Below are 57,671 nucleotides of genomic sequence, written 5' to 3'. Positions count from 1 at the left end.
TTCATTGGCCTCTCCGGTACGCAAGATGCCAGATAGCGGTGAAGTGGTTCGTTCGGCCCTGAAACCAATCGGTGAAACCTACACCGCTACTGCGGTTGATACCAATAAAGACATCATTATCGAAGCCAGCGTTGAACCTGCCACTGAACAAGAAATCAACGACACCATCACTGTGATGGGCGGTCAAGATTGGGAGTTGTGGATGCAAGCGCTTGATGATGCGGGCGTTTTAGCGGACGGTTGTAAAACAGTCGCTTATAGCTACATCGGTACTGAGCTGACTTGGCCAATTTATTGGGATGGTGCATTGGGTCGTGCGAAGATAGATTTAGATCGCGCAGCGCAAGCATTAAATGAAAAATTAGCCGCTAAGCAAGGTAGCGCTAATGTGGCCGTGTTAAAGTCGGTTGTCACTCAAGCCAGCTCGGCGATTCCTGTCATGCCGTTATACATCGCAATGGTCTTTAAGAAAATGCGTGAAGAAGGCATCCACGAAGGGTGTATGGAGCAAATCTATCGTTTGTTCAGCCAGCGTTTGTATAAAAACGATGGTTCAGCACCAGAAACGGACGATCATAACCGTCTGCGTCTCGATGATTGGGAGTTGCGTGAAGACATTCAGCAGCACTGCCGTGAGTTATGGCCGCAAATCACGACTGAAAACCTAAAGACGTTAACAGACTATGAGCTTTATAAAGAAGAGTTCCTTAAGCTGTTTGGCTTTGGTGTTGAGGGTGTTGATTACGATGCCGATGTCAGTCCAGAAGTTGAGTTTGATGTGATCGATATCTAATCGATATCCGTTCTGATAGTAAAGATAGTAAAAAAGGCGCTTTATGCGCCTTTTTTGTTTAGCTTTTATTCCTTTTAACGATACTCATTGATTGAACCGTTTTAGCTGAGAATGATCAAAATGGTACCAGCAAGCGTCATCAAAATATTGGCAATCGCGTAAGTGCCTGCATAGCCAAGCGCTGGGATGGTCGATTTGGCATAATCATTGACGATATCCATCGCCGGTGCGCAGGTACGAGCGCCAATGATCGCTCCAAAAAGTAAAGCACGATTCATTTTTAATAGGTAGGCTCCGACCAAATAAGCAAAGACCACGGGGACAACACTCACGATAAACGCTAAGCCAATCACTTGCGGACCAACTTCGGTTAAGTGTTCAAACATCCGTCCGCCAGCGCTTAAGCCGATACCCACCATAAATATCATCAGTCCTAGATCTTTGACCATGTTTAATGCACCTTGCGGGACATAACCAAAGGTTGGATGGTTGGCTCGTAAAAAACCAAGCGATATACCGGACAAAAGCAGGCCGACGGCATTGCCTAGGCTAAAGGAGACTTGGCCAAAGGTCATGGTAATTAAGCCAAAGAGAATTCCTAAAATGAAAAAGCTACAAAAAGCCATGAGATCGGCCATCTGACTATGAATGGAGATAAAGCCGATTCGTTCGGCTAGACCTTTAACGCGACTTTTTTCTCCACTGACCTGAAGTACATCGCCTTTCGCCAGCACAATATCGAGATCCATCGGCATTTCAATTTGTGCGCGCACCACGCGGTTCAAGAAACAGCCATATTCCGAGAGGTTTAAATCAGACAACCTTTTTCCGGCAATACTGTCACTTTTGACGACAATTTCTTCTTCAGTGATCCGTAGGTCAAGTAAGTTTCTATCAAACACTTCTTTACCATTACGAAAGCTTGGATCAAGGCGCGCATGACTGTCAGGAAAACCGACTAAGGCAATTTCATCGCCTTCTTGCAAAATGGCATCACCATCAGGGTGGGCAAGAATACCATTACGACGAATACGCTCGATATAGCATCCAGTTTGACGATAGATACCAAGCTCTCGTAAATTTCTGCCATCAATCCAATTGGTTAGCTCAGGGCCAACCCGATAAGCACGAATGATCGGCAAATAGACCTTACGTTGTCCGCTGCCGCCAATTCCCCGTTCTTGAGCAATTTGTTGCGCTGAATCAGAGAGATTTTGTTTTTGTAATTTAGGCAGTAACTTTGCAAACATGATCATACTGATCAGGCCAATCAGATAAGCCATCGCATAGCCGACCGAGACATTTTCTAAAATCAAGGTCAGATCCATATTACGAGGAATATTGGCTAGCCCAGAGTTCAGGGCATCCTGTGCGCCAACCAACACTGGAGTCGACGTTAACGCTCCGGCCATCATCCCCGCGGCTAAGCCGTAATCGAGATTAAAAAAATGGCTGGCGGAATAGGTTAAACTGGTGGCAGTGACTAACACCACTAAACTTAAAATTAAGTAGTGTTTACCATCACGAAAGAAGATACCAAAGAAGTTTGGTCCCGCTTCAATCCCCACACAATAAATAAACAACATGAAACCAATCGTTAATGCTTCGGCATTAAACGAGAAGCCCAAATGCCCCATCACTAAAGACGTGATCAACACACCGATGGAGTTGCCTAATTGCAAACTGCCAAAGCGAATTTTGCCAAAGGCCAAGCCAATGGCGAGGACAACGAAGATCAATAAGATGGGATTTTGTTCTAACAACAGTACGACGTCGATATTCACAATTTAGCTCAATGTTGGCATGCAAGGGGAGGATGATTAAATTGTGACGATTGTATCGTAAATAGGCAAAAAGATAAGTGAATTTTTTCAGGGCAAGGTCATTTTTTAATAAATAATCCATTAAAAAACCCGCTAAACATCAGCGGGTTGACTAAGATTAGAAATGGTGTATCGAAAGCTTATTCGTCAAATAGACCTAAATGCTCTTTTGCATAGGCTTCAAATTCAGTGCAGCCGCCAATATGCTCTTGATCAATAAAAATTTGTGGCACCGTTTCAACCGGTTTACCCACGGTTTTTTCTAGATCGGCTTTAGTAATACCTTCTTCATGAATATCAACATAACGGTAGTTGAAGTCATCACGTTTCGCTTTTAAGGTTTCTGCGTGCTCTTTTGCACGGACACAATATGGGCAAGCCGGGCGGCCAAAAATCACTACGAACATCACTTTCTCCTCTGTTTCGTTTGCGCCACTATGCCCGATTCGAATTAGGAAATAAAGTGTCATTTACCAGTTGTTTTAATAGGTAAAATTGATTGGATAATTTATGCCCAAGTTAAATAAAGCAGCGATAGTCATGCCATCTATTGTGATGTCGTGCATAGTCTGAGATGAAGTTTGAGTTATTTAGCAACAGGTTGCACTGAGTCAAAAATTTTTTTTACAAAGGAAAGCACACTGAATGCTATCAAAGTGATTGGGGGAGGGCACATGTTTCAGTTTATGACATCGAATCGAATTGTATTCGGTGCGGGTGCACTGCAACACTCGCTATCGCTGATCAATCAATACGGTTACAGCGTTCTATTGGTCTCAGGTAAAAACGTGCAACGCGCTCAAATGATCAGTGATTACTTGCAACAGCAAAAGATGCCGTACCAACATGTTGCGATCTATGGCGAGCCCAATATTACTATGGTAGAAGAAGCGGCAATTGTCGGACGACGTTTTCGACCACAAGTCGTGATTGCTATCGGTGGTGGTAGCGTTTTAGATATGGGCAAAGCTTTAGCGGCGATTATTCCTAATCAAGGAAATGTGTATGATTATGTTGAAGTTGTTGGTCGTAATGTGCCACTCAAAGCAAAGCCACTGCCGTTTATTGCGATTCCAACCACCGTCAGTACCGGCTCTGAAGTCACGAAAAACGCAGTGTTAAAATCTGGACAAGATAAAGTTAAAGTGAGTTTACGTAGCCCAGAGATGCTGGCAGTCATGGCGATTATCGATCCGAGTTTAACCTATGGCACCGATCGTTATACGTCTGGTCGTGGTGCAATGAAGGCTTTTACTCATCTCATGGAGGCTTACGTTTGTGGTGATCCCAATCCTTTAACGGATATGATCTGTGAAGAGGGATTACGCCGTTTATCACGTTCAACGCTTGCTGCGTGTTGTTTGGATGATAAGCCTGCTCGTGAGGATTTATCTTTTGCTGCGATGTTGGGCGGGATGGCAATCACTAACGCTAAGCTAGGTGCTGCGTATGGATTGGCCTCTGCGTTGGGAGGTAAACTCGACGCGCCGCACAGCGTGATCACCGCTCGTCTTGCCCCTTACGTTATGAGAGAGAATATTCATGCGGCGAAAAAGGCTCAGCGAGCGGATGTTTTACAGCGTTATTACCGAATCGCTCAATTATTAACGAAGCGTAAAAATGTCAATATTGATGACAGTATTCTTTGGGTTCAAATGATGCTCGACAAATTACTACTACCGACGTTGAGTCAATTTGGCGTGTGTTCGACTTCTTTCGAGCAAGTTGCGACGGATGCTCTGCGCTCACAAGCGATCAAAGGCAATCCACTACCGTTAACTCATGAGAGGTTAGTGTATATTTTACGTCAAGTTTGTTCATGTTCTAAATCAGAAACGCAGAACATTATCCCGCCTTTGGTTACCGAGAAAAGATTGCAGTGGATTTATAATTCTCGCCTTGTCGAAGGAAGTGAACAAGGAAGCTAAAAAGTAGAAAGAGAATGGAGCTATTCATCTTATGACCATGAATAGCTCCATTCTATTTTTAGGTTGGGGGAGAGAAAAGAATTAAAACTGCGATAATTTATCGTAGCGAGAGTCTTTTAACACGTCTTTGACGCGTTTGAGGTTTTCTCTAAAACCAGAACCTCGGCGTAAAGTAAAACCGGTCGCCAACACATCTATCACCGTCATCTGCACAACTCGACTCGCCATCGGCATGTAAACATCAGTATCTTCAGGGACATCAAGACAAATCGATAAAGAACTCGCTTTATCTAATGGCGAGTCTTTTGCTGTGATTGCAATAACCGTTGCGCCATTTTCTCGTGCAAGATTAGCAATTTCGACTTGGCTTTTTGTCCGTCCTGTATGAGAAATAAGGACGATCACATCATTATCAGTACAGTTAATACAGCTCATCCGCTGCATAACAATATCTTCAAAACAAGAGATTGGAATATTAAAACGAATGAATTTGTTTTGTGCATCACGCGCAACGGAGGATGAAGCGCCTAAACCAAAAAACGAAATGCGCTTCGCTTGCGTTAATAGGTCAACGGCTCGGTTAATTTGCATTGGATCGAGACTATTTTTGGCCACATCCAAACACGCCATGGTCGATTCAAAGATCTTATGGGTATACGCATCAGGTCCATCGTCTTCTTCCACATTGCGATTCACGTAAGGCGTACCATTTGCCAAACTTTGCGCTAAGTGTAACTTGAAATCAGGGAAACCTTTGGTATCGAGTCGACGACAAAAGCGATTCACCGTTGGTTCACTAACATCGGCCATTTTGGCCAGCGTCGCAATACTGGAATGGATCGCGGTTTGCGGGGAAGCCATGATCACTTCAGCTACCTTACGTTCCGATTTGCTGAAATTTTCTAGATTTTTTTGTATTTTTTCTAATGTATTCATAGTGTTCACGCGGGCCTAGAGAACAACTCATTGGGATTTTTAGGTGTCTTGTCATCATAAAAATGAATTATTTCGACAAGGGACACATTTACCAACGCCATGACGCGAGTATAAACCCAAGCGGTCATAAATCATAAAGTAAACACACTATCAAATAGTGAGAATATGACAAGCCTCAAACTAAATTTCATGAAAACTACACTTTTAATTGGCGAAAAGAGCTAAAAGCGTCGTTTATCGATGGATTATGATGGGCGAGTTACAATAAAAAGAAAGAAATTTTCATTTATTTCTTTCTTTTTATTCGTCGTTATTGTTTTGCAAATTTGCCCGAGTTTTTAAGCCTGTGAGCTAATAATGCTTTGACTCGACTGATTTATCTGGGCAAGTAATTGAGTGGCTGTTTGGGCTATGTCCCTTTGCTCTTGCAAGACCGAGTGTAAAATTGACCTAGTCGTGAGCGGGTTCGCCAATACGACACGAAAGACTAAGGTATCTAAACCTTGCCAACGTGCCGGATTGAGTTGTGTGCGAGAAACAAACGATTTACCTGTTTCACGCTGTTTCTTCTGAATGTATTTAGTTAATTCATTCAGCAAATGATTCAGTGCGATTCTCTCTTTTTCATCAGCGATTGTCAGTGCTTTTATAGCGTTATCAGGAGCATAACGATAAGTGAGCAGGCAAAGCTCAGGTTCTGAAACGAGTTCAAAATCTGTTTGTGATTGAATCAGATCAGCAAAATAACGCGCTTTCTCAATACTTTGATCAATTAATAGTTGATAACCTGCACGACTAATAATATGCATGCTCGCATAGACAAGCATCGCCATCCCAGAACGAGATCCTTCTAAGGTATGACTGCCTAAATCTTTAGAACCTTTGCGTAAAATATATTGCGCATGATGTTCTATCGCATTCATTGCATGAGGGTCTTTAAATAACACCATTCCGGCACCCATTGGGATATACATTTGCTTATGGGCATCAATGGTTACAGAATCGGCCAGTTCAATACCATCCAACAAGTGGCGATAGGTACTCGACATTAAGGTGGCACCACCCCAAGCGGCATCGACATGAAAATGACATTGCTCTTTTTGGCAAATTTCACCGATGGCTCTTAGTGGGTCGACATTTCCCGTTTCAGTTGTACCTGCAACACCGACAACGGCAAAGGGATGAATATTTTGTGATTTGAGTTGGTTAATCTTCAACTGCAGATCATCGGGACAAAGACGATTATTATTATCAGTACGAACAGTGACTAAGCCTTGTTGGCCAATGCCCAAAATATCAGCAGCTTTTTTTAGTGAATAGTGGCCGCGCTCAGAGACTAAAATCGCTAATCCTTGATAACCATAGTGGAGCATGGCTTTGAATAAGCCTTCTTTTTCTACGCCACCAAAACCCTCTCTCGCTTGCAGTGCATTATTACGTGCGACCCAGAGCGCGGTAATGTTAGCAATGGTGCCCCCTGAACAAAATGCGCCAAGAGAATGGGCGGCACTGTGCATCCATTGTTGGTAAAACTCGTCTTGTTGAGCATAGATAAGACGGTGCAACATGCCTAATACTTGACGTTCAAGTGGCGTAAACGCTTTCGAGGTTTCAATTTTTACTAAGTTTTGATTCAAAGCAATCATGATTTTTGACAGCGGCATTAAAAAATAAGGCAATGCTGAAGTCATATGGCCAATGAAACTGGGCGATGCCGTATGCACCGATTGAGCCACTAACGTATCCATTAAATGTTGAGTATGCTCTGAGACAAACTCTGGCGCTTCAGGAATGTGCGGATTGGAAAAGTCTTTTTCTATCTCTTTAAGCGGCTTTTCTTCTGCCACAATATGCTCACGTAAGAATTGGTTTAAATTACGTGACAATTTTTCTTCAATACGAGTTAGGGTTGAATCTGGTCCTTCTGGTACGGTGAATATACGTAAAAGGCTCTCAAAGCTTGCATCCGCTATTTTATGTTCTGATACCATAGTTATATCGTTATTGTTGAGACTGGTTAATGTCAGCTAGGCAATCTAAACCAAAACAAAAAACTTGTCCTGCAGTAATTTATATAGCCTTGGCGGTTCGTTCTTTGTTCGATTGGCGTGCTTTACTCAGTCACTTAATTGGGTTACGCATATTGATGAAATGTTGATGCATTGTAAAGTGCGCTATAACGGTTTCTTGAGCGTTAACCTGCAAGAGAGACAAATAACAACATTAAAAACGGCACTAACAGACTCAAGATAAAGCCACTGACAATCGCAATGGGAACACAGCGTACTCCCCCTGTCGTCTGGATCACTGGCAGGGTGAAATCCATGGCGGTTGCTCCGGCGTAGCCAATAGAAGTGCAGGGCTTACGACCAATAAACATCGGTATTAAGGCCAGTGCCACTAACTCACGCATCAGCTCAATCAAAAAAGAAGCGCCACCATAGACTGGGCCAAAAGCATCGCCCATCAGAATTCCAGACAATGAGTACCAGCCAAACCCAGAGGCCATGGCTAATGCTCGATAGATTGGGATATCGAGAATGAAGGCCGCTAGGATCCCACCTATCCAGCAGGTAATAATGACGACTGAGGCGATGATCATGCCATGCTTATTCAATAAGATCTGTTTCAATGTTAAGCCACTGTTTCTTAATTGAACGCCAATAAAAAACAGTAAAATAAATAAAATCCATTCACTGGCACTTTCTACCCAAGATAAATCAAAACCAAGAACCAAGCCAAGCAGCAGACCTGCGCCCACGACAAAAATCAGCTTAATTGATTCTAACGCCATGCTTGATAAGGGTAATTTGGTTTGTGTCGCTTGGCTATCAATGGGAAACCATTTATCAATCAAGGGAAGAGCTAACAAGTTACAGCACCCCATCGCAAGAAAAAACACGCCTGCAATACGCAAAATTGCTTGTAGATTAGCGCTTAAATTATCTAATGCAGCGAGGCTAAGCCCCATCAGGAAAAGGACGACATAAACCAGAGAAACCGTTGCTTTGTTGAGTAAGGTTAATTTTGCTGGCTGAGAAATAGAAAAAAGATACCCGATAACGAGTGGGGCAAAAATAAATAGCATCCCTAAAAACATAGATTCCTCAATAGGTAACCCCAGCTCGTATTGACGATGACTGGGGAAGGGGGTCAAAAACCACTGGCGTTAATCACGCCATGTAACTGAGAACGAAATTCAACGTCCGTCATGTTACTTAAATGGTAAAGCACTTCCGCGCCCGTGGTGTTAATTTCCACTTCATGCTCGTCTAAAGCGTCATCTTGTTTACGAAATAATAACAGATGATTTGCGATGCGAGCGATATCAAGATAACTGACTTCTTGGCGATGCTCAATGAATGGTTGGTTACTCGCCACTTCGAGAAAATCGTTATCAAATCCCCAATGTTTTAAAACTAGCTGACTGGTTGCCGAACAGTTCGATTGGAAAATCTGCAGTGCAATGTCTTGATCAAGGTAGTGTCCATTTTCCAAGTAAAGATGGTACTCATTCACTAAGCAAAACAGACCGATATCGGCCAATAGACCAACCAACAAAGCTTTCTCTTGTTCTAAATGTTGATAGTGCTGCGGTTCTAAACGCTTAAACCATTGAGTAACTAGAACCATACTGGCACCAAATTCACGTGATATGGCCGCACTATTGGTCAGGACTTTATTGCACGCGGTACTTAGATTAATCGAATGCTTGAGTTGCTCAATAGCTTGAGCGGTGACAATATCACGTACGCGTATAATACCTAAGCGGGAAACCGCAGTGCTTAAGTCCAGACAGGTAATATTTCGGCGATTAAAAACCACCGAGTTTGCGACTCGAATAACTACTGCTGCGAGGCTTGGATCGTCGGTTAGACAGGCGGCCACATCAGCGATCGTGGTGGATTCGATACTGCATAATTGTTGAATTTTCAACACCACATCCGGGATAGGGGGAAGCGCAATCTTGCCTGTACTGATTGAAAATTTAACCAGTTGAGCAAACTCACTTTCCAATCCTTGGATAAGGAGGTGTTTATTTTCGGGAAGCCAGTAAAAAGATAAATGGTTCATCGCATCCGGTCAAAAGCGGGAAGACGCCCCATTTTACCGATTGCTAATAAAGAGATGCAACCATTAAACAGGTCTTAATGGTTTTATCGTCTAATATAAAGCACTAAATGAATAACGACTGATATGCAACATTAAGTTTTTGTGAAGTCAGTGGCTTTTTAACACGCTTTTCAAGTGATGGATGTGAGTTAAGTCCAGACTTATTTTATGGAATTAACTATCATGTACATAAATCAATACGCAGGCACGTAGTCAAAATAAGCTTGCGATGTATACCTAATTTATTCGCTATAACTTGCTGCTATCTGGTGATCTTTGTGACTCGGGGACGACGATTAAAGGATCTATCAAGATGAGTGAGACAACATTTTTTGATTATGTAATTAAGTTTGGGGACTACCAAAAACGCTCAATGTTCGGTGGTATTGGCTTATTTCAACAAGAAGCCATGTACGCATTGTTAACTGAGGGGGCGATTTTCCTTCGTGGTAGTGAAGAACTCGATGAATTATTAATCCAGTTAGGCTGTGAAAAATTCCGTCATGTGAAAAAGCAGACCACAGCAACGGTTAATTACTATGATATTACGCAACTTTTCGAGCAAGGTTATCCACAATTAGACGATATTATTCAACGTTCTATCTTTTATTCTATTTCGCAACGTAGTTTTCAAAAATCGCAGGCGAGCCGTCGGTTAAGAGACTTGCCTAATATGCAATTGACTCTTGAGCGAATGGTAAAAAAAGCCGGCGTCAGCGATGTGGAAACTTTTGTAAAACTTGGCGCTCCTGCTGTATTTAGTAAGGTTCGCAAAATTTATGGCAGTGATGTTGATGTTAAGCTGCTGTGGAAGTTTGCTGGAGCGATTGAAGGTGTGCATTGGAAGCTACTCCAAGAGCCACAAAAACGTCAGTTATTAGAATATTGCCAAGCTCGTTGAGCAATAATAAACAAGCCGAGGTCAGAGACGTCGGCTTGTTTTATGAAACGCACAGAGTACTTAAACTGAGTGGTATATCCAAACTACTTGAAGTTGCAGCCAACACCGCTGCTTCTTCAAGTAAGAAGGGTATAAAATTAGTATTTAAATCGAGCCGTAAGCATCAGTTGGTCACCATACGCATCATTGAAACGGGCTTCTGCGCCGAGTGAGAATAATTCCGTTGAGTGGAAACGAGCGTAAACAGAACCTATCCAATCGTCGCGATCATCAATAGAGACATAACCTGCTTTTCCACCGACTTCAAGTTGTGGCCCTAACCACTGACGAACACCTAAATTCAGTTCCATTCCCGAATCTGCACTGCCGTAGCTTTTCTTATCTTGTAAACGGAATAACATTTCTCCCGTTAAATCTGCCCAATTATTAATCGGTGCGTGAAAGCCAAAACCTGCGGCGAGATCGTAATCACTTTCAAACTCAGAATCGATACGGGCAATCATATGAGCATTAGGATGAATCGATTTACTGATTGCTGCACCGAAGGTAGCAGGGCTAGCGCCGAAACGAGCTTCGATATATTCGTAGTTAAAATTACTCATCACAGTTGGACTGTTTGGATCCGTTTGAGCCAAAGCGTGTGCCGACGTTAGAAGTAAAGCGGTTGCCATGATTGTTTTGCGCATAGTCACAATAAACCTATCTGTTTATGATTAATTCCATAGTATACCCAAGCGACATTAAGATGCAGTATTGAAAACGTTGCAACTGATTTCAAATCCAATGCATACGGCTTATAGAACGGGCGGCTTGGGTACACACTAAATCAATTACTATTTCGAGTGTGATAACATCATAATTGATTGATAGAGACGAACTCTACCAAAAAATGTCAAGATTGGGTTACCTTGATAAAAAAATAGCTAAATCAATATGATATTGTTTAGAATGCGACCATCTTTTTATCTGTTAAGCTCGATATTGTTCACGTTTAAAGATCATTCACCATAACTGGAGCGGTTTGCAGCCAGTGCGTTTAGAATTAACTCAGTATCAAGAATTGGCATCCAAGCCATTAAATCGGGCTCGTTTTCGATCACGTAATGAGTTAACTGCTCTTTCACGGTATGACGTAATTGCTCGGCTTGCCAAGGTTTCGTGATAAAGAAATGCAAGCTCGAGTGATTAATTGCTTCGACGGTATCGTCTAATCCAGCTTGCCCGGTTAACAATACCTTACGTGTTGGCTGAGTCGCTTCAGATTGGTTAAGTTCGATAAGAAAATGAATGCCGGTTTCTTGAGGCATAATGTGGTCACACAAAATAAGTGCCAGCGGGATTGCTTGCTGCTGGTAATCGGTAATGACTTCTTTGGCTTCTGCGACAGACTCCGCGGCTTCAAGAATAAAATGTTCTTCGAAGACGCTCAGATCTTGCATAACGCTATTCAGTACTTCACGTTCATCATCGACACATAAAATCATCAGTTTTTGCATTTATTTCTCCCTAAATAGGTTCTCGGTTGACGGGTAACCAAACCTGCATCGTAGTGTATTGACCAACTTCACTGTCTACGTTGATCCATCCTTGGTGTTGACGAACAATTTGTTGGCAAACAGATAAACCAATCCCTAACCCAAAATCGCCTTCTCGTTTGGTGGTATAATTAAGCGTAAAAATCTCGTCTTGTCGCTCTTTAGGAATGCCACAACCATTATCGGTAAAACTGATCACCGCATAGGCGTGATTACCTTGTTGGCGTAGCTCACTGGTAATGATTAATACGCCATGCTCTGGAAACGCTTCAACCGCATTAGAGATAAGGTTAGTCCAAACTTGTTGCAGGGCAATAGGGAGACAAGAGATAGCGGGGAGTTTGGCATAATGCTTTTCAACCTGATGTCTTTTGAGGCGATTTTCGAAAATAACTAAAGTGTCCTCTAGTCCTTCATGGATATCGACAGTATGAAACGTTTCGTCATCTGCGCGCGCATACCCTTTGAGACTTTTGACCATATCGGCAATTCGCTGCGCACAAACCTGAATCGAACGAAGATTACTCCCTGCTAAGAAATACACTTCTAATTGTTCAATGTCGAGCAATGCTTGTTGTGGTTGAGACTGAGCTAAATTGAGTAGATGTTGGTCGTGCTCTAGGCCGAGTTTGACGATTTTTTTTGCTAATAGCGGATGATGAATTTGTTCTGCGATTTGCTTGGCTTTTGCCCGCTCTTCAGCCGTGGACATAGGTTTAGATTGTAAGGCTTGGGCCAGTAGTTGTGCGCCAGTATGTTCCAAAGAGTGGGGTGGAGCATGACCGACGAGGTGAGCAATATGAGTTCGTAGAGTATCACTTCCACGTAGAATCGCCGCAACAGGATTGTTTAATTCATGAGCGACGCCGGCAACCAACTGACCCAGCATGGCCATTTTTTCACTTTCCATCAGTTGCTTATGCGCTGACTCAAGCGAGTCGAGCGTTTTTTGTAATTGTAATTTGGTATTAATGCTGCGCTGTAGCCGTCGATTAAAATGACGCAGTAATAAGTTAGTAAATAGGGGCAGTAAACTGGTATCGCTATGCATCACTTTAGCAAAGATATCGCGATCTAATTTAATGACATCAGTACGAGTTAACGTTAACGCGGTCGAGAAAGAGGGCTCTCCGGTTACAAAAGACATCCCTCCGACGATATTGCCCTTATTGTGGCGCACGACTTCTCTTTGTTGGCCGAGCTCATCTCGTTTATACAGCGCCACTTCACCGGAGGTAATAAACCATAAGAAATGATTGTCTTCACCTTCAACGGTGAGTAAGTGCTCCGCAGAGTAAGTTCGACAGGCTCGCGTTTCATCATTACCGTCAAAAAACTCATACAAGGCACCAATGACTTGCTCGGCGAGTTGTTGATCGGACATGCGGTGATAATCGCTGATAAAACCTTCACGATAGATACGCATTTTCTGATCAATATGCGCGCGTAAAATTCGGGTTTGATCTAATAAGGTGCTGTAAGTAAGAATATTGTCTTTATCATTATCAAGAACATACGTGGTTAACTCTTGGAGAACCGTCTTACATAACACGTTATCTTGTAACGGTTTGGTTAAACAATAATCTAAACGTCCTTCATTGACCGCGTTTAAAATGGCTTGAATATCTTGACCGCTGCTGATCAATATTTTGCGAGCGTGTTTCGTCTCAGGGCTTTTATCTAATTGAACTAAAAATTCGGCGCCATTAAAGCCTTCATGATGACAGGCAATCACTAACGCGGCGGTTTGTTGGTTTTCTTGGATGAACTCGAGTGCCTGCTGAGCTTCTAGCATAGAATCAGCGGTATAGAGATCAAACTTGGCGGAAAAAATACTTAATTCATGACGCCATTGTTCAATACTAATGGGATTATTATCTAAGCACAGCAGAGCATATCGGTTCACAGCGGTCCCTATCATTACTTTTTAGCTAGGCTACTGTAACAAGCTTTGCGAAAAAGATTTGAGAGCTGAGTTTAAGAATCTTAACCTCGTCAGTATTTGAGTTCGCTGATGGTAATGAGGCACCACTTGAGCTCGATCAATCATCTGCGTTACACTGCTTGAAATAATAAGCAATCGAGTCATTTATGCAAAATATCAAACGAATAGGGGCTATCGGTGGTGCGGTAGTTTTAGTCTTGTGTTGGCCTTTAGCGGTTGGGCAAATAGGTCAGAAAGCGATTACTCACGGTTTAGAAAATTTAACGAATGAACAAATAAGCGCAGAGCTAATTCATTATGACCGTGGCTATCTTTCTTCTCACGTATCAGCTCGATTTACGGTGCTCGATGAGCGAGTTCGGCAACAGTTGATCAGCGAAGGTTTACCAACACAGTGGATAGTGGACAGCGATATTCAACATCAATTATTCAGCCTGTCGGCGCAATCAAGGCTGCCAGAATACCCCGAATTACCATTAACCATGACGACCGTTACCCAATTAAATGGCAATACGGATTATCATATTCAGCTAGATAGCTGGCATTACCAACCGTTGGACAATGAAGCCTTAGGGATATCGTTAACGCCGGCTCAGCTTACTGGCACAGTCACTACCTTAGGGGAAGTGACTTATGATCTAACTTTGCCTTCGGTAATGGTTGATTTTATCGATGGTCAAAAAATGCAATTGTCTAAACTTGAAGCCAAAGGTCATGGCAAACAAGAAAATGGCTTTTGGCTGGGTAAGCAAGCGTTGTCGATTGGTGAACTTGAGATTAACGACAGTGACCATCAATCCCTTTTGCTTGTTCGTCAGGGCAGTTATGAATTCACTTCATCGATGGATGCCCATAAAAAACGTTTTACTAGCCAACATAAATTGACGGTTGATCAAGTGGTTAGCGATGAAGGTGAAGTGCATGATGCTACATTTGACTTCACGTTAGCGGATGTTGATAGCCAAGCTTTTGAGCAATTATCCGCGTTATATCAAACCTACTCAACCATGCCTGCACAGGCTTTAAATCAAGCACTACCATTGATCGAAACACTATTTTCTCAAGGTTTTAGTCTGAGTCTAAATCAACTCGCTGTTAAAGTGGGTGACGGTGATTTTTCGGCCAATTGGATGCTGACGATTCCTGAAGGTACAAATGATATTTTGCAAGACCCCAGCGTGATTTTACCAGCTTTAACCGGTCATCTTGATAATTTTGTCTCTCAACAATTTGCCCAAGATTATCCTTTTATTCAGCAAGGAATGGATGAACTGGTGATGATGGAGATGGCTACACAAGATGAACAAGGGTATCGAATTCATGCGCAAATCAATCAAGGCAATGTCTCATTTGATAATGGTAAACAAGTACCTTTGATCAGTTTGATCATGCCCTTATTGATGCGTTAATAAAGAGGGTCTCGATTTTTAATTAAGCCGCCTCTTTAGGGGGCGGTTCTGAAAGTAATGCGGATAAGTTGATGGAAAAATAATTAACCGCTGATCTTCAGTCAGTTCAAGCTGTTTCTTCTTATAAAAAAGTGGTATACCGAAAACACTCAGCATGGACTCTTTCAGAGAGAGATGGTGAGTACAGTTACATTTTTGACATCATTTCCCCATTTTCGATAGCAGGAGCAAGCAATACATGGAGCCGAATACGGACACTATTTATAATTTTAGTGCGGGTCCCGCCGCCTTACCTAAAGCCGTCATGGATAAAGCGCAAGCTGAGTTAGTGAACTGGAATGGTCTTGGCGTCTCGGTGATGGAAATTAGCCACCGTAGTAAGCCCTTTATTCAAGTGGCGCAGCAGGCTGAACAAGATTTACGTGATTTGCTCAACGTTCCTGATAATTACAAGGTGCTTTTCTGTCATGGCGGTGCTCGGGCTCAATTCGCGGCGGTCCCTCTAAACTTATTGGGTAAGGCGAATACCGCTACCTATATTGACGCCGGATACTGGGCAGCGAGTGCGGTCAAAGAAGCCCAAAAATATTGTCGTGTCGATGTCTTTGACGCCAAAATCAATAAGCAAGGCAAAACGGCGGTACGGCCAGCCAGTGAATGGGCGATTGATCCAGACTCGGCTTACGTGCATTTCTGTCCTAATGAAACGATTGATGGCATTGAAATTAATGATTTACCGATCACCGATAAACCGATTGTGGCCGATATGTCCTCGACGATTTTATCACGTGAGATCGATGTCTCTCGTTATGGGGTGATTTATGCTGGCGCGCAGAAAAATATCGGGCCTGCTGGGATCTGTATTGTGATTGTACGTGACGATTTACTCGGTTTAGCGAATGAGGTTTTACCGAGTATTCTTAACTATCAATTGTTAGCCGAACAAGAATCGATGTTTAATACACCGCCGACTTTTGCATGGTATCTGTCAGGGTTAGTATTTCAATGGCTCAAACAGCAAGGTGGTGTTCAAGCGATAGAGAAGATTAACCGAGCGAAGGGAGCCTTGCTGTACGACTACATTGACTCGTCAGATTTTTATCGTAACACCATTCATCCAGATAATCGTTCATTAATGAATGTGCCTTTCCAATTAGCCAAACCTGAGTTAGATGAGACCTTTTTATCGTTGGCCGAAACTCGAGGCTTAGTTTCGCTAAAAGGCCATCGAGTATCTGGTGGAATGCGCGCATCGATTTACAACGCAATGCCGTTAGAGGGGGTGCAAGCTCTGGTCGATTTTATGCAAGAATTTGCTGAGCAATACGCTTAACTCGCTTTATTTCTCTCGATCAAACCGCAGTCAGGAGTGTCGTATCCTGACTGCGGTTTTTTATTCTTGATAAATTTGATAATAATCGATGTTTTGTTCAGCACAATGACAGATCTTGGTTCATACTTAGTGCATAAAAAATGGAGTTGGTTTGGTGTAAATGGCTTAGCAAACCTTAGTGAGTTGGAGTAAATCGATCCTAGTAACGTTATGTTGCTGTCATCCCTTTGTCTGACCCTAACAATTAAGGAAGTGAGCATGCACAACCATGCATGAAGATAGTTTGCTTTGAGGGATAAACCATGAAATTCAGTCATAAAGTAGTCGCAGCGTCATCCGTGATGCTACTTTTGACGCTGACACTTTTGTCGACGCAACAGTATTTTACTATGCGCTCTGAGATTGAAACTCAAGTGAATAGCAGCGTCGATGAAATTGTTAGTGGGGTACGCAATACGGTGAGTAAAGATCTCAGTGGTAGTAAAGCGTTAGCACAGTATGTTACAGAGCTGGTTCAGGTTGATATTGATCCTCGAAGTGTCGCCGATGTGCTTCGCCAGAGGGCTTTAGCGAAAAGCTTTATTTTGGTCGGGTTTGGCTATGATAAAGATGGCTCTTATGTCGGTAGTGACCCAAGTTGGAACCCGGGAGCAACTTGGGATCCAAGAGTTCGACCTTGGTATCGTGATGCCAAAAATGCGGGGCAATTAACCATTACCGCGCCCTATGCAGATTCAGCTACGGGAGAAATATTGATCTCGATTGCCACACCAGTTAATTACCGTGGGCAATTTTCAGGGGCAATATTTTTTGATGTTAGTCTTGTGTCTCTTGCCGAACTGGTTAACCAAGTTTCTCTATTTGATGCGGGTTATCTATTTATCGTTTCTGATGATGGTACTACCGTTGCTCACCCTGAAGCGCGTTTTAATGGTGAACCGATGTCGGCTTTCTTACCGAATGTACGTATCAGTCGTGATGTACAAGAAGTGAGGATTAATAATCAAGATTATCAATTACGTTTTGTACCAATCCCCGGTGAAACTTGGTCAGTTGGGGTGTTACTGGATGAGAGTATTGCCTTTGCTGCGGTTGATGATTTACGGCGTAGTGCGTTAATTTACTCGTTACTCGCTTTAGTGGTCAGCACCTTAATTCTTTCTTTCGTGATCCGTATTTTAATGCGCCCATTAGATACTCTCAATGATGCGATTCAAGATGTTGCTTCTGGACAGGGAGACTTGACTAAGCGACTTGATACCAATACCGATTATGAGTTTGCTCGATTAGCCAGCGGCTTTAACCGTTTTACTGAAACTTTACAGCAGTTGATTAAAGAGTCGAAGCAGATTGGTCAACAGATCATGCACAGTACTGAATCTACCGCTCACGGTTTACAAGCGTCGACCGAAGCAATGCAAAGTCAAATGCATGAGGTGGAGCAGTTGGCAACGGCAATGAATGAAATGGCCGCGACAGCAATGAATGTGGCGGGTAATGCGCAAGGTGCAGCTTCAGCTGCGCAAGACGCAGATAACGCCACGGAGCAAGGCTCTGAAGTGGTATCACACACTACAGAAGCGATTAATTCCCTAGCGTTACGTATCGATCAAGCAGTAGAAGAGGTCAAGCAATTAGAAAGTGCGACCTCAAACATCGAGACTATTTTAAAAGTCATTAATGATATTGCTGATCAAACTAACCTATTGGCCTTGAATGCCGCGATTGAAGCAGCGCGAGCCGGAGAATCAGGTCGTGGTTTTGCGGTTGTGGCCGATGAAGTGCGTACACTTGCCCAACGAACGCAACAATCGACCACTGAGATTCGCAGTATGATCGAACAACTGCAAGTGGGATCAAGCTCAGTCGCTGGAGCGATGAGACAAAGTAAAGACACGGCAACAGAAACTGTCGCCAAGGCGAGCGAAGCCAATGATGCTTTATTGCGTATCCGTCAAGCGATTCAGCAAATTAGTGATATGAATATGCAAATCGCGTCGGCGGCTGAAGAGCAAAGTTTGGTGGCTGAAGAAATTAATACGAATACGGTGAAAATTAAAGACTTATCGGTACAAGTATCGGATACCGCGAGCCAATCAAACCAACAGATGCAAGAGCAGCTTGAAGATGTTCGTCGTCAAGAGGCAGTGATGAACAAGTTTATTGTTTAATTCTCTCTCCTTTAATAAAAAAACTCAGGCGGTTTGCCTGAGTTTTTTATATCCAATATAAGCTAAGCGATTAAGGGCGAGCGGATTTAGCGGTTGGTTTGGTGGTGTGGCTTTTCCCTTTAGGCGATGATGTTTTTTTAGCCGCATGAGGTTTGGTATTGCTGCGCAGTGCATCAAATCCAGGTTGGGTATTGGTATGCTTGGTAGCAAAGCGATTGGCACCGTGGCGTCCCGACTTACGTCGTTGCGCAGGAGTGCGAGCGTCAACATCATCAGCGGGTACTAAACAGGTTGCTTTGTCTCCGATTAAATGTTTCTTGCCCATGTTAATCAGAGCTTCACGGATCAAAGGCCAGTTAAGCGGATCATGGTAACGTAGTAATGCTTTATGCAATCGACGTTGGCGCTCACCTTTAGCGACAGTAACCTCTTCCCGTTTTTTGTATTTGACTCGTTTTAATGGGTTGGTTTCTGAGTAATACATTGCTGTCGCGTTACACATCGGTGATGGGTAGAAGTTTTGTACCTGATCACATTGATAGTTATTAGACTTTAACCACAACGCAAGGTTGAGCATGTCCTCATCCTCGGTACCTGGATGAGCAGAAATAAAGTAAGGGATTAAATACTGTTTTTTACCCGCTTCCGCACTGTATTTCTCAAACATCTCTTTAAAACGGTTATAGGTGCCCATACCCGGTTTCATCATCAGATCGAGCGGGTTCTTTTCGGTATGTTCAGGAGCAATTTTTAGATAACCGCCAACGTGGTGAGTGACCAGTTCACGGACATACTCTGGAGATTCAATCGCTAAATCATAGCGTACACCAGAAGCAATCATCACTTTTTTGATGCCCTTTACCTTGCGCGCTTCACGATAAAGATCAATGGTATGTTTATGATCAGTATTGAGTTTATGGCAAATACCCGGAAAAACACACGATGGACGACGACAGTTCATTTCTGCTTTAGGATCGCTACAACCCAAACGGTACATATTGGCGGTTGGACCTCCTAAATCGGAGATCGTCCCAGTAAATCCTGGCACTTTATCGCGAATTTCTTCCATCTCATTGAGGATTGACTCTTTTGAGCGGTTTTGAATAATTCGTCCTTCATGCTCAGTAATTGAGCAAAATGAACACCCCCCAAAGCAGCCACGCATGATATTTACTGAGGTCTTGATCATGTCGTAAGCGGGGATTTTTGCTTGGCCGTATTGAGGATGAGGCACTCGGGCGTAATTTAATCCAAATACGTAATCCATCTCTTCAGTGGTGAGTGGGATTGGGGCTTGGTTGACCCACAATTCACGATCACCATGACGCTGAATTAATGCACGTCCCGAATAGGGATTGGTTTCTAAATGCAATACGCGGCTCGCATGGGCGTATAATATCCGGTCATTATTCAGTTTTTCAAAGGCTGGTAAACGTACGGCTGTCGTCGCTGCATCGTGACGAGAAGGGCGAATGGTGATTGGCTTGGCTTCGGCTTCTTTTTCCTGATTAGTCTCACACTGGGTTTCTACTGCATAAGGGTTTATCGGTACAAACGCTTTACCCGGTTTTTCAATCCGTGAAGAGTCAATAATCGTGTAATGTTCGGGTGCTGCAGGAAGGATAACCGCCGTGCCGCGGATATTGGTCATCTCAGTGATAGCGTCGCCATTAGCCAAACGATGAGCGACTTCGACTAAAGCACGCTCGGCGTTACCAAACAACAAAATATCTGCTTTGGAATCGAACAGCACCGAGCGACGAACTTTATCAGACCAATAATCATAATGAGCAACGCGGCGTAAGCTCGCTTCAATACCACCTAAGACTAATGGGACATCTTTATAAGCTTCTCGGCAGCGTTGAGAATAGACTAACGTGGCGCGATCAGGACGCTTACCACCTTCATTATTTGGCGTATAGGCATCATCATGGCGCAGCTTTTTATCAGAGGTGTAGCGGTTAATCATCGAGTCCATATTGCCTGCGGTGATGCCAAAAAAGAGATTTGGCTTACCGAGGGCCATAAAAGCCTCTTTATTATGCCATTCAGGCTGTGCAATGATACCGACCCGAAAACCTTGCGCTTCTAGTAAGCGGCCAATGATCGCCATCCCAAAACTGGGATGATCAACATACGCATCGCCAGTGACAATAATAATATCGCAGCTATCCCATCCTAGCGCATCCATCTCTTGCTTACTGGTAGGAAGAAAGGGTGCCGTTCCAAAACATTCAGCCCAGTATTTTTTGTAGTGATGGATAGGAGTGATCTTGCTGTGCATATTCTAACCTCTAATAGATAAGCCGCGCATTATAACGACTTGTATCAGTAGTATCTAGGGGAACCTGTTAAGTCATGTCGGGCTTCTTGTGGCGATAAATAATGACGATTAATTTTTGGTGATGAATTTAAATGGGTTACTGAAGATCCGAAAATCACCGTCACTTTCTGTGATATAGGCTACAATATTTAATAAGCAAATGGTTTTTATTTATGTAAGTTCATTGCTTCATGGTGAGTATGGCTTGCTAATAAGTATCGGTCACGTTGAAGAGCTGGGATAATTATGGCACAAGCAGATTCTCAAGAATGTTTGCAGAAGAAGGCATTAAAAAATCCTACCAGTGTAGGATACCGTTCGATTGCATGGTCACTGAATATTGAGACTCATGAGTTCATTTGTGACCAAGCCGTACTCAATAGCCTACTTTCTTCGAAGCACTCTTTTACTAATATCAAAGATTTTTTACGTTATATGACGCCGAGTAAGGCCGCTGAGATGAAGCGTTGTTTCAAATATGTGATTGAAACAGGCGAGAGTCATCATTTTAACTGCAGCTTGGTTATTGCTGAACAAACGTTGATTTATGTGGAGTTTTTGATTGAGCGGGTTTCAACCGTTTTACTTAAAGGTACTGTACAGCCATTAATGATTTTAGGCTCGATTAGAGAGTTAGCTAAACTTTTTGAAGATCTTTTTGATAATACGCACCATGGATTTATGTTGACTGATCAAGAGACACGGATTTTGGCATGTAACCGTTATTTTGAGCAATATTCGGGCTTTAAACAAAGTGAATTACTCGGTTTAAAGGCGAGTATTTTTAATAGTCAGAAGCACTCAGCCAATTTTTATCAATCTATGTGGCATGACATTAATCATTATGGTAGTTGGAGCGGAGTGATTTTAAATCGATTAGCATCAGGAAAAATCTCGCCACAAGAGTTGACCATTCAGAAAATTACTTTACAGGATGGTCGGGTCTTTTTTTTAGGGATGACTTTGGATTTGTCAGAAAACCTTTATCGGGTAGCCGATACCCCATTAGGTGAAATTGATCTGCTCACCCAATTGCCAACAGAAGATAAATTTAAAGATTTACTAGGTGTTTACCAGAGAGAAAATCAAGAAGATACCACATTAATCGTGCTTGTTTTTCAACCTAAATTTTCGACAGATCATCATCATGCTGAGATGGTCATGTTATCTAATTTCTTGGTTAATAGTGAAGAAGTAAAATTGGCAGGTTACGTTGGTAAAGATATTTATGCTGTGTGCTTAGTGTGTACTAAGTGTCAAAAAACGACGGACTTTCGACAAATTCAGCATGCTATTCGACGTTTTATGCAAGATTTGAAAAAAGAATCTGAAATATACGCGACGGTGATCGGTGGTCGTATTGGTGTTTCGGTTTTAGAGTTAGACGCTAAAACTCCTGCTAGAATGGTCACTCATGCCATGCAGGCGATGCTTGAGCAACATGCTGGTGAATCGAAAACGATTAGTTTCTATCACAGTGAGATACATCAACAAGTTAAGCGTCGCAAATCCTTAGAGGACTTAGTGAGCAAAGCGATTTCTGAAAGAGATCTCGAGGTACATTATCAGCCGATTGTCGATACCAAAACTTGGGAAATAGCGAAGTTTGAAGCGTTATGCCGTTTTAAACCGACTAAGGATAATGCATTTACGACTCAAGAAATGATCAGTATTGCTGAGGATCTTAACTTGATCAGCGAGTTAGATAGAACGGTCGGTATTCTCTCTTTACAAGCTTTACCTAAGATTAAGATGTTATTTGGGCAACATATCGGATTAACCATTAATCGCTCTTTTAATAGCAAAATGGATGCGGTGCAAATATTAACCAATACCTTAGAAATGATAGAAAATTACACCGATAGCCCACAATCAATTACGATAGAATTAACAGAAAGTGCTTATTTTGATAGCCAGTCAAAGCAAGCTAACGCATTAAAATCACTACGTGAACAAGGTGTGACCGTTGCGATTGATGATTTTGGTACTGGATATTCTTCGTTTACTTATTTAAGTGATTGTCATTTTGATTATTTAAAAATCGATCGTGAGTTTGTTACTGATATTCAGCTTGGTAGTAATAAATGCAAAATAGTAAATATGATCATTGGATTATGTCATAGTCTAGGGATTAAGGTTGTTGCAGAAGGGGTCGAAACTGAACAAGAAGTGATGGTATTAAAGTCATTGGGCGTCGATTATATGCAAGGCTATTTCTTTTCTAAACCATTGCCTTTTACATCATTACATCAAGCGAAAAATTATCGTCGAAATTTAGTTACAATCGATACTGAACCTGATCAACAACAAAAGAAAACCAGCTTAATCCATTTATTTAAAGGTAAACCGCATCTTGATCCGAGTGAGCCCCTCTCTTTAGTCGACAAGTATTTTAAAGTGACACAAACTGACGCACTACCGGTTATCAATAAAGGGGTTTGTGTTGGAATTGTGCTAAGAGAGACGTTAAATTTGCACTTAACCCCAACGATGGGGACTGAGCTGGAAACGATGCGTGAAGCCGCGATTTGGCGACGACCTGTTAATCAGTTAATGCAAATCCATTTTACCCAACTCAAGGCGGATACCAAACAAGATAAAATCTCGGAATTAATCAGTAATGAAACCCCTTTTCCTTGGGTTTTGGTGGATGGTAAGAAGTATAAAGGTTTACTAACACAAGCGGATGTCTTGCTGCATTTAGCAGAAAGACAACCGTGTTTGTGATTAGTTATGGCGTTATGGCCCATTTTTTCCCCTAAAATACCCATAATCGACTTGAGTGCTTTAGTACGTCGTTTGGGTATCTCGGTTTAGAGCAGCTTTTCCTTAGAGCAATAGATTAACCGCTCTGTTTAGGTGTCATTATGCTGATTTGCTTGATACTTGTATCACCAAACATTTGCTTTGCTCGATGCTGCATCTCTTCAGCACGAATGCTATTCGCCGTATCTTCGATATTCATTAGAGCTTCAATACCATAACCATGAATAAGGTAACGGCTAAGCATTGATGCCATTTGTTCTGGTTTATCTTGTAATGGTTTTAAATCTACGATGAGTTGTTTCGCGACAGTTTGTACTTCTTCTTGGCTGATATGCTGCGTTAAACTCTCGATAACTTCCTGAACAGCTTGTTGTGTTTGCTCAACATAAGCGGAATCAATGGTGGTAATAAATGACCAATCAGAACTCGGTTCACTATCCTTATTGAGTGGGATAACCTCAGGGGTATAATCCAACCCTTTATTTTCTCTAATGTTGGCTAATAATCTTTGTGTCGCTAAGCGATAGAGCATGTCTTCTAGGAACACGGTTTTTGCGCTTTTGACTGAGGAATCAGCAGCAATATAACGATGAACAATCAGAGTGTGGTTGTCTGTATTTATCGGTAATTCTAATTGTGAACTGATGGAGGTTGAATAGTCCGCAGTAAGTCTAAGTGGTTGCGATGGCGCTAGTGGAATATTAGCAATATATTGACGTAATAAGGGAGTGATGGTCGAGGGTGTCACATCGCCAACGATAACCAAAGTAAAGTTACCTTGCTGAAAGAGTTGTTGATGCACTTGCATGACTTGATCTGCCGTCGGAATCGGTTGATCTTGAGTATCCCTAAACCAATGGGCACTGCTCGGATTATAAGAATCATGGCTAACGGTTTTAATGAGTTGGCCAAGGGGCGTCGCCACAAATTGACTTAAGTTAGCTCTGTGTTGCTGATTGGTCGTATCCAGTTTTATGAGATCAAGATTTGGCCGTGTAGAGAACTGGTGAATCATCGCGAACCCTTCATCTAAATCCTTTTGATTCATTTCCAATCTTAACCAGTGTGAGGTGGTATCAATAAAGGTCGCCATCGACATGTTTTTGCGTTTCAAGTAGCTGTCCGTTTGTGCTCCATTCATGTCACCCAAACCCGATTGCATCAGAACGGTCGGTGAAATATCGGTTGCATAAAATAGGTCATTGGGTAAAGCAGCGTAGCCACCTAAGCTAGAGTAAAAAAGTTGCAGCTTTTTTTTCCCACTATATGTTCTTAATAAATAAGCATCCACACCATTTTCTAATTGCCAATGAACAATATCAGGGTCGGTGTGGATAGACTGTGAGCTAATAATCTCTCCTTGTTGTATCGGTTGATACAATGCAGGATTAATGTCGGCTATTTCAGTTTTTATCCCACGGCGTTGCTTGGTTTTTTGTATATGATCTCGTTGATTGGTGAGTTTGGATAAAGTTTCTTGTCGATCAGCACCAATAATGATGGTGGCATCACTACGCAGTAACTGTTTTAAGTGACGATTGACCTCTTCAACAGAAGCTTTGCTGAGTAACTGTTTTAGACCATACTGAAAATCGAGGTCACTTTGTAGTACCTCTTGGTTAGAGATAGCCCAAACTCGATCATTCGCATGTTCAGGGGGTAACCGATTATGCTTGTTTTGAGTCGCATACAGGAGGTCATCTTGGTACGAATGAAGTACCGCCTGTAGCTCTTGCTCGCTGACGCCAAAATCACGGAGTGACGACAATGTCGATAAGGTAAGGTCGGTGACCATGCCTCTTTGTTGGTAAGGAAAAGCCACACTGATCAGAGAATAGCGTTGATCAAGTATACGATAACTGATCGTATGTAATTGAGTATGAACTTGTGCGGCTTGATTAAACTCGGCAGCAAGTCGATAAGAGATGAGTTGTTCAGCAATATTATCTAGACGATGATTAATTAACTGTTCGTGATTGGTAATACGATGTTCTCCACGATCGATTAACAGAGAAAAACTTGGGTGTTCACCAGTCGCGACGTAATCAATAAAATCTTGTGTATCCAATTTTGTTTGACTTGGAAGAACTGGGCGAAGTGTTTCACCAGCCTGCCAGTCAGCAAAGTACTCTTGAATCCATTTTTCACCTTGCTCAAGAGTGACATTACCCGTAATGACAATTTCTGTTAATTGAGGTTGATACCACGTTTGATAAAAGGTTTTTAGGCGTTCAGGAGTCGCTTGTTGAACACTATCTCGCGTTCCTAATACGTCATGTTGAGCATAAATCGTTTTTGCGATTAATTGCTCATAAAATTTTTGTTCAAATGGTTTATCGTCACTTATTCGATAACGAAATTCACCCATGATCACGCCTTTTTCTTTTTCAACTTCTTGCGGCGTAAAATGTAGACCGTCGGCAATATCTCTAAACCAGAGTAATGCTTTGTCTATCGCTAGGTTATCCGGCAAATCGAGGCTATAGACGGTTTCTTTGTAGCTAGTAAATGCATTCAGGTCGGCCCCAAAACTGGCTCCGGTCTGCTGCACCATCTTAATCACATCATTATGTTGGTAATGGATACTGCCATTAAAAGCCATATGTTCGACGAAATGCGCGTAGCCGGATTGTTCAGGACTTTCTTGTAGCGACCCTGCATGGACATAAAAACGAATGGAAACGGGTTGATGATGATCAGGGTACAGATGATAGGTTAAGCCATTATCTAATTGACCCGTTACCCATCGCTGATCGGCTTGTAAAGGTGTAGTAGGGTGGTGAGAGACACAACCCAGTAAAGAAAGGGAAACTAACCCAGCCATTATTCGTGTGTTCATAGTGACCTCTTGATTTTTTCCGTACTATAAACAAGAAGTCGTTCATGATGGTGCTAGATATTTATGATCCTCGATGAGAATAACGAATCGAATCAATAAGAATGATATGACTGTCAATATTAAAATCGAGGTAGGCAGAGGTGTGACGCTTTTGTTATCATCCCCATCCGTTTTTCATTATGTAACGAAGAATTTATGCTTTATTCCCTATTGAGTGTGATGGCTCCTATGTTATTGGGCGCACAAGTGTTGTTGACCCTCGTGTTGGTCAAAGGCGATATTTGTCCTGGGCAACGGGGGCGAATACATAAAGTGCTGCCTGTGCTGGCTATTTTATGGGTTGCGGTTGCGTCATTAAAAGTTGAGGCATTTTTAGTCGTATTTGCTTTGCTTTATTTTTACTCGCAAGTGCAAACTAAAAAAACACGTCAAGAAGGGCCCTTATGGGTGATGTATCTGGCTGATGGTTTAGCATTAGCCTTCGTCGCTATTTTGATCACTGAAACGGTTAATTGGTCTGCAAGCTTATCTCTGCTCAGCCTGATATTTTTATTAGGCGCGTTATTAGGGCACCTGTTATTAACTATTGCTCGTACGCGTTTACAAGCTTTTCATCGTCTATTGCCAGTGATGGGAATTTTGTCGGCGATGATCGCCACACTCTGTATTGTTCCTTATTCCTATCAACTTGATACGCAATCTCTCTCCGCATTGACTCAACCTTTATTGATAAGTTTTTCATTACTAGTGATAGGTATTGTGGTTTGGTGTTGGCATTTATTATTGGTTAAGCCTGTGAGCAAAGGACAATTGATCCTTGCCCAAACGTTGATTTTGGCTGCGGCTACGGGTTTTCATCATCTTTACCTGTGATTGACTGTGTTTCGAGAGACGGCTCACTTTCCATTCGACTAATTACGACTAAGCTTATTAATAGGGCGTATGGCGATAGAGGAGCATGATGATGGATTTAAGCAATGTGAGCCGTCTTGATGATGCCATTTTACTCGGTATTGTAAATGAGAAGCTGCGGCTTGAATGTGATAGCTTGGGTGAATTGGTCTCAATGTATGAGATGAATGAAGAACATGTGGTTGGTAAGCTGCAAAACTTAGGTTTTAGGTACGACCCTCTCACCAACCAGTTTAAAGCGGTCTAACTTTACGAGGCCTATTGATTTTTAAGCCATCTTGATCCCCTCAAGGTGGCTTTTGCATTGTTGGCGAGCAATAGCGAAGAAGGCTTGTAAGTAATGTTTGTTTTTTTCACTATTACGAGTTGCCGCAAATAGCCTGCGCCACAAGCCATCGCCTAGCGGCTTACTGGTGATCAACCCTTGACGTGAAAACTCACTGATCGCCCAATTTGGCAATGTTGCTACTCCTAATCCTGCAGAGACCATCTGCACCAACATCAGAGTGTTATCGGCTTGTTTCCATTTTGCGGGTTCAATACCTGCCGGTTGTAAAAAGTGCTTTACGACATCCAAGCGCTGTTTTTGTACCGGATAGCTCAGCATGGTTTGGTCGGCTAAATCGTGCGCACTAATCGAGGTTTTCTCTGCTAATGGATGAGTGGTTGCTGTGATCAAGCGCATTTCAAAATCAAACAGCGGCTCATAATGCACTTCAGAGCGAGGCAGAATATCTGATGTGATCACTAAATCAAGCTCTCCAGCCAGCAATGCAGGGAGGGGCTCAAAGCCAAAACCAGAAGAAAAATCGAGAGTAACGCTCGGCCAAGCAACTTGGTATTCACGTAACGCAGGCATCAACCATTGAAAGCATGAATGACACTCAATCGCCATGTGTAATCGGCCATTAACGTCTTCTTTTAGACTAGCCAGTTCATTTTCGGCTTTCGCCAGTCTCGGCAGTATTTCATCGGCGACTTTCAATAAAATATCTCCTTCAGAGGTAAAGCGCACAGGACGCGTTTTACGCAAAAAAAGTTGCCCACCAATTCGCGCTTCGAGATCTTTAATTTGATGCGATAGAGCCGATTGCGTTAAGTGGAGACTCGTCGCTGTTGCGGTTAGCGATCCTGTCTCACGTAACGACACTAAGGTTTTTAAATGTTTAAGTTCTATCATGCGTCACCGTCATCGTTTTATCTTTATTCTGGTCTATTGCTATTTAACTTACGTTGTTTTTTTGGAGCTGTAAACATCTAGATGGCTATTTGGCATTTAAAGAAGTGAAGTTATCGAACATCAACATGAATTTATTTAATAAACAAGTTGAATAATTGGCGATTGTACCGGCCATGGATTAGCGAGATAGTTTGGACATCCGGACATCTTTGGTGCGATGGATGTCTGCAAAAATGAATTATAAAAGGATAACAACCATGGCAACGACAACACATATTCTCGGCTACCCACGTATCGGTGAAAAACGTCAACTGAAATTCGCTTTAGAGCAATACTGGCGCGGCGACATTACTCAACACCAATTAAAACAAGTTGGTAGTGACATTCGTCAACAAAACTGGCAATGGCAAAAAGATGCAGGATTAAGTTTTGTCACAGCTGGCGATTTTGCTTGGTATGATCATGTGTTAACGACCACCTTGTTACTTGGTCATGTGCCTAAGCGCCATCGTGATGGTTCGCCTGATCTGGATACCTTATTTCGTGTCGGTCGTGGTCAATCGCAAAATAGCTGTGGTTGCAGTGGCAGCGCCGCCTCGGATATGACCAAGTGGTTTAATACCAATTACCACTATATTGTGCCAGAGTTTAGTGCTGATGATAGTTTTGAAGTCAGTTGGCCGCAGCTGTTTGATGAAGTTAATGAAGCGATTAAAGCTGGTCATCAAGTTAAACCCGTGTTGCTAGGGCCATTAAGCTACTTGTATTTAGGTAAAGAGGTCGAAGAAGGATTTGATCGCCTAAGCTTATTACCAAGACTATTAACGGCGTATCAAGCTATTTTGGCTAAATTAGCCAAACAGGGCGTGACGTGGGTACAAATTGATGAACCGATTTTAGCCCTTGAGTTAGAGCCAAAATGGCAAGATGCGTTTAAATTAGCTTATCAAGTTCTGCAAGGAGAGGTGAAACTATTACTCACCACGTACTTTGATTCGGTAGTTGATAGCTTAGATAAAATTATTGAATTACCGGTCAATGGTTTGCACATCGATCTTTCAGCCGCGCCTCAACAGTTAAATACCGTGGTTGAGAAGTTACCTCAAGATTGGGTGTTATCGGCAGGGGTGATTAATGGTCGTAATGTATGGCGTGCAGATTTAGCCGCATTATTAACGTTATTACAACCCGTAAAAGAACAATTGGGTGACAGGCTCTGGTTGGCCAGTTCTTGCTCTTTATTACACAGTCCGGTGGATTTGGATTTAGAGTCAACTCTATCAGCGGAGGTGCGCAGCTGGTTTGCTTTTGCCAAGCAAAAAATTACCGAAGTGGCTTTACTCGCGAAAGCGCTCGATGGCGATCAAGCGGCGATCTTAGCTTGTGATACTTACAGCTTACCGATTGTCGCGCGAAAAAGTGCCCTGCATGTTAATAAGCCTCAAGTGCAAACACGTTTAAAGAGTATTAGCCAAACACTGGCAGAGCGCAGTGCACCATACAGTGAGCGAGCCTATCATCAGCAAGAAGTATTAGGTTTACCATTATTACCGACGACGACGATTGGTTCTTTCCCACAAACGGGCGATATCCGCGCTGAGCGCAGTGCTTATCGACAAGGTAAATTAACTCAAGATCAATACGAGCAAGCGCTTAAAGGGCATATCGCCGATGCGGTGCAGCGTCAGGAAGCATTAGGTTTAGACGTATTAGTACATGGTGAAGCTGAACGTAATGACATGGTGGAATATTTTGCGGAAAACCTCGCTGGCTTTCAAACCACGCAATTTGGTTGGGTACAGAGTTATGGCTCGCGCTGCGTTAAGCCGGCAATCGTAGTGGCCGATATTGAAAGAGAGCAGCCAATAACAGTAGGTTGGTCGACTTATGCTCAGTCATTAACCAGCAAGCAAATGAAAGGGATGCTAACTGGGCCTGTGACCATTTTATGTTGGACATTCCCACGAGAAGATATTTCTCGTCAGCACATTGCTCAGCAATTAGCACTGGCTTTACGTGATGAAGTTGCCGATCTGCAAGATGCGGGCATCAATATTATTCAGATTGATGAGCCAGCGATTCGTGAAGGTTTGCCGCTGAAAAAGCGCGATCATCAAGCGTATTTACAGTGGGCTGTGGAGGCTTTTAAGATCTCTGCGGCGGTGGCGCGCCCAGAAACACAGATCCATACTCATATGTGCTACAGCGAATTTAACGAAATTATTGATTCTGTCGCTGCGTTAGACGCCGATGTAATTACCATCGAAACCTCACGTTCTAATATGGAATTGCTTAAAGCATTTGAGGTATTTAATTACCCGAATGCGATTGGTCCTGGTGTGTATGATATTCATTCCCCTAATATTCCTTCACAACAATGGATAGAAGGTTTACTCCGTAAGGCGGCGGAAAAAATTCCGGTTGAACGTTTGTGGGTTAATCCGGACTGTGGCTTAAAAACGCGTAATTGGCCAGAGGTGGAAGCGGCATTAAACAACTTGGTGCTTGCAGCAAAAGCACTACGTAATGAGTGGCAAACAAAAGCTTAACACTTCGGTTGAGGGATGTTTTTCTGTTGAATATAAAAAAGCCGCCATGGATTTAAATGGCGGCTTTTTTGAGAACGTTCATTTTTTGATGGTTCTCAATCTTATTTATCTTGTGATAGACCGAGTAACGATTGTTGGATATCACTGACTGGTGTTTGCATGGTTGGCTGAGTGGTAATGCCCAATTGCTGTTTTGCTTCTTCAACGGTTAATCCTAGATGACAACACAGTAAATCGATTGCCATTTGGTAGCTATTGACTTCGGCCATGGTGGTAGTTTCCTTTGCTTGCTGTGATATATCCGCTTTTTAGCTGAATCTGCAAATAGTTTGCTTATAGCCATTGACTTAGATCAATCTAATCGCTTTAACTACGCTCCTCAATAAGACCAAAGTCTAACTTTTTACTGATCGGATCTGTTGGTTAATTTCTCGGACATTAAATGTTGCAATTTAGCACTTAACCTTGAATATTAAATCGATAACACTATCTCTATATAAAAGTAAAAGTTGACTGATATATCATCGGTACAATTAATCAAAACATCCTATTTGGAGAGAAGTAATGAAGCGAGTATTTTTATTCTTAGCAACCAACCTAGCCGTTGTGCTGGTGCTCAGTGTTGTTCTGAATATCGTTTATGCAACAACAGGCATTCAGCATGGTAGTTTGTCTGGCTTGCTAGTTTTGGCAGCGGTATTTGGTTTTGGTGGTTCATTTATTTCACTTCTTATGTCAAAAAGTATGGCTCTGCGCTCGGTAGGAGGCAGAGTCATTGAAACGCCACGCAATGAGATGGAACATTGGTTACTGCAAACCGTCGAGCGTCAAGCGCAGCAAGCGGGTATTGGTATGCCGACCGTGGCGATTTATGATGCTCCTGATATGAACGCATTTGCTACAGGTGCCAAGCGTAACGACTCGTTAGTCGCTGTATCGACCGGTCTATTGCACAACATGACTCGTGATGAAGCAGAAGCGGTATTAGCCCATGAGGTAAGCCATATTGCTAATGGGGACATGGTAACTATGACATTGATGCAAGGCGTGGTGAATACCTTCGTGATATTCCTATCGCGTTTTATCGCTAATATTGTTTCTTCTCGCAACTCAGATGAAGGGCAAGGTAGCAATATGATGGTTTACTTTGGTGTCTCTATGGCTTTGGAATTGGTGTTTGGTTTCTTAGCGAGCTTTATCACTATGTGGTATAGCCGCCATCGTGAATTTCATGCGGATGCAGGCGCTGCTCAACTAGTGGGTAAACACAAAATGATTGCCGCTTTAGAGCGTTTGAAAATGAGTCACGAGTCGCAGTTAGAGGGGTCGATGATGGCGTTTGGTATTAACGGTAAGCGTACGGTTATGGAGCTATTGATGAGCCATCCACCGTTAGATAAACGTATTGCCGCATTACGTAACTCATAATCCATTATTTATCATTCATTAACCAGCCTTCGGGCTGGTTTTTCTTTTTTATCGATTGATCGTTTTATCTCTTCATGTCGTATCTCATTTTTATAAAGTTGTACAAATTTTTTTTCGTACAACTTTATAAAATGCACTATCTTATCATTATATTGTACGAAAAATTATTTTGTATAACTACGAGGTTCCACATGGATGTTCAAACGGTTGGTCAATTCTACTGTCAGCTCAGCAAGCATACTTTGCATCGTTTGCCTGAAATTTACCATCAACACGTGGTTTTCGCTGACGCTGCACACCGTATTGAAGGTCTAGAAAGCTTACATCAGTACTTTGTTAACCTTTATCAAAATGTGCAGCGATGTGAATTTACTATTCATGAACAACATCAAATTGAACAAACGGCTTTTCTCGTCTGGACGATGCACTTACAGCATCCTAAGCTTGCCAGTGGTCGAGTGATTGATGTTCAGGGTATGAGCCAGATTAAGTTTCAAGACGATAAAGTCATTTATCATCGAGATTATTTTGATTTAGGTGAAATGCTCTACGAGCAATTACCGCTGCTGGGTAGCTTAGTTCGCGCGGTGAAACGGAGGTTAGGCCAATGAATGGTGTCTTGATCACCGGAGCCAGTTCAGGCATAGGTTTGCAGCTTGCTAAAGATTATGCTCAACAAGGTTGGTCGGTGATTGCTTGTGGGCGTAATTTGACGGCATTGCAAACATTACAAGCCGAGTATCCCACGATTGAAATTCTGATTGCCGATGTCACTGATCGTCATGCCACACTCAACGCTTTATCTTCTTTGACGGTGGTTCCAACCCTTTGGATTCTCAATGCCGGAAGTTGTGAATACATTGATGATGGCGTCATGGACTCTGCATTATTAGGCCGCGTTTTTGAGGTTAATGTACTGGGTATTGCGCACTGCATTGAGGGCATTCAACCTTATCTAACTCAGGGACATCGAGTGGCTTTTGTTGGCTCTATCGCCAGTGAGCTTCCCCTGCCAAGAGCGGAAGCTTATGGTGCTTCAAAAGCAGCAGTCAACTACTTGGCTCGAACGTTACGATTAGATTGGCAAGCCAAGGGGGTAGAGGTTACGACCATCTTCCCGGGTTTTGTCACTACACCTTTGACCGATAAAAATACCTTTCCTATGCCGATGATCATTACCGTCGAGCAAGCCTCTTTGGCGATCAGGCAAGGACTGGCCAAAGGTAACCAGAGCATATATTTTCCTGCGGTATTTACTTGGATCATTCGTTTAATTGCGGCACTGCCTTACCGCTGGCAGCACGCTATTGTCAAACGATTAGTTGGCGCATAGAAGGACAACATAACAATGAAAATTGCCATTATTGGAAGTGGTATATCAGGGCTCACTTGTGGGCATTACTTGCATCAACAGCATGATGTAACGATTTTTGAAGCGAATGATTATATTGGTGGGCATACCGCCACAGTAGATGTTGAACTGAACGGCCAGTCTTATGCGATTGATACGGGGTTTATCGTGTACAACGATCGCACGTATCCAAACTTTATCAAAATGATGAATGAGATTGGCGTACGTGGCGTCGCAACACAAATGAGTTTTAGTGTACGTAATGATGCCAATGGCCTTGAGTATAATGGCCATACCATCACGACGTTGTTTGCTCAGAAGCGTAATTGGTTTAAGCCAAGTTTTTATCGTTTTATCCGCGAAATATTACGCTTCAATCAACTCGCTAAAGCCGCGGCGGCTGATGCAGAGCATAGTGTTCAAACTCTCGGAGAATTTTTGCATCATCATCAATTCTCTGATTATTTTTGTGAGAATTATATTTTACCGATGGGAGCGGCGATATGGTCCTCTTCATTGGCCGATATGCGTGCTTTTCCTTTGACGTTTTTTCTGCGTTTTTTCCTCAATCATGGCTTATTAGATATTACTCATCGTCCTCAGTGGTATGTGATTGAAGGGGGCTCTCGAGCGTATATTGAACCGTTAACCCAAGGATTTCGCGATAAGATTCGTCTCAATGCTCCTGTTGAGTGGTTGCGACGGAGCGGACAAGGTATTGAACTGCAAGTGCATGGCAAAATTGAACACTTTGATGAGGTGATTTTTGCTTGTCACAGCGATCAAGCCTTGGCTTTATTATCGGATGCTAATCATCTTGAGCGTGAATTACTCGGCGCGATGGGTTATCAAGCCAATGAAGTGATTTTACACACGGATACCAGCTTATTACCAAAGCGAAAAGCGGCTTGGGCATCGTGGAACTATCGCTTGGCAGGGGACGTGGATCAAGAGACCCGTTTGCCGGCTTTAACTTACAATATGAATATATTGCAGCATATTGATAGCTCAGAAACGTTCTGTGTCACCTTAAACAGCAGCGAAAGTATTAATCCCAATAAAGTGCTGCGTAAATTTACGTATCATCATCCGGTATTTAACCGTGCCGCGATTGCTGCCCAGCAACGCAAAGCAGAGATCAGTGGGGTTAATCACACCTGGTTCTGTGGTGCCTACTGGCATAACGGTTTTCATGAAGATGGTGTTAAAAGTGCATTAGATGTTGTAACCCGCCTTAGCGCGCAGACCAATACGGCTCAGCAAGGGGCTGCGTAATGCACAGTCAAGATAACGCGGTAAGCAGTGCCTTAATGGTTGGACATGTGCGTCATCGGCGTTTATCGCCAGTGGCGCATGATTTGACCTACCCACTCTTTATGCCTGCGATTGACCTCGATCAGTGGTCTGAGCTTCAGCAAAACGTGTGGGGGTTGGGTGAGAAATGGTGGCATTGGGCACGTTTTCGTCGTCAAGATTATCTTGGTCAAGGTGATTTGAAAGCTGCGGTGCAAGATAAAGTTCATGAACTCACTGGTGAGCGTATCGAAGGTAAAGTATTGGCAGTGGTCCATTTACGTTACCTCGGTCTCTATTTTAGTCCAGTCAATTTTTATTACTTATATGACCATCAAGGAGAATGGCGTTATTTATTGGCAGAGGTCAGTAATACGCCATGGAATGAGCGTCACTACTATGCGTTACCGGCAGAGGCGGGGGTGGATAATCAGCATTGGCAACATGATAAAGCCTTCCATGTTTCACCATTTAACCCAATTGATCAGCAGTATGTTTGGAAGCTAAAGCCGCTCAATCAAGGCTTAATGGTGCATTTAGAGTGTCATCGTCAGCATAAAGAATTCGATGCGACGCTGACCTTAAAAGCGCGGCCTTTTACGTCTGCTCAATTACTTAAGCTATTAATGAAAACGCCAATCATGACAATTAAAGTGATGGTGGGAATCTATTGGCATGCGTTGAAGTTATGGATAAAAGGAGCACCTTTTTATGCTCATCCAGATTCATCGTCAGTAAACAAAAATAATAAGGAGAAACGCTAATGTCACACTCTTCTTCTTTGGATATGCCCAAGACGCTAACTGTGTTACAAAAAGGGGCGCGGGCAATGGTATTCAAGTCTCTCAACCTAATGCAAATTGGCTGTTTAACCATCAAAGAATCGTTCAATGAAGTGGGTATTGAACAGTTTGGTCCAGCCCAAGAGGGGCAGATCCACGCGACGGTAGAGGTTAAACATCCTCATTTCTATGCTCGTTTACTCAAAGGTGGCAGTATCGCCGCCGCAGAAGCCTACATGGATGGCTGGTGGGATAGCCCCGATTTAACCGCAGTGATGGAATTAATGGCGCGAAATTTAGCCGCGCTCGATAAGCTGGAAGCGCAAAGTAGTATTGTGATGCGCTGGCTCAATCAAATGGGGCACTGGTTAAAGCGTAATTCCCTTGGTCAAGCTAAGCAAAATATTGAAGCGCATTATGATCTTGGTAACGATCTGTACCAAACCTTTTTAGATAAAAGAATGCTGTACTCTAGCGCACTTTATCTAAACAGTACTGACAGTTTAGAGCAAGCACAACTGAATAAAATGGAGCGTTTGTGTCAGCAGTTGCAATTGCAAGCCAGCGATCATGTGTTAGAGATCGGGACAGGCTGGGGAGCGATGGCGATTTACATGGCACAAACTTATGGTTGTAAAGTGACCACCACGACCATTTCTGAAGAGCAGTTTGCCTACACACAGGCATTAGTTGAGTCGCTGGGTTTAACGGACCAAATTACCTTATTAAAACAAGATTATCGTCAGCTCACGGGACAGTTTGATAAATTAGTCTCTATTGAGATGATTGAAGCGGTTGGTAAAGCTTACTTAAAATCTTATATCCAACAGTGTAATCAATTATTGAAGCCACAAGGCTTATTGGCGATTCAAGCGATCACGATTACCGATCAACGTTATGACTATTACAGTAATAATGTTGATTTTATTCAAAAATACATCTTTCCTGGTGGTTTTTTACCCTCGATTACTGCCTTAACTCAAATGGCAACTCGGTTTAGCAATTTGGTGGTGCGCAATGTTTTTGATATTGGGTTAGATTATGCGCATACCTTAGCCGATTGGCGTTTGCGTTTTGAAGCGGCGTTACCAGAGGTGCAACGGTTAGGCTACGATGAACGATTTATTCGTATGTGGCGTTATTATTTGTGCTATTGCGAAGGTGGTTTTCAGGCTCGGACGATCAGTACGATTCATATGACCTTCCAGAAAGGTGCTTAATGCGCAAACTACTGCTGCCTTCATTACTGTTTGAAGTTATTTGGTGGTCTGCTGTCTGGGGCCAGACCGACTGGCAATGGTTGACTTTAGTGTTGGTCATCATCGCTTGGCTTAGTATGGCATACACTCAGTTAACCTCACTTTTCCCAGTAATGCTGTTGGCCGGAGCGGGAGTGCTATTGGATATCATCAATGGTGCCATCGGCCTGTTTGTTTTTCCTACGGAGCATCCTATTCCATTTTGGTTGGTTATCTTATGGTGTGGTTTTGCATGGTACGCTCGGTTGCTTATCCCTGCGATTCAACACCACTCGCCACGTTGGATTATCATTTTAGGTGGCTTGGGTGGCGCTGTCAGTTATTGGGCCGGTTATCGATTTGCGGCAGTGGATTTTCAATGGACGGTTCTGACCGTAATGGGCATTTTATTTGTCCAATGGGCAGGGCTCACATGGTGCTTATTAAAGGTGTTTAGTCATGCAAGGAACGCTCAGCGTGTATAAATGGGGTATTCGTATTTCGCTCTTGGTCGTCATGATGTTGTCTATTTCGCTGAGAGCAGAAGCGGATAAACCACAAGGAGAAAGGCAGGAGGTGTGGCGTGATTGGCCAGTGGTTGGACAGGCTACGCTATCGTGGTTATTTTGGGATGTTTATCACTCCCAGCTACGTTCTCCCGATGGTCAATACCAGAAGCAGCCCGGTCAAGAGGTGGCGACTCATCCTTTGGCTTTAGAGATCCATTACCTACGTGCGATTCGTCGTGAACAGCTATTGGAGGCCACCGAAAAGCAGTGGCAAAAACTCGGTTACTCTGCGGCAAACATTGAGTCATGGATGGCCCAGTTAAGTCACCTATTTCCAACGGTAGAAAAAGATCAGCGCCTCGTTTATCTCTCGGACGGTCAGCATGGACAGTTGTGGTATTTTCCAACACCAACAGATAAACACGTTCGTGGCGAGGTGATTGACCCCCAAATGAATGAGGCATTTTTGGCCATTTGGTTATCACCACGGAGTGATTACCCTAGATTAAGAAATCAACTGGTAGGAAAGCGCGGATGAAAAAGTATTGGCAAGCTCTTTGGTTAAGTGTTGCACTGGTGTTGGTCGGCTGTTCAACAGAGATCAATGATTATCAGGATGTAGAGCCAAAGTTTGATCTGTTCAACTATTTTACAGGCACAACCCACGCTTGGGGGATGGTGCAAGATTATACCGATAAACAAACACGACGTTTTGAAGTTTTGATCGAAGGCTCGGTAGAGGGGGATGTACTGACTCTGGTTGAAGACTTTATTTTCGATGATGGTGAGGAGAGTCAACGTATTTGGGTGATCACTCGCACCGGAGAGGGTGAATATCGCGGTGAAGCTGATGATATTATTGGTCAAGCTCAAGGTAAAGAAGTCGGTAATGCATTGCACTGGCGTTACTCATTTTTATTGAGCACCGAGAGCCGTGATATTGAAGTGTTGTTTGATGATTGGATGTATCGACAAGATGATCGTCACATGTTTAACCTCACCAAAATTAAGAAATTTGGCATTGAAGTCGGTAAAATCACCCTATTTTTCCAAAAGCAGTAACGGGGTGCATCAACAAAAAAAAGGACTTCAATGTGAAGTCCTTTTTAGTCTAATCAGTTCACCACTTAGAGTTGATCCGTTAGCTCAATCGCATAACCAATATAGCTCGCTGGTGTCATCTGTTTAAGACGAGCCTTCTCTGCATCAGGCAGTGCTAAGCCATCAATAAACTGGCGCATGGCTTCGCCGTCAACACGTTTACCTCGGGTTAACTCTTTTAGTTTTTCGTATGGTTGATCAATACCGTAGCGGCGCATCACGGTTTGAATAGGTTCTGCCAATACTTCCCAGTTTTTGTCAAGTTCAGCCAAAAGCGCGTCACGATTGACTTCCAGTTTGCTGATGCCTTTTAGGGTTGAAGCATAAGCAATGATCGCATAACCCACACCGACTCCAAGATTACGCAATACGGTAGAATCGGTCAGATCGCGTTGCCAGCGTGAAATCGGCAATTTTTGCGCAAGATGGGTAAAGATGGCGTTAGCTAAGCCTAAATTACCTTCCGAGTTTTCAAAGTCGATGGGGTTGACTTTATGAGGCATGGTTGAAGAGCCAATTTCACCCGCAACAGTTTTTTGCTTAAAGTGACCAAGAGCAATGTATCCCCAGATATCACGATCAAAGTCGATGAGGATAGTATTAAAACGGGCAATAGCGTCAAAGAGCTCGGCAATATAATCGTGTGGCTCAATCTGCGTTGTGTAAGGGTTCCAATTGACGCCTAACGACGCACAGACAAATTCTTCACTGAATTTATGCCAATCAATTTCAGGGTAAGCAGAAAGATGCGCATTGTAGTTACCGACAGCACCGTTAATCTTGGCTAAAATTTCAATATTAGCGATTTGCTTATATTGGCGCTCCATGCGATAAGCGACATTAGCCATCTCTTTGCCCATGGTAGAAGGCGATGCTGGTTGACCATGGGTGCGAGAAAGGAGGGGGATATCACGATACTCTTCAGCTAATTGACGAATAGCATCAATAATACGACGAATATCCGGAAGAATGACCGTATCACGCGCTTCTTTAAGCATCAACGCATGCGAAGTATTATTGATGTCTTCAGAGGTGCAAGCAAAGTGGATAAATTCGTTAACGGCGTGAAGTTCTGGAACTGTCGCGACTTTCTCTTTCAAGAAGTACTCTACCGCTTTCACATCGTGATTGGTGGTCCGTTCAATATCTTTGATACGTTGCGCATCTTGTTCGCTAAAGTTTTCAGCAAGTTGGTCAAGGAATTGATTGGCTGCTTGGCTAAACGCAGGGACTTCTTTAATTTCTGCTGTGGCAGCCAGCTTCTGTAGCCAGCGTATTTCAACGATAGTACGGTACTTGAGGAGACCATATTCACTGAAGATACTGCGCAACGCAATCGTTTTACTTCCGTATCGGCCATCTACCGGTGAAACAGCAGTCAATGCTGACAGTTCCATGTTATTCTCCTGGAGTGTGAGTTAAAAATGAAGGTGAATAAGAGTTAAGCCAAGCGTTATAGTCTTGCTAACAAGATCTGAGCTTGTTCGATCATCTTTTTACGACCAAAAATCAAATGGCGGCGTTTACCACCGACTTGACGCCAAAGCACAGCGCAGCGGATACCGGAAAGTAGCAAAGCACGTACTTTTTGTTGATTCGCGGTTTGTTGCAATACCGTTGGAGTGCCCGTTACTTGAATGCGAGGACCAATAGGACTGATCACATCAAGATAAACACTAGCAAGATTACTGATCATGGTGTCATCAAGCAGATCAAAATGTTCTACTTGACGCTCTAACATCTGCAAACGGTCGCCAAGTTGAGCCATGGCATCGCGTCGCGTATGTAATTTACGTTCTAAAGCCATCAAACTAATCAGATAACGAGTCACCTCACCTCCTGATGGCGTGCTATCAATCCCATTCACTAGACATTGAAGGCCAACTTTTAAATTGGCCTCATTACCGAAAACATCCACGGTATTATTGGGATTAAGGTTGACGATGGCTTGGAGTGAGGTTGCAAACGCGTCTGAATCACAGTGACCGTTTTTTGCCACTTGTTGAACCAAAGCCACGGCTTGGCACATTCCAGCAAAGGCGATAGTACGGTCGTAGTTGGTGTTAGCCACGTAAATACTCCTACAGTTAACTAAGAAATGCGCTGTTCAATAATCCCACCACCGAGGCAGACTTCGCCTTGATAGAAAACGGCAGATTGTCCTGGGGTAACCGCAATTTGTGGTTCATCGAACATCACTTTGATGTTTTGTTCATCAAGCGGAATAATAGTGCAAGCTATATCCGTTTGACGATAACGAGTTTTGACCGTGCAGCGTGTTGGCTCGGTGATGGCTTGACGAGAAACCCAATGTAGCTGAGAAGCCATTAACCCCTGAGATTTTAACAACGGATGATCCGCGCCTTGCACGGCAATCAAAACATTACGTTGTAAATCCTTTTCTGCCACATACCAAGGTTGCTCACTGCCGTCTTTCAAACCACCAATATGTAAGCCTTTACGCTGTCCTAGGGTGTGATACATCAGTCCTTGGTGTTCACCAATCACTTTGCCTTCCGGCGTTTCAATTTTACCCGGTTGTGCAGGTAAATAGCGAGATAAGAAGTCGGTAAATTTGCGCTCACCAATAAAACAGATTCCTGTGGAATCTTTCTTCTTGGCGGTAATGAGACCTTGCTCTTCAGCAATACGACGAACTTCAGGTTTTTCTAGTTCCCCGACAGGGAATAAACTTCTTGCTACTTGTTCGTGACTCAGGGTGTATAAAAAGTAACTTTGGTCTTTATTACTGTCTAAACCACGCAGCATTTGTGGCTTTTCACCTTGAGTTGGGAAAGTACGGCGTACATAATGACCCATAGCGATATAATCAGCGTCGAGGACTTCATCCGCAAACTCAAGAAAGGCTTTGAATTTAATTTCTTTATTACAGAGGATATCCGGATTAGGCGTTCTGCCAGCTTTGTACTCAGCTAAGAAATACTCAAAGACATTATCCCAATATTCTGCAGCAAAATTAATGGTATGCAGATAAATGCCTAGCTTGTCACAGACCGCTTGAGCATCCGCTAAATCTTCAGCGGCAGTACAGTACTCCTCGTTATCATCTTCCTCCCAATTCTTCATAAACAAGCCTTCGACTTGATAGCCTTGTTGTTGTAAAAGATAGGCTGAAACGGAGGAATCCACGCCACCTGACATGCCAACAATCACTTTCTTTTGGCTGTTTGCACTGCGGTTATCTGACATAACGTAATACCACTTAATTAACTTGGGTTCAGATTCTAACAGAAAGAATTTTTCGAGGACAGATCCGCGACCGCAATCACACTTCCCTTGCTGATTATCTGAGCTATTTGCGACCATTTTGTCATGATGGCGGGTGCATCAGGTGAGCGCTGAGACAAAGTGCGAAGCAAAGATTCGCAAAGGTGCATAAGTCAACACAGACAAAAATAAAAACCACAACGAAAACGTTTGCCTTGTTTCTGTTAGTTGCTGTTTTAGTGGAGAGCGAGTTAGAATCGCCCATCTTTTTATTCCCAAGCCGAATTGACGCTATGAAATTTCCTGGCCAACGTAAATCTAAACATTATTTTCCTGTCCATGCTCGCGATCCACTGGTTATCCAAGCGCAAGAAAATAAAAAAATGTCCCGTACACACATTATTGGAATTGATCAAACTTTGGTCGACATTGAAGCGAAAGTGGATTCTGAGCTGATTGAGCGTTATGGACTAAGTAAAGGCCACTCTTTAGTGATCAATGACGAGGCGGCAGAAGCGCTTTATCAGGAATTAAAAAGCAATCAATTAATTAGTAGTGAATATGCTGGTGGGACGATCGGTAATACACTACATAACTATTCGGTACTGGCAGATGATCGCTCTACCTTATTAGGGGTAATGAGCCAAGATATTAAGATTGGTAGCTATGGCTATCGTTATCTTTGTAATACTTCTAGTCGCGTTGATCTTAATTATTTACAAGGTGTCGACGGTGCGATTGGCCGTTGTTTTGCCTTAATCACCGAGGATGGTGAACGAACCTTTGCGATCAGTGAAGGTCAAATGAACCAATTAAATCCAGATAATATTCCAGAGAAAATTTTCCGTACCGCTTCTGCTTTGGTGATTACGGCTTATTTAGTACGTTGTAAAGCGGGCGATCCGATGCCAGATGCGACAATGAGAGCGATTGAGTATGCAAAAAAATACGACGTACCTGTAGTATTAACCCTCGGGACTAAATTTGTTATTCAGGAAGACCCGGAGTTTTGGCAGCGATTTTTAAGTGAACACGTCACAGTGTTAGCGATGAATGAAGATGAAGCGCAAGCCTTAACGGGAGAACAAGACCCACTAGCCGCTTCTGATAAAGCGTTAGATTGGGTTGATTTAGTACTTTGTACAGCAGGTCCTGTGGGTTTATTTATGGCCGGTTACACCGAGGATTCAGCGAAACGTGAAACCTCTCTACCTTTATTACCGGGTTCAATTGCAGAATTTAATCGTTATGAATTTAGTCGCCCAACCAGTCGTCTTGGTTGCGAAAATCCTATCCGAGTTTATTCGCATATCGCTCCTTATATGGGCGGACCAGAAAAGATTAAAAATACCAATGGTGCAGGTGATGCCGCACTGTCGGCTTTATTGCATGATATGGCGGCGAATAAGTACCATAAAGAAAATGTACCTAATTCAAGTAAGCATCAATATCAATTTTTGACATACTCTTCTTTTTCTCAAGTGTGCAAATATTCTAATCGAGTCAGTTATGAGGTATTAGTACAACATTCACCTCGTTTATCTCGTGGCTTGCCTGAGCGAGAAGATAGCTTAGAAGAAGCCTACTGGGAACGATAAAAACACAAACACACAGCGGCAGATTATTTGCCGCAGTGAATAATAAAGGCTCCTAGTAGGAGCCTTTATTGTATGACAGATCAATTCCCTTTTGTTAACGAAATACTCACTAATCGAGAGTTAGGCTCCAAGGTTGATGAATGCGATTATCAGCAGATAAATACCAAGCCGTTAGTTAACAAAGAGGAAATAAAAGAGTTTAGATAGCAAACTCTTCTAATGATTTACCTTCATCCAATGCTTTTTGAATGGCTAAAGGCGTACGTCCTTGACCTGTCCATGTTTTTTCAACGCCATTGTCCATGTATTTATATTTAGCTGGACGTGGTGCACGTTTACCTTGTTTCGTCTTAGCTTTAGTTTTGGTTTCTCCAGCAAGCGCAGAAATTAACGCGCTCACATCAATACCTTCTTTAGCTATTTGTTCAGCAATCGCAGAGAGCTTAGCTTCTTGTTCTGCCATTGCCGCTTTTTCTTGTTCTTCAAGTTCTTTACGCTCTTGTACTACGGTCGTTAATTTATCGAGCGCTTCTTCAAGCTGTTCTAGAGTCAAATCACGAGCATATGCACGTAGGCTACGAATATTTAATAGCGTTTTAGTTAGTTCAGACATTACTGTTTCCTGTGAGATAAAATGGTTTACCGCTTAATATTAAACCTAGTTATTTGTTCTAGCAATATTAGGATGATGATAATAACACGAATATTGAGTAAAAAAAGATTAACAAGCCGAAGATTAATATTATTGGCTTATAGTATAGCCGGTTAATATGACCATATTTGAGCATAACGTTAACCATAAACAGGTTTTTTTCAAGTCTATTTACTATTTTTAGTGATATTCATTGCATAATCATCTGTCGCTATCAGCTTATGCCATCATTAATTTTAAATCGAGAATAGTGCTGCCATAAAAATCGATGATTTCACGGGTTACTGACCAGTAACGGCAAGCGGTAGAGCATCAAAAAGAATTAAACCTTACTATAGGTTGCATTGAGATGGATGATAAGTACAATGCGATGACCTAATGCGGGAGTCATGGATTACTTAAGATGATTAAGTAAGCGGATTTCTCGATGTAGAGGTGCGGTATTGAAAAGTAACTAGGGTTGGGGTGATGCCAATGAATCCAAGTGAAAGGCCTTACCGCCGAAGTAAGTCGTCGATCAACACGGCTTGCTGGGGTTGTTATCGAATAGGGACAACACTGCCATAGTCTAAGTACCGTACGCGTTTGGTGAACATAACCAACCTACCGTTCGGTACTGTGTTGTTAAACTATGGAGCGCTACTGTAGGGTTGGGTGAAGTGTTCGCTTCCCTTTCGCTTAGTTCAACATAAGCTGTGATGATCAATATCGTCCAGTTTGTCTGCAGTAGATCTCTTGCCATTTATTATTGGTTTTTGAAGATCATGAATGTAATTGATTTTGCTTCCTCGCCTTTGTCTTTGTTACCACCCTTGGTTGCATTGGGCTTAGCAATTATTACCCGTCGAGTGTTGTTGTCTCTTGGCGTTGGTATTTTAATCGGTGCTTTACTGCTCGCTAACTATTCCGTCACTGATGCGGTTTCTTATACCAGTGGTCAAGTATTCAGTGTGTTTATCGCTGATGGTGGTATCAATACTTGGAATATGAGTATTGTTGGCTTTTTATTATTATTAGGCATGATGACCGCGCTATTGACGTTATCTGGCGGTACTCGTGCGTTTGCCGAATGGGCGCAAGTTCGCGTAAAAAGCAAACGTGGAGCTAAATTATTAGCGGCTTTTCTTGGTGTATTTATTTTTGTCGATGACTATTTTAATAGTTTAGCGGTCGGTTCTATTTCAAGACCAGTCACGGATCGTTTTTATGTATCACGTGCCAAACTGGCTTATATTTTAGATTCGACGGCTGCGCCAATGTGTGTCGTGATGCCCGCTTCCAGCTGGGGTGCATACATCATGACGATTATCGGTGGTATTCTCGTCTCGCATGGTATTACTGATTATTCACCGCTTGGTGCTTATTTACGCCTTGTACCAATGAACTTTTACGCTATCTTCGCCTTGCTTATGGTATTTGCGGTAGTGTGGTTTCAAATGGATATTGGCCCGATGCGTCGTCATGAAATTAATGCGTCGCAAGGTCGAGGATTTGATAACGATCAGGACAATGATAGTCCCGCTGCTCATCAATTAAATGAAGAGTTAGACATCCCGGAAAGTGAAAACGGTAAAGTGTTGGATTTGGTGTTACCGATTGTGCTGCTGATTATCGCTACTATTGGTGCCATGCTCTACACCGGTGGACAAGCTTTAGCAGGTGAGGGGATGGCTTTTAATATTCTCGGAGCCTTCGAAAATACCGATGTAGGCACCTCATTAGTTTATGGTGGCTCTACGGGATTATTGGCGGCATTAGTAACGGTATTCAAACAAAAAATGCCATTACGAGACACATTGATGACGATGTGGATTGGTGCTCGTTCGATGTTTGGTGCGATCTTGATCCTTATCTTTGCTTGGACGATTGGTTCCGTGATTGGTGACATGAAAACCGGGGCTTATTTGTCTTCATTGGTGCAAGGCAATATTAATCCTCACTGGTTACCAGTGATGCTCTTTTTATTATCAGGTGTGATGGCGTTTTCAACCGGAACCTCATGGGGGACCTTTGGGATAATGTTACCGATTGCCGGAGACATGGCTGCGGCGACTGACATTGCATTGATGTTGCCGATGCTTAGTGCGGTATTGGCGGGAGCGGTGTTTGGTGACCATTGCTCACCGATTTCAGATACGACCATTCTCTCTTCAACAGGAGCACGTTGTAACCATATCGATCACGTTGCAACCCAATTGCCTTATTCACTTTCAGTGGCCTTTATTTCTGCGATTGGTTTTGTGGTGTTAGGGATGACGGCTTCGGTCCTAGCTTCTCTGGCGGCTTCAAGCGTGGTGTTTATCATCGTTTGTTTTATATTATCGTGGTTATCTAAAGCGAGAATGGTTCGTTAATCGCGAGCATTGACGATAAATTAGAAAAATTTGCAATTTGCAGTTGCAAATATGGTCAAGCTTAGTTAGTGTTGAAAACAGTCGAATTAAGCCATAGAAAGATAATCAGTATGCGTAATTTTGTAATGAATATTCATCACCATCATCATCCCTAGCCAGTCTTTCGGGAGATGTACGCATACCCGGGAGGCAGGATGCTCCCGGTGGTTAAATCAAAGTATATTTAGATTTTAAACCCTTGGGAGAGCACTCTTCCAAGGGTTTTTTTACGGTTTGATTTTAACGCGATAAATAACAAAGGAATGAACGAATGCCAACACAACGCCTAAGAATTGCTATCCAGAAGAAGGGTCGCTTAAGTCAAGAGTGCCAAGATTTATTGAAAAAATGTGGGGTGAAATTCAACATCATGGGCGAGCGACTCGTAGTTCACTCGCTGAATATGCCGATTGATCTCCTGCTCGTTCGAGATGACGATATTCCCGGATTGATCATGGATGGCGTGGTTGATTTAGGGTTTGTCGGTGAAAATGTCCTCGAAGAGACTCGCTTAGATCGCCGCGCGCTGAATCAGCCAAGCCAATTTGTCAGCCTCCGTCGGATGGACTTTGGTGGATGTCGTCTGTCGATCGCCATGGATAAAGATCAAACCTACACTGGCCCGCAAGACTTGAAAGGTAAACGGATCGCGACGACTTATCCGCAATTACTCAAAGCCTACATGGATGAACAGGGAATCGATTTTAGTACCTGTATGTTAACTGGCTCAGTAGAGGTCGCTCCTCGCGCAGGTCTTGCTGATGCGATCGCCGATTTAGTCTCAACGGGAGCCACTTTAGAGGCAAACGGATTAAAAGAAGTAGAAGTGATCTTCCAATCCAAAGCCATGCTTATTCAACGTTCAGGCGATTTCACGGCCGATAAAGCGGCATTGATTGATAAATTGCTGACTCGCATGCACGGCGTGCAACAAGCCAAAGAATCAAAATACATCATGTTACATGCTCCGGTTGAGCAGCTCTCCAAAATTACTGCGTTGTTACCCGGTGCTGAAGACCCGACCGTACTACCGCTCTCGGCAGATAAAAGCAAAGTGGCAGTGCATTTGGTGAGTTCGGAGAACTTATTTTGGGAAACGATGGAGCAGCTCAAAGCCTTGGGAGCCAGTTCTATCCTTGTGTTACCGATTGAAAAAATGATGGAGTAAGGAAATGAGAACGGTTGTTTGGCCATCACTGAGTGAAACTCAGCAAGAATCGGTTTTAGAGCGCCCAGCGATAAGTGCAGGAGCCAATATTACCGCCACGGTACAAGATTTGATCAGCCAAGTTCGCCGTGAAGGGGATAAGGCGTTGCTGGCACTGACGGAAAAATTTGATCGAGTGAAACCCGACACCTTGCGTGTCTCGCAAGCAGAGATTGACGCCGCCAGTGAGCGTTTATCCGCCGAGATGAAGCAAGCTTTGCAGCAGGCGTACAGTAATATTGCCAAATTTCATAAAGCGCAAAAATCGCAGCCTCTGAGAGTAGAAACCATGCCTGGTGTCGTTTGTGAGCAAGTGACTCGTGCTATTAATAAGGTTGGTTTATATATTCCCGGTGGCAGTGCGCCGTTACCTTCAACGGTACTAATGCTTGGCGTTCCAGCGCAAATTGCGGGCTGTCGAAAAGTGGTGCTTTGTTCACCGCCACCAATTGCCGATGAGATCCTCTATGTCGCCAAATTATGCAATATCGATGAGGTGTATAACGTCGGCGGTGCTCAAGCGATTGCGGCGATGGCGTATGGCACGGAAACCGTAGCTAAAGTCGATAAAATCTTTGGTCCTGGTAATGCTTATGTGACCGAAGCTAAGCGGCAAGTGAGTCATGACTTTCAGGGCGCAGCGATGGATATGCCTGCTGGTCCGTCAGAAGTGTTAGTGATCGCTGATGAGACAGCGGACGCTGAATTTATTGCTGCTGATTTACTCAGTCAGGCCGAGCATGGGCCTGACTCACAAGTGGTGTTAGTGACGCCATCGCCAATGATTGCCGATCGTGTGACTGATGCTGTGCAGCGTCAGCTTAAAACGTTAACTCGGGCAGATATTGCTCAGCAAGCGTTGGCTTCCAGTTTAATCATTATTGCCGATTCGCTGACCCAAGCGGTGGCGATCTCTAACTATTATGGTCCAGAACATTTGATTGTTCAGACCAAAAATCCTCGTGAGCTCGTGCCACTGCTCGATAACGCAGGGTCGATATTTTTAGGCAATTGGTCACCAGAATCGGTCGGGGATTACGCTTCAGGCACCAATCATGTGCTGCCAACTTATGGTCATACACGGACCTATTCCAGTTTAGGTTTGGCAGATTTTACTAAGCGTATGACAGTTCAAGAGCTGACAGCGGATGGCTTAAAGGCATTAGCACCGACAGTGGTTGCCATGGCTAACGCGGAAGGATTAGATGCTCACCGACGTGCGGTCACGATCCGTATAGAGAAATTACAAGAGGCGAAAAACTGATGGAAAAATTGGCACGCAAACAAATTCAGGCTTTAACGCCTTATTTATCGGCTCGTCGCATTGGCGGTAGTGGCGATGTGTGGCTGAATGCCAACGAATCTCCGTTCGATAATCACTATAAAACCGACTTTGCTCGTCTTAACCGATATAGCGATTGTCAGCCACAAGCACTGATCCAAGCTTATGCTGACTACGCTGGAGTTAAGCCTGATCAAGTACTCACTTCACGCGGTGCTGATGAGAGTATTGAGCTATTGATCCGCACCTTTTGTGAGCCGAATCAAGATGCGATTCTTTATTGTCCCCCGACTTATGGCATGTATGCGATCAGCGCTGAAACCTTTGGAGTGGAGCGTAAACAGGTTCCGCTTAGCGCAGATTGGCAACTCGATTTAACCGCGATTGAGGCCAACCTTGAGCAGGTGAAATTAGTCTTTGTGTGCAGCCCGAATAACCCGACTGGCAACCTTATTCGGCGTGAAGATATCATCGCTCTATTAGAAATGACTCAAGATCGGGCCATTGTGGTGATGGACGAAGCCTATATCGATTTTTGTCCAGAAGCATCAACGGTCGATTTACTGCAAACCTATCCTAATCTGGCCATTTTACGTACCTTGTCGAAAGCATTTGCATTGGCGGGCCTACGCTGTGGTTTTACTTTGGCGAGTCCAGCGATCATTAATCTGTTACTTAAAGTGATTGCTCCTTATCCGGTTCCGGTACCAGTAGCGGATATTGCCCTGCAAGCTTTATCGCCATCAGGTTTAGCGCGTACTAAATTTCAGGTATTGGATCTCAGTGCGAACCGCGCCTATTTACAAGTCGGTTTGCAAATGGTGCCCGGTGTCGAGGTCTTTGAAGGCTGGGGTAATTACTTATTGGTTAAGTTTCCCGATGGCGATGCGCTATTTAAAGCCGCTTGGGAGCATGGGATTATTTTACGTAACTCGCCAATCGACAATGCAGTACGAATTTCTGTCGGCAATCGCGAAGAGTGTGAAAAAGTCGTCGCCTTTGTGCGCAATTATTACCAATAAATGACATTAACGGGCATCAAGGCGCAATAACCTTGAGTGCAGAATAAGAAAAGGATATTCCTGTGAGCATACAACAAAAAATTCTCTTTATTGACCGCGATGGCACCTTAATTGTCGAGCCTCCGGTCGATTTTCAAGTGGATCGTTTAGATAAGCTTAAGTTTGAGCCTGATGTGATCCCCAGCCTGTTGGCACTTCAAGAGGCGGGTTATCGTTTGGTCATGGTCACCAATCAAGATGGTCTTGGCACCGACAGTTATCCGCAAGCAGACTTTGATGCGCCGCATACGATGATGATGGAGATTTTTCAATCACAAGGCGTGAAATTTGATGAGGTGCTGGTTTGCCCTCACTTTGAACAGGATAATTGTGCCTGTCGTAAACCTAAATTGGGTTTGGTGAAGTCTTATTTGCAAAGTGGCCAGATCGATTTTAAACATTCAGCGGTGATTGGCGATCGAGTGACCGATCTGCAATTAGCAGAAAATATGGCGCTGCAAGGGATTCAATATCATCCACAAAATTGCAATTGGCGGCAGATAGTCAAGCAGTTAACGGTCAAAGCGCGCACCGCTCAGGTGGTACGAAAAACCAAAGAAACCGACATTCAAGTCGCGGTTAATCTCGATGAAACAGGCGGTAATCAGATTGAAACTGGTTTAGGTTTTTTTGATCACATGCTGGATCAAATTGCTACCCACGGTGGGTTTCAACTTAAACTAACCGTTAAGGGCGATTTGCATATTGACGATCACCACACGGTAGAAGATACCGCTTTGGCATTAGGCCAAGCCTTAAGAGAAGCCTTAGGTGATAAGCGAGGTATTGGCCGTTTTGGTTTTAGCTTACCGATGGATGAATGCTTAGCACAGTGCGCTTTAGATTTATCGGGTCGTCCTTACCTTAAATTTGACGCGCAATTTAGCCGTGAACAAGTCGGGGATTTGTCGACGGAAATGGTCTACCACTTTTTCCGCTCTCTCACTGATACCTTAGCCTGTACTTTGCATTTATCCTCAACCGGTGACAACGATCATCATATTATTGAAAGCTTGTTTAAAGCCTTTGGCCGCACTCTGCGCCAAGCGATTCAAGTGCAAGGTAATGAATTACCGAGTAGCAAAGGAGTGCTGTGATGAAACCTAAGGTGGTCATTATTGATACGGGATGTGCCAATATCGCTTCAGTACGCTTTGCAATTCAACGACTAGGTTACGATGTCACTTTGTCTCGCCAGCCAGAGGAGATCCTCGCTGCGGATAAGCTGTTTCTACCTGGCGTAGGTACCGCGAGTGAAGCGATGCATAACCTCAAACAGAGACAATTAGTGGACTTGATTCAGCGCCTTGAGCAACCGGTACTTGGGATTTGCCTAGGGATGCAATTGATGGGCAGACGCTCACAAGAGCATGGCCAACAAGCTCAGCAGGCGGTGGATTGTCTTGGCTTAGTGAACGGCGATGTGCAGCGTATGCAAACTGAAGATTTACCACTTCCCCATATGGGCTGGAATACGGTGACCGCTCAGCAAGGTAATCCGTTATTTGCGGGTATTGATGCCAATGAGTATTTCTATTTTGTCCACAGCTTTGCCATTCCAGTCGCTGATTACACCATTGCTGAATGTGATTACGGGCAGCCGTTTAGCGCCGCTATCCAACAGGGCAATTATTATGGTGTGCAGTTTCACCCTGAGCGCTCGTCAAAAGTGGGCGCAAAACTGATTGATAATTTTTTGAAACTGTAAGTTTGAATGGTTAAGGATCGCGGCTTAGTCGATGGACTCAGCCAGCATTAAGGATAAGTGATGATTATTCCCGCATTAGATTTAATTGATGGTCAGGTGGTACGCCTCTACCAAGGTGATTACGGCCAAGTGACTGAATACAAAGTGGACCCCGTTGAGCAATTTAATTTATATCACCAAGCTGGGGCCAACTGGCTGCACTTAGTGGATTTAACCGGTGCAAAAGATACCTCAGCACGGCAGCTTGAGCTGATCAGTAAGCTATTAGCCAGTACGCCGGCCAATATCCAAATTGGCGGAGGTGTACGCAGTGAGCAAGATGTTATCGATTTACTGACGGCTGGAGCTCAGCGTGTGGTTATCGGCTCGACAGCGGTTAAGCAGCCGCAGTTGGTCAAGCAGTGGATGGAAAAATATGGCGCTGAGAAAATCGTCCTCGCCCTAGACATCAATATTGATCAAGAGGGCGTGCGCCGAGTGGCGGTCTCTGGCTGGCAAGAAGATTCTGGGGTAACCATTGAAGCACTATTAGACGATTATCTCACTGTCGGCTTGCAGCATGTATTGTGTACCGATATTGCCCGTGATGGGACCTTAAATGGCTCCAATGTCGAGTTGTATATCGATTTATGTCAGCGTTACCCTCAGGTCCAGTTTCAATCTTCTGGGGGGATTGGCACCCTCGCTGATATTGCTGCACTTAAAGGCAGTGGCGTGGCGGGTGTAATTGTCGGTCGAGCATTATTGGATGGTAAATTTACCGCTCAGGAGGCATTTTCATGTTGGCAAAGCGAATAATTCCTTGTTTAGATGTGCGTGATGGGCAAGTCGTGAAAGGGGTCCAGTTTCGTAATCATGAGATTATTGGTGATATCGTGCCACTCGCTCAGCGTTATGCACAAGAAGGTGCCGATGAGTTGGTTTTTTATGATATCACCGCCTCCAGTGATGGAAGGGTGGTCGATAAAAGCTGGGTTGCCAAAGTTGCTGAGGTCATTGATATTCCTTTTTGCGTCGCTGGCGGCATTAAAACGGCGCAAGATGCGGCGCGGATCTTAGAGTTTGGTGCTGACAAAGTTTCTATTAACTCACCGGCGTTAGCTGATCCTAACTTGATCACTCAATTAGCCGACAAATTTGGTGTGCAGTGTATTGTGGTCGGGATAGATTCTTATTTTGATCAGGCAACGGGGCAATATCAGGTCTATCAATTTACCGGTGATGAAGCGCGCACTAAAGCCACGCAGTGGCAAACGCAAGATTGGGTGCAAGAAGTCCAACAACGCGGCGCGGGGGAAATCGTACTCAATATGATGAATCAAGATGGGGTGCGTAATGGTTATGATTTACAGCAGCTGAAAATGATCCGTGCGGTATGCCAAGTGCCGCTGATTGCATCAGGAGGCGCGGGGACTATGGCGCATTTTGCCGATGCGTTCCAAGTTGCCAACGTTGATGGCGCGCTCGCGGCATCGGTATTCCATAAACAAATCATTAATATTGGTGAGTTGAAGCAATATTTACATCAACAACAGATAGAGGTAAGACGATGAGCCAAACGAAACAAACTGAGCGGCCACTGGTTGAGTGCATTGATTGGCAAAAAGTCGATGGTCTTATCCCTGCGATTGTGCAAGATTTTGACTCTAGCCAAGTATTGATGATGGGTTACATGAATCCAGAGGCGCTTGAGGTGACACTAACTACTAAGCAGGTGACTTTTTATTCGCGCTCCAAACAGCGCTTGTGGACTAAAGGGGAAGCCTCTGGCCATGTTTTACACCTAAGAAATTTGGCCCTCGATTGCGATCAAGACACCCTGTTAGTCAAGGTCAATCCGATTGGTCCCACTTGTCATACTGGCACCACGACTTGCTGGGACGGTGATAGCCAAGAAGAATCACAAATGGTTTGGCTTCATCAACTTGAGCAATTATTGGCGGCTCGTCAATCTGCCGATCCTGAGTCATCCTACACCGCTAGCCTTTACGCGAGCGGCACTAAGCGCATTGCGCAGAAAGTCGGTGAAGAAGGGGTTGAAGTCGCGCTTGCGGCGGCGACGGGTGATAAGGCGGAGCTGATCAGTGAATCGGCGGATCTTATCTATCATCTGTTAGTGCTATTACAAGACCAAGGCTTAGCCCTGAGTGATGTGATTGATAAATTAAAGCAGCGTCATCAGTAATCACAATCTGACCATGCCTCTCATCAGAGCATGGTCAGACAATTATTTACAGATCGATTTCGCGCCATTCTCCGGGTTGGAGCGTTTCTAAGGTTGTGTTACCAATCGAATAACGAATCAGACGTAGAGTGGGAAAGCCGATGTGAGCGGTCATGCGTCGTACTTGTCGATTGCGACCCTCGGTAATGGTAATCGCTAACCACGTGGTGGGGATTGCCGCGCGAAAGCGCACTGGTGGATGACGCTCCCATACCAGTGGTGGCTCGATAATCTCAACCTGAGCCGGTAACGTTGGGCCATCTTTAAGCGTCACACCGCGGCGCAACTGCTCTAAATCGGCTTCTTGTGGTTGCCCTTCAACTTGCACCCAATAGGTTTTTGGCGCTTTAGCTTTAGGTTGAGTTAATCTTGCTTGTAATACGCCATCATTAGTTAAGATCATTAATCCTTCGCTATCACGATCGAGTCGCCCGGCGGCATAAATGTCTTTTATCGTAATAAAATCAGCCAGTGTTTGTCGCCCTTGACCATCGGTAAATTGGCTTAAGGTATCGTAAGGTTTATTAAAGGCGATGACTTTTCGTTCGTCAGACGATCGTGGTACAGAAGCGATTTTCTTTCGCTTGAAGCTGGGTCTTTCAGCGAGTTTAGGGCGTTCGGCGCGTTTGAATTGCGCAGGTGCGCTGGTCGTTGAGGAACTGGAAAGCGTACGACGTGAGCGGGATGACATGTTAAGCACCTTGCAAATATGTAAATGAGTTGTGTTTGAATGTTTTATCTGACGCAGAAATAGGCTATACTTTGCGCGCCTGAAAACAAGATTGAACGACGGAATGATAGACTATTATCTTGTTTTTGTTTAATTATAGCCAATAGAGAATTTCTCACCGTGAGACTCAACCAGCACATCCATCGTGAGAGTTAACCTTATAATAGTGAGACAAACGTGGCCAAGTTTTGAGGATGTAAAACTAGCTTGTTCACGGACATTCACATCGCACTATTTCATCCCATAGTGCGGTTAGAACAAAGGGAAAGTTCATGCCTACAGAAAAACCAACCATCATCTATACCATCACTGATGAAGCGCCGGCGTTAGCGACGTATTCATTACTGCCAATTATTCAATCATTTACGGCATCATCAGGGATCAGTGTTGAGACCAGAGATATTTCGTTAGCCGGGCGTATTCTTGCCAGCTTCCCTGAACACTTGAAAGAGAATCAACGAGTCAGCGATGCTTTATCTGAGTTGGGCCAGTTAGCACAAACCCCAGCGGCGAATATTATTAAACTACCAAATATCTCAGCGTCGATTCCTCAGTTGAAAGCCGCGATAAAAGAGCTGCAAGATAAAGGTTATGATCTTCCCGATTATCCTGCAGAACCGAGCACTTACGAGCAGGAAGCGATCAAAGCCACTTACGATAAAATTAAAGGCAGTGCGGTAAACCCAGTACTACGAGAAGGTAACTCGGATCGTCGTGCGCCAACATCAGTGAAAAATTACGCCAAGAAAAACCCGCACTCAATGGGCGCTTGGTCGAAAGATTCCCGTTCTCACGTGGCGAGCATGGATGATAAAGATTTCTTTGGCAGTGAAAAATCGTTAACGGTTGCCGGTGACACTCAGGTCTCGATTGAGTTTGTCGCTCATGATGGCACTCGTAAAACTTTGAAAAAGCCATTTGCTTTGCTGGATAAAGAAATTATCGACACCAGCGTGATGAATAAGAAAGCTTTAGTGGCGTTTTACGAAAAAGAGATCGCCCAAGCTAAACAGCAAGATATTTTGCTTTCTTTGCATCTCAAAGCGACGATGATGAAAGTCTCTGATCCGGTGATTTTTGGTTATGCGGTTAAAGTTTATTACCAAGATGTATTTGCTAAATACGGTGAGCTGTTTGATCAACTCGGTGTTGATGTTAATAATGGTCTTGGCGATGTTTACGCTAAAATTCAGACCTTACCACAAGCGCAGCGTGAAGAAATCGAGTCTGCCATTCAAGCGGTATACACCACTCAACCTCCGTTAGCGATGGTTGACTCAGATCGTGGTATCACCAATTTACACGTGCCAAGCGATATTATTGTTGATGCTTCAATGCCAGCGATGATCCGCTCATCAGGTCAAATGTGGGGACCGGATGGTAAACAAAAAGATACTAAGGCGTTGATCCCTGATCGTTGCTACTCAGGGGTGTATCAAGCGGTGATTGATTTTTGTCGTGATAATGGCGCTTTTGACCCAACGACCATGGGTAGTGTGCCTAACGTTGGTTTAATGGCACAAAAAGCCGAAGAATATGGTTCACACGACAAAACCTTTATCCTTGATGCTGATGGCGTTGTGCAAGTCATTGATCAATCAGGTAAAGTATTGCTTGAACAGGTTGTCGAAGCGGGGGATATCTTCCGTATGTGCCAAGTGAAAGATGCACCGATTCAAGATTGGGTTAAATTAGCCGTTAATCGTGCTCGCGCAACGGGAGTGCCAGCGGTATTCTGGCTCGATGACTCTCGCGCCCACGATCTTGAGCTGATTAAAAAGGTTAAGCAATACTTGCCGGATCACGATACCCATGGTCTAGACATTAAAATTATGTCGCCAGTACAAGCTACACTCTATACTTTGGCGCGCATGAAAGAAGGCAAAGACACCATTTCAGTAACCGGTAATGTACTGCGTGATTATCTGACTGATTTATTCCCGATCCTTGAATTAGGAACGTCAGCGAAAATGCTATCCATCGTTCCGCTAATGAACGGTGGCGGTCTGTTTGAGACCGGAGCGGGTGGCTCTGCACCGAAGCACGTACAACAAGTGCAGAAAGAGAATCACCTACGTTGGGATTCTTTGGGTGAGTTTCTCGCTCTTGCTGCCTCACTGGAGCATCTGAGTGTGGTCACGGGTAATCCGAAAGCCCAAGTATTGGCTGATACCTTGGATGTAGCAACAGGCAAGTTTTTAGATAATAACAAATCACCGTCACGTAAAGTCGGCGAGTTAGATAACCGTGGCAGCCATTATTACCTTGCTACTTACTGGGCAGAAGCCCTTGCTGAGCAAAAGCAAGATAGTGATTTAGCCACGGAGTTCGCTCCCATTGCTCAGCAATTGAAGGCGCAAGAGCAACAGATTATTCAAGAACTTAATCAGGCGCAGGGCGTGCCGGGTGATTTAGGTGGCTATTACGCCC

The 57,671-nt window shown here is 43.5% G+C and carries 47 protein-coding genes, 1 pseudogene, 1 riboswitch and 1 other annotated feature (2 of these 50 only partly in view); of the genes and pseudogenes, 30 read left to right on the top strand and 18 right to left on the bottom strand.

The window, feature by feature from the left end; genetic code table 11:
- Nucleotides 1-793, top strand: partial view of an enoyl-ACP reductase FabV gene (gene fabV, locus FKQ60_RS01995; protein WP_170905916.1) — the 3' portion only. The gene continues 410 nt to the left of window position 1, outside the view; 793 of the gene's 1,203 nt are visible here — the last part of the coding sequence; its start codon lies off the left edge, out of view; its stop codon occupies nt 791-793.
- 101 nt (nt 794-894) lie between these two features.
- On the opposite strand, the gene FKQ60_RS01990 is transcribed toward fabV, so the two are convergent.
- Together FKQ60_RS01990 and FKQ60_RS01985 are read right to left on the bottom strand one after the other, a co-directional pair.
- Nucleotides 895-2,577, bottom strand: a complete 1,683-nt coding sequence (locus tag FKQ60_RS01990) for an aspartate:alanine antiporter (protein WP_004395033.1) — start codon at nt 2,575-2,577, stop codon at nt 895-897.
- A 179-nt stretch (nt 2,578-2,756) separates the two neighbouring features.
- Nucleotides 2,757-3,023, bottom strand: a complete 267-nt coding sequence (locus tag FKQ60_RS01985; RefSeq protein ID WP_004395034.1) for a GrxA family glutaredoxin — start codon at nt 3,021-3,023, stop codon at nt 2,757-2,759.
- Between the two features lie 267 nt (nt 3,024-3,290).
- Between FKQ60_RS01985 and FKQ60_RS01980 the strand changes: the two genes are divergently transcribed.
- Nucleotides 3,291-4,544 carry an iron-containing alcohol dehydrogenase gene (locus FKQ60_RS01980; protein WP_170905915.1) on the top strand — a complete coding sequence of 418 codons (1,254 nt, stop codon included), beginning with the start codon at nt 3,291-3,293 and terminating at the stop codon, nt 4,542-4,544.
- 81 nt (nt 4,545-4,625) lie between these two features.
- Here the strand turns inward: FKQ60_RS01980 and FKQ60_RS01975 are convergent, their stop codons facing one another.
- From FKQ60_RS01975 to FKQ60_RS01960, 4 genes are all read right to left on the bottom strand, one after another.
- Nucleotides 4,626-5,480, bottom strand: coding sequence for a MurR/RpiR family transcriptional regulator (locus tag FKQ60_RS01975; protein ID WP_004395036.1), 855 nt, complete (start codon nt 5,478-5,480; stop codon nt 4,626-4,628).
- 338 nt (nt 5,481-5,818) lie between these two features.
- Nucleotides 5,819-7,471 (bottom strand): pyridoxal-dependent aspartate 1-decarboxylase PanP, encoded by a 1,653-nt coding sequence (gene panP, locus FKQ60_RS01970; protein WP_170905914.1) that lies wholly within the window; start codon nt 7,469-7,471, stop codon nt 5,819-5,821.
- A 203-nt stretch (nt 7,472-7,674) separates the two neighbouring features.
- Nucleotides 7,675-8,580, bottom strand: coding sequence for a lysine exporter LysO family protein (locus tag FKQ60_RS01965; RefSeq protein WP_158138578.1), 906 nt, complete (start codon nt 8,578-8,580; stop codon nt 7,675-7,677).
- 53 nt (nt 8,581-8,633) lie between these two features.
- Nucleotides 8,634-9,554 carry an HDOD domain-containing protein gene (locus FKQ60_RS01960; RefSeq protein ID WP_154167864.1) on the bottom strand — a complete coding sequence of 307 codons (921 nt, stop codon included), beginning with the start codon at nt 9,552-9,554 and terminating at the stop codon, nt 8,634-8,636.
- Nucleotides 9,555-9,906: 352 nt separating this feature from the next.
- Between FKQ60_RS01960 and FKQ60_RS01955 the strand changes: the two genes are divergently transcribed.
- Complete coding sequence (locus FKQ60_RS01955) at nt 9,907-10,494, top strand: TfoX/Sxy family DNA transformation protein (RefSeq protein WP_154167867.1); 588 nt, start codon at nt 9,907-9,909, stop codon at nt 10,492-10,494.
- A gap of 137 nt (nt 10,495-10,631) precedes the next feature.
- Here the strand turns inward: FKQ60_RS01955 and FKQ60_RS01950 are convergent, their stop codons facing one another.
- The 3 genes from FKQ60_RS01950 to FKQ60_RS01940 all read right to left on the bottom strand — a co-directional run bounded on the left by FKQ60_RS01950 (nt 10,632) and on the right by FKQ60_RS01940 (nt 13,935).
- Nucleotides 10,632-11,180 carry a hypothetical protein gene (locus FKQ60_RS01950; RefSeq protein WP_158138576.1) on the bottom strand — a complete coding sequence of 183 codons (549 nt, stop codon included), beginning with the start codon at nt 11,178-11,180 and terminating at the stop codon, nt 10,632-10,634.
- Between the two features lie 312 nt (nt 11,181-11,492).
- Nucleotides 11,493-11,990 carry a response regulator gene (locus FKQ60_RS01945; RefSeq protein WP_154167871.1) on the bottom strand — a complete coding sequence of 166 codons (498 nt, stop codon included), beginning with the start codon at nt 11,988-11,990 and terminating at the stop codon, nt 11,493-11,495.
- Nucleotides 11,991-12,000: 10 nt separating this feature from the next.
- Nucleotides 12,001-13,935, bottom strand: a complete 1,935-nt coding sequence (locus tag FKQ60_RS01940; protein ID WP_154167873.1) for an ATP-binding protein — start codon at nt 13,933-13,935, stop codon at nt 12,001-12,003.
- A 185-nt stretch (nt 13,936-14,120) separates the two neighbouring features.
- Here FKQ60_RS01940 and FKQ60_RS01935 point away from each other — a divergent pair, with 185 nt between their 5' ends.
- The 3 genes from FKQ60_RS01935 to FKQ60_RS01925 all read left to right on the top strand — a co-directional run bounded on the left by FKQ60_RS01935 (nt 14,121) and on the right by FKQ60_RS01925 (nt 18,887).
- Nucleotides 14,121-15,383, top strand: a complete 1,263-nt coding sequence (locus tag FKQ60_RS01935) for a DUF945 family protein (protein ID WP_154167875.1) — start codon at nt 14,121-14,123, stop codon at nt 15,381-15,383.
- A 238-nt stretch (nt 15,384-15,621) separates the two neighbouring features.
- Nucleotides 15,622-16,716: a 3-phosphoserine/phosphohydroxythreonine transaminase gene (gene serC / locus FKQ60_RS01930; protein WP_154167877.1), complete on the top strand. Its 1,095-nt coding sequence runs from the start codon at nt 15,622-15,624 to the stop codon at nt 16,714-16,716.
- Between the two features lie 302 nt (nt 16,717-17,018).
- Nucleotides 17,019-18,887, top strand: a complete 1,869-nt coding sequence (locus FKQ60_RS01925; RefSeq protein WP_170905913.1) for a methyl-accepting chemotaxis protein — start codon at nt 17,019-17,021, stop codon at nt 18,885-18,887.
- Between the two features lie 118 nt (nt 18,888-19,005).
- Here the strand turns inward: FKQ60_RS01925 and FKQ60_RS01920 are convergent.
- Nucleotides 19,006-21,171, bottom strand: a pseudogene (locus tag FKQ60_RS01920) (YgiQ family radical SAM protein); the annotation flags it as partial.
- A 285-nt stretch (nt 21,172-21,456) separates the two neighbouring features.
- On the opposite strand from FKQ60_RS01920, the gene FKQ60_RS01915 reads away from it, so the two are divergent.
- Nucleotides 21,457-23,937 carry an EAL domain-containing protein gene (locus FKQ60_RS01915; RefSeq protein ID WP_170905912.1) on the top strand — a complete coding sequence of 827 codons (2,481 nt, stop codon included), beginning with the start codon at nt 21,457-21,459 and terminating at the stop codon, nt 23,935-23,937.
- Between the two features lie 115 nt (nt 23,938-24,052).
- Here the strand turns inward: FKQ60_RS01915 and FKQ60_RS01910 are convergent, their stop codons facing one another.
- On the bottom strand, nt 24,053-26,815 hold the full coding sequence (locus tag FKQ60_RS01910) for an insulinase family protein (RefSeq protein WP_170905911.1): 2,763 nt from the start codon (nt 26,813-26,815) through the stop codon (nt 24,053-24,055).
- A 195-nt stretch (nt 26,816-27,010) separates the two neighbouring features.
- On the opposite strand from FKQ60_RS01910, the gene FKQ60_RS01905 reads away from it, so the two are divergent.
- Together FKQ60_RS01905 and FKQ60_RS01900 are read left to right on the top strand one after the other, a co-directional pair.
- Nucleotides 27,011-27,688 carry a hypothetical protein gene (locus tag FKQ60_RS01905; protein WP_161426537.1) on the top strand — a complete coding sequence of 226 codons (678 nt, stop codon included), beginning with the start codon at nt 27,011-27,013 and terminating at the stop codon, nt 27,686-27,688.
- A gap of 91 nt (nt 27,689-27,779) precedes the next feature.
- The gene (locus FKQ60_RS01900; protein ID WP_040904231.1) at nt 27,780-27,974 is read left to right on the top strand and encodes a DUF4250 domain-containing protein; all 195 of its coding nucleotides are present in this window, start codon (nt 27,780-27,782) and stop codon (nt 27,972-27,974) included.
- 21 nt (nt 27,975-27,995) lie between these two features.
- On the opposite strand, the gene metR is transcribed toward FKQ60_RS01900, so the two are convergent.
- Nucleotides 27,996-28,907, bottom strand: coding sequence for an HTH-type transcriptional regulator MetR (gene metR / locus FKQ60_RS01895; protein WP_154167889.1), 912 nt, complete (start codon nt 28,905-28,907; stop codon nt 27,996-27,998).
- A gap of 257 nt (nt 28,908-29,164) precedes the next feature.
- On the opposite strand from metR, the gene metE reads away from it, so the two are divergent.
- The gene (metE, locus tag FKQ60_RS01890) at nt 29,165-31,456 is read left to right on the top strand and encodes a 5-methyltetrahydropteroyltriglutamate--homocysteine S-methyltransferase (protein WP_170904611.1); all 2,292 of its coding nucleotides are present in this window, start codon (nt 29,165-29,167) and stop codon (nt 31,454-31,456) included.
- A 101-nt stretch (nt 31,457-31,557) separates the two neighbouring features.
- On the opposite strand, the gene FKQ60_RS01885 is transcribed toward metE, so the two are convergent.
- Nucleotides 31,558-31,725 carry a hypothetical protein gene (locus FKQ60_RS01885; protein ID WP_004395053.1) on the bottom strand — a complete coding sequence of 56 codons (168 nt, stop codon included), beginning with the start codon at nt 31,723-31,725 and terminating at the stop codon, nt 31,558-31,560.
- Nucleotides 31,726-32,020: 295 nt separating this feature from the next.
- Between FKQ60_RS01885 and htpX the strand changes: the two genes are divergently transcribed.
- The 9 genes from htpX (at nt 32,021) to FKQ60_RS01840 (ending at nt 39,119) form a co-directional block, all read left to right on the top strand.
- Nucleotides 32,021-32,884, top strand: coding sequence for a protease HtpX (htpX, locus tag FKQ60_RS01880; RefSeq protein ID WP_158143772.1), 864 nt, complete (start codon nt 32,021-32,023; stop codon nt 32,882-32,884).
- Between the two features lie 191 nt (nt 32,885-33,075).
- Complete coding sequence (locus FKQ60_RS01875; protein WP_158138566.1) at nt 33,076-33,495, top strand: nuclear transport factor 2 family protein; 420 nt, start codon at nt 33,076-33,078, stop codon at nt 33,493-33,495.
- Nucleotides 33,492-34,217, top strand: a complete 726-nt coding sequence (locus FKQ60_RS01870; RefSeq protein WP_170904610.1) for an SDR family NAD(P)-dependent oxidoreductase — start codon at nt 33,492-33,494, stop codon at nt 34,215-34,217. The genes FKQ60_RS01875 and FKQ60_RS01870 overlap by 4 nt, the downstream gene beginning before the upstream one ends.
- Nucleotides 34,218-34,232: 15 nt before the next feature.
- Nucleotides 34,233-35,510: an NAD(P)/FAD-dependent oxidoreductase gene (locus FKQ60_RS01865; RefSeq protein ID WP_170904609.1), complete on the top strand. Its 1,278-nt coding sequence runs from the start codon at nt 34,233-34,235 to the stop codon at nt 35,508-35,510.
- On the top strand, nt 35,510-36,292 hold the full coding sequence (locus FKQ60_RS01860; RefSeq protein WP_170904608.1) for a DUF1365 family protein: 783 nt from the start codon (nt 35,510-35,512) through the stop codon (nt 36,290-36,292). The genes FKQ60_RS01865 and FKQ60_RS01860 overlap by 1 nt, the downstream gene beginning before the upstream one ends.
- Nucleotides 36,292-37,530 (top strand): cyclopropane-fatty-acyl-phospholipid synthase family protein, encoded by a 1,239-nt coding sequence (locus tag FKQ60_RS01855; RefSeq protein WP_170904607.1) that lies wholly within the window; start codon nt 36,292-36,294, stop codon nt 37,528-37,530. Before FKQ60_RS01860 ends, FKQ60_RS01855 begins: the two co-directional genes overlap by 1 nt.
- Nucleotides 37,530-38,033: a DUF2878 domain-containing protein gene (locus FKQ60_RS01850; protein WP_154167899.1), complete on the top strand. Its 504-nt coding sequence runs from the start codon at nt 37,530-37,532 to the stop codon at nt 38,031-38,033. The genes FKQ60_RS01855 and FKQ60_RS01850 overlap by 1 nt, the downstream gene beginning before the upstream one ends.
- Complete coding sequence (locus FKQ60_RS01845; protein WP_249374151.1) at nt 38,008-38,595, top strand: hypothetical protein; 588 nt, start codon at nt 38,008-38,010, stop codon at nt 38,593-38,595. Before FKQ60_RS01850 ends, FKQ60_RS01845 begins: the two co-directional genes overlap by 26 nt.
- Nucleotides 38,592-39,119: a DUF3833 domain-containing protein gene (locus FKQ60_RS01840; protein ID WP_170905910.1), complete on the top strand. Its 528-nt coding sequence runs from the start codon at nt 38,592-38,594 to the stop codon at nt 39,117-39,119. The genes FKQ60_RS01845 and FKQ60_RS01840 overlap by 4 nt, the downstream gene beginning before the upstream one ends.
- 65 nt (nt 39,120-39,184) lie before the next feature.
- Here FKQ60_RS01840 and purB read toward each other — a convergent pair whose 3' ends face one another.
- Genes purB through mnmA form a run of 3 tightly spaced genes read right to left on the bottom strand, consistent with a single transcriptional unit; the run spans nt 39,185 to nt 42,368 of the window.
- Nucleotides 39,185-40,555 carry an adenylosuccinate lyase gene (purB, locus tag FKQ60_RS01835; RefSeq protein WP_170904605.1) on the bottom strand — a complete coding sequence of 457 codons (1,371 nt, stop codon included), beginning with the start codon at nt 40,553-40,555 and terminating at the stop codon, nt 39,185-39,187.
- Between the two features lie 56 nt (nt 40,556-40,611).
- Complete coding sequence (gene hflD, locus FKQ60_RS01830; protein ID WP_004395062.1) at nt 40,612-41,229, bottom strand: high frequency lysogenization protein HflD; 618 nt, start codon at nt 41,227-41,229, stop codon at nt 40,612-40,614.
- Between the two features lie 20 nt (nt 41,230-41,249).
- The gene (gene mnmA, locus FKQ60_RS01825; RefSeq protein ID WP_154167903.1) at nt 41,250-42,368 is read right to left on the bottom strand and encodes a tRNA 2-thiouridine(34) synthase MnmA; all 1,119 of its coding nucleotides are present in this window, start codon (nt 42,366-42,368) and stop codon (nt 41,250-41,252) included.
- 311 nt (nt 42,369-42,679) lie between these two features.
- Here mnmA and FKQ60_RS01820 point away from each other — a divergent pair, with 311 nt between their 5' ends.
- Nucleotides 42,680-43,984 carry an inosine/guanosine kinase gene (locus tag FKQ60_RS01820; protein ID WP_170904604.1) on the top strand — a complete coding sequence of 435 codons (1,305 nt, stop codon included), beginning with the start codon at nt 42,680-42,682 and terminating at the stop codon, nt 43,982-43,984.
- A gap of 199 nt (nt 43,985-44,183) precedes the next feature.
- On the opposite strand, the gene FKQ60_RS01815 is transcribed toward FKQ60_RS01820, so the two are convergent.
- Nucleotides 44,184-44,597 (bottom strand): H-NS family nucleoid-associated regulatory protein, encoded by a 414-nt coding sequence (locus FKQ60_RS01815; protein ID WP_004395065.1) that lies wholly within the window; start codon nt 44,595-44,597, stop codon nt 44,184-44,186.
- A gap of 461 nt (nt 44,598-45,058) precedes the next feature.
- Nucleotides 45,059-45,286: riboswitch (Lysine riboswitch) on the top strand.
- Between the two features lie 114 nt (nt 45,287-45,400).
- Between FKQ60_RS01815 and FKQ60_RS01810 the strand changes: the two genes are divergently transcribed.
- The 9 genes from FKQ60_RS01810 to hisIE all read left to right on the top strand — a co-directional run bounded on the left by FKQ60_RS01810 (nt 45,401) and on the right by hisIE (nt 54,472).
- Entirely contained in the window at nt 45,401-46,990 is a 1,590-nt protein-coding gene (locus FKQ60_RS01810; RefSeq protein WP_158138558.1) for a Na+/H+ antiporter NhaC family protein, read from the top strand.
- 133 nt (nt 46,991-47,123) lie between these two features.
- Nucleotides 47,124-47,260, top strand: a sequence feature (His leader region).
- Between the two features lie 40 nt (nt 47,261-47,300).
- Nucleotides 47,301-48,197 (top strand): ATP phosphoribosyltransferase, encoded by an 897-nt coding sequence (hisG, locus tag FKQ60_RS01805; protein ID WP_154167907.1) that lies wholly within the window; start codon nt 47,301-47,303, stop codon nt 48,195-48,197.
- Between the two features lie 4 nt (nt 48,198-48,201).
- Entirely contained in the window at nt 48,202-49,500 is a 1,299-nt protein-coding gene (gene hisD, locus FKQ60_RS01800; protein ID WP_154167909.1) for a histidinol dehydrogenase, read from the top strand.
- Nucleotides 49,500-50,540 carry a histidinol-phosphate transaminase gene (gene hisC / locus FKQ60_RS01795; protein WP_158143780.1) on the top strand — a complete coding sequence of 347 codons (1,041 nt, stop codon included), beginning with the start codon at nt 49,500-49,502 and terminating at the stop codon, nt 50,538-50,540. Before hisD ends, hisC begins: the two co-directional genes overlap by 1 nt.
- A gap of 62 nt (nt 50,541-50,602) precedes the next feature.
- Nucleotides 50,603-51,676 carry a bifunctional histidinol-phosphatase/imidazoleglycerol-phosphate dehydratase HisB gene (gene hisB, locus FKQ60_RS01790; protein WP_170904603.1) on the top strand — a complete coding sequence of 358 codons (1,074 nt, stop codon included), beginning with the start codon at nt 50,603-50,605 and terminating at the stop codon, nt 51,674-51,676.
- Nucleotides 51,676-52,287, top strand: coding sequence for an imidazole glycerol phosphate synthase subunit HisH (gene hisH, locus FKQ60_RS01785; RefSeq protein ID WP_170904602.1), 612 nt, complete (start codon nt 51,676-51,678; stop codon nt 52,285-52,287). The genes hisB and hisH overlap by 1 nt, the downstream gene beginning before the upstream one ends.
- Nucleotides 52,288-52,347: 60 nt before the next feature.
- Entirely contained in the window at nt 52,348-53,085 is a 738-nt protein-coding gene (gene hisA / locus FKQ60_RS01780; RefSeq protein WP_170904601.1) for a 1-(5-phosphoribosyl)-5-[(5-phosphoribosylamino)methylideneamino]imidazole-4-carboxamide isomerase, read from the top strand.
- On the top strand, nt 53,067-53,840 hold the full coding sequence (gene hisF / locus FKQ60_RS01775) for an imidazole glycerol phosphate synthase subunit HisF (RefSeq protein ID WP_154167915.1): 774 nt from the start codon (nt 53,067-53,069) through the stop codon (nt 53,838-53,840). The genes hisA and hisF overlap by 19 nt, the downstream gene beginning before the upstream one ends.
- Nucleotides 53,837-54,472 carry a bifunctional phosphoribosyl-AMP cyclohydrolase/phosphoribosyl-ATP diphosphatase HisIE gene (gene hisIE / locus FKQ60_RS01770; RefSeq protein WP_170904600.1) on the top strand — a complete coding sequence of 212 codons (636 nt, stop codon included), beginning with the start codon at nt 53,837-53,839 and terminating at the stop codon, nt 54,470-54,472. The genes hisF and hisIE overlap by 4 nt, the downstream gene beginning before the upstream one ends.
- Before the next feature lie 46 nt (nt 54,473-54,518).
- On the opposite strand, the gene FKQ60_RS01765 is transcribed toward hisIE, so the two are convergent.
- Nucleotides 54,519-55,202 (bottom strand): pseudouridine synthase, encoded by a 684-nt coding sequence (locus FKQ60_RS01765; protein ID WP_170905909.1) that lies wholly within the window; start codon nt 55,200-55,202, stop codon nt 54,519-54,521.
- 311 nt (nt 55,203-55,513) lie between these two features.
- On the opposite strand from FKQ60_RS01765, the gene FKQ60_RS01760 reads away from it, so the two are divergent.
- Nucleotides 55,514-57,671, top strand: partial view of an NADP-dependent isocitrate dehydrogenase gene (locus tag FKQ60_RS01760; RefSeq protein ID WP_158138555.1) — the 5' portion only. Its footprint extends 71 nt past the window's final position; only the first 2,158 of its 2,229 coding nucleotides appear in the window; its start codon is at nt 55,514-55,516; its stop codon lies beyond the right edge, outside the window.

The sequence above is a fragment of the Vibrio sp. A11 genome (genome assembly GCF_013048705.1).
Lineage (GTDB): Bacteria > Pseudomonadota > Gammaproteobacteria > Enterobacterales > Vibrionaceae > Vibrio > Vibrio metschnikovii.
The sequence above is the reverse complement of the archived record's forward strand: the minus strand, read 5'-3'. Positions and strand labels throughout refer to the sequence as shown.

Excerpts from the sequence above, each read along its gene's own strand:
- FKQ60_RS01820 (WP_170904604.1), top strand. The coding sequence starts at position 42,680 with ATGAAATTTCCTGGCCAACGTAAATCTAAACATTATTTTCCTGTCCAT.
- FKQ60_RS01925 (WP_170905913.1), top strand. The coding sequence starts at position 17,019 with ATGAAATTCAGTCATAAAGTAGTCGCAGCGTCATCCGTGATGCTACTT.
- FKQ60_RS01960 (WP_154167864.1), bottom strand. The coding sequence starts at position 9,554 with ATGAACCATTTATCTTTTTACTGGCTTCCCGAAAATAAACACCTCCTT.
- metR (WP_154167889.1), bottom strand. The coding sequence starts at position 28,907 with ATGATAGAACTTAAACATTTAAAAACCTTAGTGTCGTTACGTGAGACA.
- FKQ60_RS01765 (WP_170905909.1), bottom strand. The coding sequence starts at position 55,202 with ATGTCATCCCGCTCACGTCGTACGCTTTCCAGTTCCTCAACGACCAGC.
- hisG (WP_154167907.1), top strand. The coding sequence starts at position 47,301 with ATGCCAACACAACGCCTAAGAATTGCTATCCAGAAGAAGGGTCGCTTA.
- FKQ60_RS01950 (WP_158138576.1), bottom strand. The coding sequence starts at position 11,180 with ATGCGCAAAACAATCATGGCAACCGCTTTACTTCTAACGTCGGCACAC.
- hisH (WP_170904602.1), top strand. The coding sequence starts at position 51,676 with ATGAAACCTAAGGTGGTCATTATTGATACGGGATGTGCCAATATCGCT.
- FKQ60_RS01945 (WP_154167871.1), bottom strand. The coding sequence starts at position 11,990 with ATGCAAAAACTGATGATTTTATGTGTCGATGATGAACGTGAAGTACTG.
- mnmA (WP_154167903.1), bottom strand. The coding sequence starts at position 42,368 with ATGTCAGATAACCGCAGTGCAAACAGCCAAAAGAAAGTGATTGTTGGC.
- panP (WP_170905914.1), bottom strand. The coding sequence starts at position 7,471 with ATGGTATCAGAACATAAAATAGCGGATGCAAGCTTTGAGAGCCTTTTA.
- FKQ60_RS01965 (WP_158138578.1), bottom strand. The coding sequence starts at position 8,580 with ATGTTTTTAGGGATGCTATTTATTTTTGCCCCACTCGTTATCGGGTAT.
- FKQ60_RS01905 (WP_161426537.1), top strand. The coding sequence starts at position 27,011 with ATGCTTTATTCCCTATTGAGTGTGATGGCTCCTATGTTATTGGGCGCA.
- serC (WP_154167877.1), top strand. The coding sequence starts at position 15,622 with ATGGAGCCGAATACGGACACTATTTATAATTTTAGTGCGGGTCCCGCC.
- hisIE (WP_170904600.1), top strand. The coding sequence starts at position 53,837 with ATGAGCCAAACGAAACAAACTGAGCGGCCACTGGTTGAGTGCATTGAT.
- FKQ60_RS01845 (WP_249374151.1), top strand. The coding sequence starts at position 38,008 with ATGCAAGGAACGCTCAGCGTGTATAAATGGGGTATTCGTATTTCGCTC.
- FKQ60_RS01855 (WP_170904607.1), top strand. The coding sequence starts at position 36,292 with ATGTCACACTCTTCTTCTTTGGATATGCCCAAGACGCTAACTGTGTTA.
- FKQ60_RS01860 (WP_170904608.1), top strand. The coding sequence starts at position 35,510 with ATGCACAGTCAAGATAACGCGGTAAGCAGTGCCTTAATGGTTGGACAT.
- FKQ60_RS01885 (WP_004395053.1), bottom strand. The coding sequence starts at position 31,725 with ATGGCCGAAGTCAATAGCTACCAAATGGCAATCGATTTACTGTGTTGT.
- FKQ60_RS01815 (WP_004395065.1), bottom strand. The coding sequence starts at position 44,597 with ATGTCTGAACTAACTAAAACGCTATTAAATATTCGTAGCCTACGTGCA.
- FKQ60_RS01935 (WP_154167875.1), top strand. The coding sequence starts at position 14,121 with ATGCAAAATATCAAACGAATAGGGGCTATCGGTGGTGCGGTAGTTTTA.
- htpX (WP_158143772.1), top strand. The coding sequence starts at position 32,021 with ATGAAGCGAGTATTTTTATTCTTAGCAACCAACCTAGCCGTTGTGCTG.
- FKQ60_RS01850 (WP_154167899.1), top strand. The coding sequence starts at position 37,530 with ATGCGCAAACTACTGCTGCCTTCATTACTGTTTGAAGTTATTTGGTGG.
- hisD (WP_154167909.1), top strand. The coding sequence starts at position 48,202 with ATGAGAACGGTTGTTTGGCCATCACTGAGTGAAACTCAGCAAGAATCG.
- hisA (WP_170904601.1), top strand. The coding sequence starts at position 52,348 with ATGATTATTCCCGCATTAGATTTAATTGATGGTCAGGTGGTACGCCTC.
- FKQ60_RS01980 (WP_170905915.1), top strand. The coding sequence starts at position 3,291 with ATGTTTCAGTTTATGACATCGAATCGAATTGTATTCGGTGCGGGTGCA.
- FKQ60_RS01875 (WP_158138566.1), top strand. The coding sequence starts at position 33,076 with ATGGATGTTCAAACGGTTGGTCAATTCTACTGTCAGCTCAGCAAGCAT.
- FKQ60_RS01865 (WP_170904609.1), top strand. The coding sequence starts at position 34,233 with ATGAAAATTGCCATTATTGGAAGTGGTATATCAGGGCTCACTTGTGGG.
- FKQ60_RS01870 (WP_170904610.1), top strand. The coding sequence starts at position 33,492 with ATGAATGGTGTCTTGATCACCGGAGCCAGTTCAGGCATAGGTTTGCAG.
- FKQ60_RS01915 (WP_170905912.1), top strand. The coding sequence starts at position 21,457 with ATGGCACAAGCAGATTCTCAAGAATGTTTGCAGAAGAAGGCATTAAAA.
- FKQ60_RS01840 (WP_170905910.1), top strand. The coding sequence starts at position 38,592 with ATGAAAAAGTATTGGCAAGCTCTTTGGTTAAGTGTTGCACTGGTGTTG.
- hisC (WP_158143780.1), top strand. The coding sequence starts at position 49,500 with ATGGAAAAATTGGCACGCAAACAAATTCAGGCTTTAACGCCTTATTTA.
- metE (WP_170904611.1), top strand. The coding sequence starts at position 29,165 with ATGGCAACGACAACACATATTCTCGGCTACCCACGTATCGGTGAAAAA.
- purB (WP_170904605.1), bottom strand. The coding sequence starts at position 40,555 with ATGGAACTGTCAGCATTGACTGCTGTTTCACCGGTAGATGGCCGATAC.
- FKQ60_RS01975 (WP_004395036.1), bottom strand. The coding sequence starts at position 5,480 with ATGAATACATTAGAAAAAATACAAAAAAATCTAGAAAATTTCAGCAAA.
- FKQ60_RS01900 (WP_040904231.1), top strand. The coding sequence starts at position 27,780 with ATGGATTTAAGCAATGTGAGCCGTCTTGATGATGCCATTTTACTCGGT.
- FKQ60_RS01985 (WP_004395034.1), bottom strand. The coding sequence starts at position 3,023 with ATGTTCGTAGTGATTTTTGGCCGCCCGGCTTGCCCATATTGTGTCCGT.
- FKQ60_RS01955 (WP_154167867.1), top strand. The coding sequence starts at position 9,907 with ATGAGTGAGACAACATTTTTTGATTATGTAATTAAGTTTGGGGACTAC.
- FKQ60_RS01810 (WP_158138558.1), top strand. The coding sequence starts at position 45,401 with ATGAATGTAATTGATTTTGCTTCCTCGCCTTTGTCTTTGTTACCACCC.
- FKQ60_RS01910 (WP_170905911.1), bottom strand. The coding sequence starts at position 26,815 with ATGAACACACGAATAATGGCTGGGTTAGTTTCCCTTTCTTTACTGGGT.
- hisF (WP_154167915.1), top strand. The coding sequence starts at position 53,067 with ATGTTGGCAAAGCGAATAATTCCTTGTTTAGATGTGCGTGATGGGCAA.